The sequence below is a fragment of the Thermomonas sp. genome, assembly GCF_029945965.1.
Lineage (GTDB): Bacteria > Pseudomonadota > Gammaproteobacteria > Xanthomonadales > Xanthomonadaceae > Thermomonas.
In genome coordinates this window covers 57,672-111,673 of sequence record NZ_JAQSDO010000020.1, presented here as the reverse complement: position 1 = coordinate 111,673, position 54,002 = coordinate 57,672, and the positions used below count along the sequence as shown (strand labels likewise).

The following is a 54,002-nucleotide window of genomic DNA, read 5'->3' as shown; positions in this document are numbered from 1 at the left end:
ATGGCCAGAGCCTGCGTACCTACCGGCACGCGCCCAATACAGGCTCACGCAAGAGCTGGGCCGCTGGCGATGCGACCAGCCGCGCAGTTCGGCTGGCGCTGATTGCGCAGACCGGAGAGATGGGCTATCCGGGCGCGCTCACTGCGCCGGCGTGGGGCTTTTACGATGTGTCCTTCCAGGGCCGCGCATTCCGCTTCGAACGCAGCTACGGCAGCTACGTCATCGAAAACGTGCTGTTCAAGATCAGCTTCCCGGCCGAGTTCCACGCGCAAAGCGGGGTGGAAGCGGCGATGACCCTGCATCACACACTGCAGGAACTTGGGCGCAACGTGGATGACATCGAGAAGATCAGCATCCGCACCCAGGCCGCGTGCATGCGCATCATCGACAAGCATGGCCCGCTGGACAATCCGGCCGACCGCGATCATTGCATCCAGTACATGGTGGCGGTGCCGCTGATCTTCGGTCACCTGACTGCCGCCGACTACGAAAACAGCGTCGCCGCCGATCCTCGCATCGATACCCTGCGCGCAAAGATCCGCTGCGTGGAAGACCCGCAATTCACCGCCGACTATCACGACCCTGACAAGCGCTCAATTGCGAATGGCCTTACCGTGACCTTCAATGACAGCACCACGCTCGATGAGGTGTTGGTGGAATATCCCATTGGCCACCGTCGCCGCCGCGCCGAAGGCATCCCGCTGCTGGAAGCCAAGTTCCGTACAAACCTGGCGAGGCGCTTCAATCCGGTGCAACAGCAACGCATCCTGGCTGCCTCAATGGACCAGACCACGCTGGAAGCTATGCCAGTGCATGAGTTCATGGATTTGTTCGCGGTCTGAAGCGACGCACCAAAGCGGCGCTTGCAAAGGCATTACCCCAGCGAGACACTCCTATGGCAATTTTTGCCATAGGAGCCGCCATGGCCACGATGAATATCTCTCTTCCCGACGAACTCAAGGGTTTCGTTGATGCCCAGGTCGCCGAGGGCGGCTACGGTTCCAGTAGCGAATACCTGCGTGAGCTGATTCGCAGACAGCGCGACGTGGAGAAACTGCGGGCGATGCTGCTGGAGGGGTTCAATTCCGGGCCAGCAACACCTATGGAGCCTGAATTTTTCGACCGGATGCGCCAACGCGCGAAAAAACGCACAAGCCAGTGAAGCCTTCCCACTGGCATCCACAAGCACGACGCGACTTGGATGAGGCCGCGACCTGGCTCGCGGACCAAGGCGGGAAGGCCTTGGAACTGTCCATTGTCGATGCGCTGGATGCCACCAAGGATTTCATCGAACGACATCCGGGCGCAGGTGCCACTCGCTACGCCACCCTGGTGAAGATAGGAGAACTCCGCTTCTGGCCGATCAAGGGTTTCCCGTATCTGGTGTTCTACGTCGAGCGTGCCACGCACATGGACATCTGGCGCGTGCTACACGCGCATCGCGATATTCCGGCGTGGATGGAAGAGGCCAAGTGAGCGCTGTTTCGATGCTTGCCAGTACCCAATAAAGGCACTGTCGTGCCCGTTATGGGTACGCAACAAACCAATCGAATCAGCGAGGCAGCCGCGCTCTACGCCAGCGCCAACCTGTCCGATGCCCTGTTCACCGCCACCCAGCAGCGCGTGCTGGGCTGCTTGTTCGGACAACCAGGCCGTAGCTACAGCGTTCGCGAGCTGATCCAGACCACGGGCCCCGGTAGTGGCGGCGTCCAACGTGAAGTGGCGCGCCTGGCCGGCAGCGGCCTGCTGACGATGGAAAAAGTGGGCAACCAGAAGCGCTATCGCGCCAATCCCGAAAGCCCCATCCATGAAGAACTGGCCGCCATCGTGCGCAAGACCTTCGGCTTGGCGGCGCCGCTTGCAGCGTGGATCGATGCCGCGTTCGTTTACGGCTCCATCGCAAAGGGCAGCGATACCGCCGCCAGCGACATCGACCTGATGCTGGCCTCCGACACGTTGACCTACGCCGATGCAATCGCAGCGTTGCACCCGGCCATCGAATCACTGGGCCGCCCGATCAACCCAATGCTTTACATAAAGGTCGAACTGCGCAAGCGGATCGAGGCGGGCAACAGCTTCATGACCCGCGTGCTGGCACAGCCACGAATCTGGCTGATCGGGGGTGAGCATGACCTCTCCGCTTGAGAATCTGGCCGGACCCGGCAAGCCACTTGCGGCCGAACTGCCGGACAACAATGAAATCATCAACCTGTTGAAAGGTTTGCTGGCATGAGCAAGTACGTAAGCACAGGCAGCACAGATGAACTGCTGATCTATCCGGCTGCAAACGACGCGGGCGGCATTCGCGTGTTGCTGGCGGGCGAGACCGTTTGGCTGACCCAGGCGCAGATCGCTGAGCTGTACCAGACCACCAAGCAGAACATCAGTCTGCACGTCCGGAACATTCATGCGGAGAGCGAGCTGAGGCCCGAAGCAACTGTCAAGCAATCCTTGACAGTTCGCCAGGAAGGCAAGCGCCAGGTTCAGCGCCCGCTGGAGTATTACAACCTCGACATGATCCTCGCATTCCGTGCCACCCAGACCGAAGCGAAGAAGTTGCGCTGCGATCAGGTGCACGTGGCATGAGCCGCCGCCCGGCTGCTTGCCGCTGCCCCCCCACGATGGAATAATTCGGCCAGAATTCTTCCCCTTTCGGAAGGTGCGTAGCAATGAAGTACTCAACCCACGTCAAGCCAATCAGCTACCTGAAAAACCATGCAGCCGAGATTGCCGCCACGCTGGCGGACACACGCGAGCCGATGCTCATCACCCAGAACGGCGAGGCACGGCTGGTGGTGATGGGCGTGGAGGCCTGGGAGCAGCAGGAACAGACCCTGGCCCTGCTCAAGCTGCTGGCACTGGGCAACCGCCAGATTGAAGCCGGGCAGTTCACACCCGCCGACGCGGTGTTCGCGGCGCTGGAGGCCGATGGGGAATGACCACCGTGCGCGTGGTCATCCTGCAGGGGGCAGAAGCGGACCTGCGCGACTTGCGGCACTACCTGCGCCGGAGCTTCGGCGCGGCCGCCTGGCAGAACAGTTATCGCGCCATCAAACGCGCGGTGGAATGCATCCCCACGCATCCGCAGGCCGGCAAGCTGCCAGACGAGCTAACAGCGCTGAACCTGGTCCAGTACGGGCAGGTGCTGGCCGGAATGAATCGCATCATTTACGAAATACGCGGCGAAACCGCCTACGTGCATATTGTCTGCGACGTGCGTCGCGACCTGCAGGCACTGCTCTTGCGCCGTCTTCTGGAAGGAAATCCGCAATGACCCAGACCACCCAACGCCACGCTCCTCAACTCCACGCCCCTCAAATAAGTGTCCCCGCCACCTACATGCGTGGCGGCACGTCGAAAGGCGTGTTCTTTCGCCTTGAAGATTTGCCTGTCGACGCACAAGTACCGGGCGCGGCGCGCGATGCGTTGTTGATGCGCGTCATTGGTTCGCCAGACCCGTACGGCAAACACACCGATGGCATGGGCGGGGCGACATCGAGCACAAGCAAGTGCGTGATCATTTCGAAATCGGCCGTGGCCGATCACGATGTGGATTACCTGTACGGGCAGGTCAGCATCGACAGCGCGTTCGTGGACTGGAGCGGCAACTGCGGCAACCTGAGTTCGGCGGTCGGACCGTTCGCGATTGCCAACGGGATGATTGATCCTGCGCGGGTGCCGCGCGGCGGTATCTGCACGGTGCGGATCTGGCAGGCCAACATCGGCAAGACGATTGTTTCCCATGTGCCGATCACAAACGGCGAGGTGCAGGAAACCGGCGATTTCGAGCTGGACGGCGTGACCTTCCCGGCGGCGGAAATCGTTCTTGAATTCATTGCTCCTGCCGACGATGGCGAGGGTGCATTGTTTCCGACCGGCAACCTGGTCGATGACCTTGATGTGCCCGGTGTCGGCACGTTGAAGGCGACAATGATCAATGCCGGCATCCCGACAATTTTCGTCAATGCAGCCGACATCGGTTGCACGGGCAGCGAGCTTCAGAGTGCGATCAACGACAGCCCTGATCGTCTTGCCATGTTCGAGGCGATCCGCGCGCATGGCGCGGTGCGCATGGGGCTGATCGGCGATGTGTCGCAAGCGGCAACGCGCCAGCACACACCGAAGGTCGCCTTCGTCGCGCCACCTGCCGACTACGTGTCATCCGCCGGCAAGCAGGTCAGCGCTAATGACATCGACCTGCGCGTGCGCGCGATGTCGATGGGCAAATTACATCACGCGATGATGGGCACGGCATCAGTGGCGATTGCCACAGCGGCGGCAATTCCCGGCACCTTGGTGAATCTTGCGGCGGGCAGCGGCGCTTCCGCTGGCAAGAGCCCCGATGCGGTGTGCTTCGGCCATCCGTCTGGCACGTTGCGTGTCGGCGCTGCTGCCGACCAAGCCGATGGTCAGTGGCAGGTCACCAAGGCGGTGATGTCGCGTTCTGCACGCGTGCTGATGGAAGGCACGGTGCGGGTGCCACTAGAACAGCTGGGCGACGCTTAAGCCGCCGCGCCAGCGAAATCGAACCCGGCCTTGCATAGTTCGTGGCGGGCTTGGTCGAAGCCCTGCGGCGGCACCATCTCGCCATCGCGATTCGCAAGCTGCGCCCATTGCGCCAGCAGGTCTTCCGCCGATGGTGCATCGCCCGGCAGGAACACGCCTTGCGTGAGCGTTACCTGCGCCAATTCGAAACCCCCTGCGCCGGCACACAGGATCGCGCGGGTCGGTGCTTGTTCGGACACCAGCGCGAGTACCGCCGGACTAACCAGCTCGGGGAGCAGCAGCGCCAGTTGTCCGGCTGGCAAAATGCCTTCCATCATCTGCGTCGCCGCGGTGGGCGCCAGGCAATTCACCCGGATATCGTATTTCGCGCCCTCGATCGCCAGCGTCTGCATCAGCCCGACCAGCGCCATCTTGGCGGCGCCATAGTTGGCCTGGCCGAAGTTGCCATACAGGCCCGACGACGACGTAGTCATCACGATGCGGCCGTAACCACGTTCGCGCATCGAATCCCACACGGCCTTGGTGCAATGCACCGAGCCCATCAGATGCACATCGACCACAACCCGGAAATCGGCCAGACTCATTTTGGCGAATGATTTGTCGCGCAGGATGCCGGCGTTGTTGACCAGGATATCGATGCGTCCCCAATCCGCCAGCACGCCGTCAACCATGGCCTGCACGGCTTCGGCATCGGTGACTGAACAGATGGCCGCGCGCGCCTGGCCTCCTGCCGCGACGATCTCCGCAACCACTGCATTGGCCGCTTCGCCAAGGTCGTTGACCACCACCTTGGCACCGCGCTGCGCCAGCAGCAGCGCATGCAAACGCCCCAGGCCTCCGCCCGCCCCCGTCACGATCGCCACGCGACCTGTCAAATCGATCACTCACTTCTCCTGGTTTCAAATCACGATGTCCGGGCCCGGCAAGCCACCCGTTAATCAATATTCACTCTAACGTGCGTGGCTGTTATCTTGCGCAATCTTGCGCAGGCATGTTCGCCCAAGATTCCCAGATCATGTGCACATCGGCACGCGCGTAATGCGATCCCGCTCGCGGCGCGGGATGGTGGCGGAAGCCGCTACGTTCGTACATCGCGATTGCATTCGTCAGCGGACTGCTGGATTCCAGGTACAGCTCGCGTCCGTCGAGCGTGCGATATAACGCCAGCGCGGCATCCATCAGCAAGCGGCCAATGCCCTGCCCGCGCGCATCAGGCGTGACCGCCATCTTGGTGAGTTCATACACGCCGTCGCCATCATGTTTCAGCGCGACGGTGCCGAGCGCTTGGCCATCGGCAGCGACCGCAAACAGGATGTGGCCGCCATCAGCCAGGATGTACTGCTCCGGGTTACCCAGCACTTCGCGGTCATGTGGCTCAACCACGAACCAGCGCTGCAGCCACTCGATATTGAGGCTGGCGAAATCCTCGCGCCAGCGTGGATCGAAACTGGCGATGCGGACATCGGTTGCGGGATTGCCCATGGAATGTCAGTGCTCAATGTGTGCTGTCGAAGCGCGCCGGTTCCAGTACATCGTCTTCGGCCGAGGGAATGCGCTGACCGTGCGCGCCGCGCGCCTGCAGGTAGCCGTCTTCAATGCGTGCATACACGCGCTCGCCGCCATGGCTGGAGCGCAGGCGAAGCAGTTCGCCCTGGGTGCTCCACTCGCCGGTGTCCTCGAAGCGACGTTCATGATCCTGGCCATAGTAGACCTCGACCATGCGATAGCGCCGCGCCTTGCCGGCCTGCTCCAGCCGCAACCAGGACTCGATGCCGTCGCAGTCCACGCAGTCGCGTTCGCCGCTGAATTCCATCCCATTGGTCAGTGTGCTGGCGCCTGCACCGGCTTTCGCGGGTACGACGGGCCGCTTGCCCTCATCGCAACCGACCAGCGAGAGCGTGGCAAAGACAGCAAGGGTGCGAATCATGGACATGTGCGGATTGTGACGCACTGGCGCCTTTTGAACACGAACGAACGGCGCCACCTGGGCGCCGTTCGTCGCATTGCATCGCAGGACCTCAGGCTCGATCAATCACCATCGTCGCCATCGTCATCATCGTTGTCCCGGTCGTGCTTACGCCTGTCGTCGTGGCGATACGAATGTGCGCTATTGCCGTAGCGCCCATCACGATCATGGCGTGGATCGTAATATTCATTGCGGTACGACGCGTCCGGCCGATACTGCGTACGCGGCACATCGCGGTAATAGGCCACGCGACCGTAGCGGTCGCGCAGCACGACCAGGCGGTCGTTGTAGCCGTAATCGCCATAGCGGTAATAGGGCTGGTTGCCCTGCATCACCACGTCGGCGACGTTGACCAGCACGCGCATCAGATCATTGGAGGACTGGGCCTGCACCGGCGCCGGGGCGGCCACCGCCGCAAGACCGAGGCTGGCTGCGAGCACTGCAGGGGCGAAGTAACGTGAAAGGCTCATGGTCGTCTCCTTCGTCGTCTGCACCGTTGCAGACCCGTGATCGACCTTGCATCCACGCGGATGAACCTATTTTTAATTTCGACTGCACCTGCGTGGCACGTGCCACTGCGGTTCAGGAAGCCAGTGCCTTCAGCTCAGCGACGGCCGCGGCCAATTGGTCGATGCCGGTAATACTTCGCATGCGTTCGATGCCGACATCCACCTTGCCTTCGGCTTCATGCGCCCAAGTCACGTGGTATGGCACATGCACGCCCCAGCCGCCGAGTTCCAGCACCGGCGCGATGTCGGAGCGCAACGAGTTGCCCACCATCAGGAACTGCGTGGCGTCAATATCGAACTCGCGCAACACCCGCGCATAGGTCGTCGGATCTTTTTCGCTGACGATCTCGATGCGCCCGAACAAATCGGCCAGGCCACTGTCGCGCACCTTGGCTTCCTGGTGGAACAGGTCGCCCTTGGTAATCAACACCACCGGCAAATCGCGCGCGATCGCTGCGACCGCCTCGCGCACGCCCGGCAGGACTTCCACCGGATGCCGCAACAAGTCCTTGCCCATTTGCACGATGCGATGGATGTCGGTGGCAGTGATGCGTGCATCCGTAATGGCCACTGCGGTTTCGACCATCGACAACACCATGCCCTTCACGCCGTAGCCGAAGATGGCGATGTTGCGTGATTCGCATTCGTACAACTGCTTGCCGATATCCGTCAGATCGACGTAGGCCGAGACGATGCGCTCGAACTGGGTCTGGGCATCATCGAAATAATCCTGGCTGCGCCACAAGGTGTCGTCGGCATCGAAGCCGACCAAGGCGATGCCGTTGGATGGCGTTGCGTCCATGCCGTCGGCGTAACGCACGACTGCGGGAATCAGGCCGGCTTGCCCATGAAATCCAACTTGCCCAGCGCTACCCCGGACTGGCGCAGGATCGCGTAGGTGATGGTGCAGTGGAAAAACAGGTTGGGCACGACATAGTTCAACAGGTAGTCACGCCCACTGAAACGCAGCTCGTCGTCATTGCGCATCTTCAGCACGATCTCACGTGCTTCGCTGCCGTCGACCTGGTCGGCCGCGTAGGCGCCGATGTTGGCGCAGGCAAGATCGATGCGCGCATACAGCCCGGCGAAATCGACCTCCTCATCAGCCACCGATTCCGGCTCGATGCTGGCCAGCCGCGCACACCCGCGCATCGCCATGTCACATGCAATCTGCACCTGCCGCACCAATGGCAGCATGTCGGGTGTCAGCCGCGCTTGCACCAGCAACGTCGGGTCGAAGCCGCGTGCGGTTGCGTGCGCCTCGCCCAGCTGCAACACGTGCTTGAGGTTGGACAGGGTTCGGATGAACACGGGCGCGGAAGCCTGGTGCATGGAAAGGGGCATGGCGATCCTGCAAGTGGAAGGGAACAAGGGAACGAAGTCTAGTCCCTGCGGCGCGGCCCCGCGTCAAGCCTCGACACCATGCTTGCCGCGGCGCATGCATTGCTCAGCCAATACAGGTCGACATCGTGGGCGCAGGCGTGCTGATCAAGCTGGCCGCGCTCGATGGCCACGCGCGCTGGAACGGCGCTTCGCCATTGCTGGCGATATTGGTGATCTGAGCGAGTTGGGCTTGCCGCCTTCCGGGCGGCTTCAACCGCACTGGTGATCGGCAGTGACACCAACTTGGTGTGTCCGCCATCCACATCATGGTGCCTGCAATATTTGCGACGCCCATCGTCCGGCCATTGTTCCAGGCACGTGGCACCGTGCACAGGATGCACACGGAGCTAAACCCCTGCTGAACAAGGGCGCTGATCCAGGCGATGGTTGCATCCGTCTGCGCGGGCGCCGCGTAAGGGACTTGTCACCTAGCCCCACCGCTGCGTGCATGAATCCCTTATCCCACCACGGAGACTCCCATGAAAGCCATTCTTCCGATCGCGATTGCTACTGCACTTGCAATGTCTGCCTGCAGCGCTGCCGAACAGCCCGCTGCCACCACCGCAACACCCGATGCAACCGCATCGGTCGCCGCCGCGATGCCGGCAGATTCGATGACTGCAACGCCTGAAAATCCCATGGTCGGCGGTGCCGCGATGGATGCGAAGAGCAACATCGTCACCAATGCCTCCGCCGCGCCGAACCTGACCACCCTGGTCGCCGCAGTGAAGGCAGCCGGCCTCGTCGAAACCCTGCAGGGTGCAGGCCCGTTCACTGTGTTCGCGCCGACCAATGACGCGTTCGCCAAGCTCCCGGCAGGCGCGGTCGAAGGCTTGCTGAAGCCGGAGATGAAGGACGCACTGGCAGGCGTGCTGACCTACCACGTGGTCGCCGGCAACGTCGATGCGGCCGCGCTGATGGCACAGATCAAGGCGGGCGGCGGCAAGGCCACGCTGACCACCGTGCAGGGCGCGACCCTGACCGCCACCACCGGCGACATGGGCGGCATCACCCTGACCGACGCCAAGGGTGGAACTGCGCACGTCACCACTGCGGACGTGCGTCAGAGCAATGGCATCGTGCACGTCATCGATAGCGTGCTGATGCCGAAGTAAATCCAGCAACAGGCGACCTGGAAACGGGCAGCTTCGGCTGCCCGTTTCTATTTGCGTGCCCGAATGGCGATGCCGCCCGCGCATGCTAGCGTTCGCAGCATTGGGCAACGCCATCCACAACCAAGGAACCATCATGACCGAGTCACGGGTACACGCCTTCGACTTCCGCGCCTCTGCCTTGCGCTTGCTGGGCCCGATGGGTGCCGGCCTGAACGCGGTGTCGCGGCGGGTGGTGGAGCTGGCCAGTTCGCGCCAGGCAATCAACCGCAGCCCCGAGCAGGTGGTCGCGGCCAGCTCGACCTTTGGTCAGCGCGCGGCAGACCAGGTCGCGCACTTCGGTGGCTCGTGGATTTTCATCGGCCTGTTCGCGCTGTTCCTGACCGGATGGGTGGCACTGAACAGCGCCTTCCTGGGCAAGGCTGCACTCGATCCTTATCCGTACATTTTCCTGAACCTGATCCTGTCGATGCTCGCTGCGATCCAGGCCCCGATCATCATGATGAGCCAGAACCGCTTGGCCCAAAGCGACCGGCTGATGGCCAACCACGACTATGCGGTGAACCTCAAGGCGGAGATCGAGATCATGGCCTTGCATGAAAAACTCGATGCCATGCGCACCGATGAACTGCATGCGCAATTGCAGCGCCAGCAGGCGTTTATCGAGGAATTGCTGGTGCTGCAACGCAAGGCTTAAGGCTGCCATTCCAAGCGGGCAATCGGCCATCCCCTTGCGATCAAATCAGCACGAGATCCGTACTGCAGAATCCCCCGATTCGTTGCAATAATGCGTGGGAAAGTTTCGGTCACCTCACTCTCCAGGAAAACACCCATGAACCATGCCACTCTTAACATCGCGTTGGCCGGTCTGCTGTGCCTGTCATTCGCCTCGCTGGCCGCCACTCCCGAGAAAGAGGCCGCAGGCTGGGCCAAATGGGCGGATTTCACTAGTGGTGTGGTGGATGCCACCACGGCCCAGCCGTTCGATGCCCCGGCTATCAAGGCGGCCTGCGATGGCGCAACCGGCGTAGTCACCGGGCAGGGATTCCAGTTCCCGTACTGGGCGCAGAACGTGATGATGGCCTGCCGGGCCTTCAAGATCTTCAAGGACGTTGACCAGAAGACAGAAGCCGGCATCGACAAGGGCAACAAGGACGAATTCTTCTCCGGTAATGCCCGCAAGATCCTCAAGCGCGAGAAGAAAGCCCTGTGCCGCGACGTGGCCAGCATCAGCAAGGAATTGGGCAAGGCGACACCGATCGCAAGCGAGCCGCGTGCACAGCCGCTTGCACTGGAACTCAAGGTGCAGATGGACATGATTGCCGACAAGGCGGAATGCCACTGATTGACCATCGCGACGGTTTGTGGCCGCAGTGCAGCTGGTGCCTGCGGCCATTCGAGATGATCCGCGGGTGGGCAGCGCGCGCAAACCGCTGCTGTCCGTACTGATCCTGGTAGTGGTCGCCTACGCGGGCGTCTGCGTATACCCCGTCCCCATTTTTCTACTCATAACGATGTGTTGTGTCGTGACGTTCGGCACGCGATGCAACCTCCGGCGCAGGCAAGCATCGACCACTATCCATCACCAGTGGCGATTCGAATGAATATGCGTTTGACGGGAGCAAGGCACCTGCTTGGACTCGGCCTGGCGCTGTGTGCTTGCATGGCATCGGCAACCGAAACTCCGACGACACCCAATCAACATCGCGCACTCGACGCCTTGGTCAAGGACGTCTGCGGGAAACAACTCGTGCTGCTGGGCGAGGACGCCAACCACGGCAGCGGCGCGACGTTGGCGTTGAAGATTGAGTTGGTCAAGCGCCTGGTCGAGGAATGCCATTATTCGGCCGTGCTGTTCGAGAGCCAGGTCTACGACTTCATCGACCTGCAGCACGCCATCGATGCCAAAACGGCAACGCCGGCACAGGTGAATGCCACGATTGGCGGCCTTTGGTCGTTCGCGCGCGAAACCGTGCCGCTGGTGGACTTCCTTTATCCACAAGCGATGGCTGGACGCATCACGCTTGGCGGACTGGACCCGCAGGTCGGCGGCGCGACCCAACGCTATAGCCAGCATCGGCTTCCAGGCGTGCTTGCCGGCTATCTAAACGATGCGCGCGGAAAGGATTGCGAAGCCGAGTTTTCGCGCCTGACCAATTGGCAGTACGACGACACCATCCAATTCGACGCGACAACACGCATGCGGCTGCGCAGCTGCATCACCGACATCCAGTCCGGTATCACACAACGCAAGGCCAACGACGCCACGCGCGAAGCCGGCGTCATGACTACCAACCTGCTCCGCTATCTCGACATGTCGGACGGCGATGATTTCAACGTGCGCGACCGCGCGATGTTCGACAACCTTGTCTGGAATCTGTCGCGCTTGCCGAAGGGTGCGAAGACGATCGTGTGGTGCGCGACCGTGCACGCGGTGAAAGGGTCGATGCCGAACAGCATGAACGTATCGATGGGTGCGCTGGTCCACGCGGCATTCAAGGATCGCGCCGCGGCGATCGGCTTTACCGCACTTTCCGGCAGCTTCGGCCGGCCGGGCAAGCCACCAACGATGCTGGAAGCTGCATCGCCAGAATCACTGGAAGGCCGCGTATTCACTGAAACCGGCGACGCCATTCGCTATCTCGACCGCAAGCAGTTGGCCGGCTTCGGCACAGTGGCCGCACGTCCGTTGAACTATCGCAAACCCGAGCCTGCCGCATGGGCGACGCTGCTGGATGGCCTGATCGTGCTGCGGGAAGAACAGCCACAGCATTAAAATGGACGGCAACTGAAATCGATGGAGCCGCCCATGCACGGCGAATACAAAGTTCCAGGCGGGAAACTCGTCGTAGCTGATCTGGATGTGACCGACGGCCGTCTGGCTGACGTCCGCATCAGTGGCGATTTTTTCCTGGAACCCGACGCCGCGTTGGACGCGATCAACCAGGCCTTGTGCGGCCTGCCCGCAGGCAGCAGCGAAGCCGTGTTGACGGCAGCCGTGGAAGGCGCGCTGGATGCAGGCGTCAGCATGTACGGCATCACCCCGGAAGCAGTCGCAGTCGTCGTTCGTCGCGCAGTTGATGCAGGTACAGCGCCATGATCCACGGCGAGATGATCCGCAGCGACTGGCACGACCATGACTGGCAGTTGATCCACACCGGCGCGCAATCGCCCAACCTGCACATGGCGCTGGATGAAGTGCTGACCGAGGAGGTCTCCGCCGGCAGGCGCGCGCCGACCTTGCGGATCTGGGAATGGGCCAATCCGGCGGTGGTGATCGGGCGCTTCCAGTCATTGCGCAATGAAGTCGATGCCGATGCCGCGCGGCGCCACGGGATCGAAGTCGTACGCCGGATCAGCGGCGGCGGCGCGATGTTCATCGAACCGGGTAACACCATCACCTATTCGATATGCGCACCGCTCTCGATGGTGGCCGGCATGTCCTTCCAGGAGGCCTACGCGCACATGGATGCATGGGTGATCCAGGCACTGGCCGCGATGGGCATCAAGGCCTGGTACCAACCGCTCAACGACATCACCTCCGCCAGCGGCAAGATCGCCGGCGCCGCGCAAGCCCGGCGCGGCAAGGCGGTACTCCACCATGTGACCATGGCCTACGACATCGATGCCGCGAAGATGCTGGAGGTGCTGCGCATCGGCCGCGAGAAACTCTCCGACAAGGGCACCACCAGCGCGCAAAAGCGAGTGGACCCGTTACGCAGCCAGACCGGGCTGGCGCGCGCGCAGGTCATCGCTCACTTGATCGATATGTTCCGTCGGCAATATGGCCTGGTAGATGACGCGCTACGGCCCGAAGAACTCGAGCGTGCACACGCGCTGGCAATCAGCAAGTTCGCCACTGCCGACTGGGTCGGCGTAGTGCCTTGAGCGTGACGGCTGCGCGTCAGTCCAGCGGCGCCGCAATGACGAGATTCTGGACCGGATAACCACGCTGTGCAGCGCGTGCACGAATGTCATCAAACAGTTTTCGATCCATCGATGGCGCGCGCGACAGGATCCACAGGTATTTGTGGCTTGGCCCGCCAACGACGGCCCACTGGTACCCCTGATCCAGTTCCACCACCCAGTAGTCCGCCCACACCATCGGAACCCAAGCCAGCCAATCGGGCGCGAAGCGCACCTTCAGCCGACCCGGATGGTCTTCCACCGCGCGTGCAGTGCCTTCCGACGCAATGCGCTTGCCGCTCTTGTTCTCACATGCGTTCAGCACGCCGATGGTGCCATCCGGTTTTTGCGAATACGTCGCCGTAATATTCGCCACACACTTGCGTTGGAAGAACATCGGCAAGTGCGCAATCTCGTGCCACTGCCCGCTGTAGTGCTGAAGGTCTAGCGTAGGCACTGAATCGTTAGCAAGAGTGGCGTCTTGGGCATTGGCAGAAGGTGCGGCCATGCCAAGTGCCATCAGGAGGGAAAGCTTTCGCAACATTGCATCGTTCCAATAAGGGATGCGATGACTATCCAGATGGAGTGTGGCCGCGAGGTGAAAACGCTTCTTGCGCCGCTTGCATTGCAGCGATCACGAATGCATCACCGTTTACGGACGACCCTGCAAGAACATCGATCAGTCAGAAGGAACTCGAATGAAGACTCGCCATGTCTACAGCACACCCGATCTCACAACGGTTGCCAACGCAATGGCCGCTGCACGCGGTGCCGGCATTGAAGACACCGACCTGTTGCTGGTGGCGCGATCGGATATTGAACTGGAATCCATTCCAGACGCCCGCAAGCAGGCTGACACTGACATGATGCCGGCGGCCGTGCGTGGCGCAGGGTATGGAGGGGCAGCTGGCTTGCTGGCAGGGCTGGTGGCGGTTGCTGTGCCCGCTGTAGGCATCACCTTGGCTGGCGCTGCAGCAGTCGGCTTTGCTGGGGCAATGCTGGGTACCTGGACCTCCGCGCTGATGGGCTCCAGTCTCCCAGATCCGATTCGGGTCAAGTTTGAAGATGAAATCGAAGCAGGACGCATCCTGCTTTTGGTCGATGGCAGCGAGGAGGAATTAGCCATTGCCGGGCCCGCGATCCTGCACGCTGGTGCAACTTCACTGCCATTCGATTCCTTGGCAATCATGAGCTGATGAATGGGCGCGCGCAGCTGCGTGCGTCCATTCAAGATCAAGCCGCATCGTCTTCCAGATCAAGCATCGTCCTGTGACTGCACGGACACACACGTATCTCCATCGGCATCCACGTCCAGCATCACCGTGATTGGGCGACAGCAGACATGGCAGTCCTCGATGTAGCGCTGCGAGCCCGCGCTGGCGTCCAGCATCAGGCTGATCAACTCGCCGCAGTACGGGCATTCAACGTCCTGCATGTCGAGCAACATGATCGCCTCCTGCCCGGCTCAGCCGAGTGTGCGTTCGATATCCGCAAGCGGCGAATTGGTCAGGTCCTTGGCCAGTTCGCCATGCATCCGCGCAACCGTCTCCTTGTGTAGCTGCGGGCGCATCTGGCCCAGCGTCTGCGGATCGGCCACCAGCACCAGGTGCGCGTAGGCATTGGTCAACGCGCCGTGGTTGAGGCGATGCGCCAGTTGCTTGGCGAAGGTTGCCTCATCGGTCTGCTGGCCGGTCTGCTCCGGCGGCGCGGAACCCGACGGGCCATCGTCATTGATGTCCTGCGGCGTGATGTGCTCCTGCTGTTTCAGCGACAACTTGTAGTCGGTGCCCACGTTGCGGAATACGCGTGCGCCTTCTCCATCGGCTACCACCACCATTGCATCGGCGGGAATCTTGTTCATTCGTTTGTCTCCTCGATCGTGGGAAAGGCCTCGTCGCGAAGCGGACGTGGCAGCTACTTCCAGTCTAGGCAGCGCCGCGTGATGCGCGTGGCAACTTCAGGAAACAAGGGCCCGAGTTGATCGGTGTGGCGCCTTGAGCACCCACTTTTTTGCCTGTTTTGGCTGTCTCGAGTCAACCCTACTTTGCTATCGTGAGCCCTTTCCCCATCAGGGGGAGGAGACCGTCAGTGGATTCCCTGGAACACTACTTCGCCCCGTTCCGCGCCAACACTGTCGGTAACGAGCAGACCTTCCGCTCGCCGTATGGCGAGCAGCGCATCGTGTACACCGACTGGACTGCGAGCGGCCGCCTCTACCGTCCCATCGAAGAACTGCTGCTGGAACGCTTCGGCCCGTACGTGGGCAACACGCATTCGGAGAGCAGCGAAACCGGCCGTGCAATGACGCTCGCGTACCACGAGGCACATCGCATCCTCAAGACGCATGCCAACGCGGGCCCCAACGATCTGATCATCACCGCCGGCACCGGCATGACCGGCGTGATCAACAAATTCCAGCGCATCCTCGGCCTCAAGGCACCGCAGGGCCTGCGGCGCTTCCTGGACATCGCCGAGGCGGAACGTCCGGTGGTGTTCATCACCCACATGGAGCACCACTCCAACCAGACCTCGTGGTACGAGACCATTGCCGAAGTGGTGGTGGTGCCGCCTGATGAGCAGGGCCTGGTGGATCTGGCGGCGCTGGAGGCGCTGCTGCACGCGTATCGCGTTCGCCCGCTGAAAATCGGCGCTTTCAGCGCCTGTTCGAACGTCACCGGCGTATGCACGCCGTATCACGCGATGGCACGGCTGATGCATCAGGCCGGCGGCGTAGCGTTCATCGACTTCGCAGCGTCGGCCCCGTATGTGGAGATCGACATGCATCCGGCCGATCCCGAGGAGCGCCTCGACGCGGTGTTGTGGTCGCCGCACAAGTTCCTCGGCGGACCGGGCTCGTCGGGCGCGCTGATCTTCAACCGCAACCTCTACAGCAACACCGTTCCCGATGATTCCGGTGGCGGCACCGTGAACTGGACCAACCCGTGGGGCGAGTACTCCTTTCTTGATGACATCGAAGCCCGCGAGGACGCCGGCACGCCAGGGTTCCTGCAGACGATCAAGGCTGCCTTGGCAACACGACTGAAAGAGCAGATGGGCGTGGACGCCATGCGCCAGCGCGAACAGGAGATCGTTCCGTATGTGATGGATGCGTTACAGGCGGTTCCAGGCCTGCACGTGCTGGCGCGCAAACAGCGTGATCGCCTGGCGATCTTCTCGTTCTACGTGACCGGAATTCATTACAACCTGTTCGTGCAACTGCTCAACGACCGCTTCGGCGTGCAGGCACGCGGCGGCTGTTCCTGCGCCGGCACCTACGGCCACTACCTGCTGCACGTCGATCCGACCCTATCGCACTCAATCACCGATCGCATCGACCAAGGCGACCTGACGGACAAGCCGGGCTGGGTACGGATTTCCTTCCATCCCAGCACCACGATGGCCGACATCGACCACGCGCTCAATGCCGTGCGAGAGATCGTCGAACATATCGACGCTTGGGCGAAGGAATACGCGTACTCGCCGGTCACCAATGAGTTCACGTGGTGCGGTGGCGACAGCGGCGAAGCGCTGGCCCGCGTCAAGGGATGGTTCCAGTTGGTAGCGCCAGGACCAGCTGCGTAGTACGAGCAGCATAGGAAAACGGCCAAGCGATCACATCAAATGGACATTTACTCCGGCGCTTTTTGCGGGAAGTATTGGAGCCTGCGGCGGTGACCGCTCGCAGGTTCCGCCATGGTGCGAAGGGATGAAAATGAATGTGATCGATCTGCGCAGCGATACGGTGACGCAACCGACCGCCGCGATGCGTGCGGTGATGCTGGAAGCCCCGGTCGGGGACGATGTCTACGGCGAGGATCCCACGGTCAATGCGCTGCAGCAGCGGCTGGCGGACGAGCTGGGTTTCGATGCCGGGCTGTTCGTGCCCACCGGCACCCAGTCCAACCTGCTGGCGCTGCTGGCGCACTGTGAGCGCGGCGACGAATACCTGGTGGGCATGGACGCGCACACCTACAAATTTGAAGGTGGCGGCGCGGCGGTGCTTGGCTCGATCCAGCCGCAGCCCATCGTGCAGGCCGATGATGGCTCACTGCCGCTGGAAAGCATTGCCTCGGCGATCAAGCCAGATGATCCGCACTTCGCGCGCACCCGCCTGCTGGCGCTGGAGAACACGTGGCATGGCCGCACGCTGCCGCTGGATTACCTGCGCAGCGCGCACGACCTGGCGCGTTCGCACGGGTTGGGCATGCATCTGGACGGGGCGCGCCTGTTCAACGCCGCGGTGGCGTGCAAGGTAACCGCGCGCGAGATCACCCGCCATTTCGATACGGTATCGATATGCCTGTCCAAGGGCCTGGGTGCACCGGTTGGCTCAGTGCTACTTGGCTCGCATGCGCTGATCGACAAGGCGCGACGCTGGCGCAAGGTGTGCGGCGGTGGCTGGCGCCAGGCCGGCATCCTCGCTGCAGCGGGCCTGCATGCACTGGACCATCATGTGGCACGACTGGCCCAGGATCATGATCGCGCGGCCACGCTTGCCGGCAGCCTGCGCGGGATCGCCGGCATCGACCTGCTCGGCCAACACACCAATATGGTGTTCATCAACGTGCCGGCCGATCGCCTGCGCGCACTGGACGCGCATCTTGGCGAGGCGGGTATCCGCATCAGTATTGGTTATCTGCCGACATTGCGGCTGGTGACCCATCTTGACGTTGACGATGACGGCATCGAGCGCACTGCGGCCGCGTTTGCAGGGTTTTTCGACAACAAGTGAGCTGCGCCCCAGCTCATGAAAAAGGGGCAGAGGACAATGACCGCCATGTTGCAACTTGATGCTACGGATTAGAGACGACTGTTTCTGACTCTTTTGCGGCATCACCAGCAAGGACGGAATCCGCATCGCGGATTCCGTCCAATTGCATCAATTGGCAGGCGCTGCTGCCATGTCGGCGCGGTGCTTGATGATCTCGGCTTCGGACAATTTGCCGTCGCCGTCGGCGTCTGCCACCGCAAAATGCTGGTGGAGCATTTCCGTGTCCATCATCTCATCCTTGGTGACGCTGCCGTCGTGGTTCTTGTCCATGTCCGCGAATGACATCTCGCTGCCCATGGCCGCCATGTCGTGGCCGGGCATGGTGCCGGCGGGCATGTTCGCCGCCGGCATGGGGTCTGCCGGCGTCGATGCAGGCGGTATTGCGTCCGCGGGGGCCGCCGGAGTAGTGGTGGCGACCGGGGCGACGGTATCGTCGGCATCGTGGTCTTTGCAGCCGGAAAGCACGGCCAATCCGGGAATGAGTACGGCAAGCAGCACCGCATGTTTGTTGATCATCGGAATTCTCCAGTAGTCGGTGGGCGAAATGCCCGCTTGGGAGGCAAGCAACCGCCACTGGGCGGTCACCCTGATACCTCTGGCCGCGAGGGTTTCAGCCCCCACGTAATGGGATCGTGATGAATCCGCTGCCTTGTCCGACCCTGGATGGCATGTGCCTGGCTTCAGACCGATATTCGAGTCCGGGAGTTCATGCGACGTCGCACGGAATCTTTGGCAAGACTTGCCAACCAATTCGCCGAAAACACCTTTGCAATGAAACATTCAGCTTGATGTTCACGCAGGCATATGCCTGCCTCATGGACGATCATGACTTACCTCGGAGCAAGGACTCCCAATGGCCAGCACTATCCTCATCGTTGATGACGAGCATGGCCTCTGCCAGATGATGGCTCAGATGCTGACCGAGGCAGGTTTCGAGGCACGCAGTGCAGGCAGTGGCCGCGAGGCGCTCGCCGATATCCAGGCCAATCCACCAGACCTTGTGCTGCTGGACGCGAACATGCCGGAGCTTGATGGTTTCGAAGTCGCCGCGCTGCTGAAGTCCGACCCGACCACGGCGACCATACCGATCATCATGGTGTCGGCCAACGAAGGACGTGGCGCGCGCCTGATCGGGCTTGAAAGCGGTGCAGAGGACTACCTTGCCAAACCGGTGGACCCAGCCGAACTGCTCGCCAAGATCCGCAACCTGTTGCTGCTACGGCAGCGCACGCTGCATGTGGCGATGCACTGACAGGGAAGTTGTCCCTGGCACCATTTTTTAGCATTTTTCATCGACCCCTGGTCAGGCTACCGTTTTCAGCCAAACCGTGGCCGCATCCGGATCTTGGGGACGTTCCCTGTTCAACGGCAATCACCGTCACAGGAGCGACTCGCATGTCCATCTCCACTCGTCCGCAACGCGGCGCCGACCGCCCGCTATACCGTTGGGCGCCACTAGTCGCTGTCGCTATCGTGTTCGCCGGGTTTGCCAAGACCTTCTACCTCAAGCAGGTCTTCGGGGCGCCGCCACTATCCGCGCTTCTCATCCTGCATGGCGTGTTGATGACGACGTGGTTTGTCCTGTTCATTGTGCAGACGCGACTTGTCGCCGCCAGGCGCACCGACCTGCATCGGCGCCTGGGAGTCGTCGGGGCATTGCTGGCGCTGGCGATCCTGATCGTCGGCCCGACGGTTGCTGTCACCGCCGCCAAACTGGGCCACACACCCGGCCCGCCGCCGCTCGTGTTCCTGGTGGTTCCATTGGGCGACATGGTGGTATTCGCGCTGCTGGTCGGCTCCGCGCTCCTGTTCAGGCGTCGCAGCGACGTTCACAAGCGCCTGATGCTGTTGTCCTTCGTCGGCCTGCTGACGGCCGCGATCGCCCGCCTACCGGTGGAAGCCTGGCGCCAGGCCGGCATCGTGGCCTACTTCAGCACGACGATCCTGCTGGTGCTCATGTGCGTTGGCTACGACACCATCAAACACCGCAGGCTGCACCCGGCCTTCGCCTGGGGCGCCGGCCTGATCATCCTGTCCTGGCCGCTGCGCCTGGCATTGACGACCACCGCTACATGGATGGCCTTCGCCACGTGGCTGACGAGTTGATCACCACACTGAGTGTTCCCGGCCCCCTGTTTTTGATGACTGGTCCCTGACTGACGGAACTCCGCTTGATGCCGCATTCACGCGCGGCCGAACTTGCGGCGCGTACATTCCAAGTCTCCTACGGAGATAACATCATGCAGCGCACCTCCCTGACTCTCGCCGCCCTGGTCCTGTCCAGCCTGATGCTTGTCCCTACCGCACAGGCGGCCACCAAGTGCCACAACGAAACCGTTTACCGCACCCGTGAGCTCAAGGATCCGCATCGCGTCACCGGCACCCTGATCGGTGCCGTCGCTGGTGGTCTGATCGGCAACCAGATCGGTGGCGGCAAGGGCAAGGAACTCGCCACCATTGGCGGCGCGGTTGCCGGCGGTGTTGCCGGCCACAAGATCCAACGCCATCGCCAGGAGCGCTACAAGACGGTGATCCGCGTCTGCAAGTGAGCTTCGGCAGGCCTTGAAAGCTGCCTAAGTCGAGTCAAGAAAGGACCGGGAATACCGGCTCTTTCTTGAGACATGGAAACGGGAAACGGAGCTCGAGTCAAAGGAAAAGTCGACCCTGACCCCTGTTTTTCACACGATAGCGCTCGAAAGTGCGGTAAAGTGCGTGCACTGTTCAAAGCGGGATCACGGTACATCGTGGCTCCGATGCGGTAGATCAACAGGTTACAAGGTCGAAGACGGCCTCTCCAGACGATCCGCTCCATCGCTTCGCGTTACCCCTAGCTCGATACAGTCCCGGTACCGCATTACGCGGGCCGTGTTTCCTCAACTGTTCCAAGGAGTAACAACATGTCTGATCGTCAAACCGGCACCGTTAAGTGGTTCAACGACGCCAAGGGCTTCGGCTTCATCACCCCGGAAAGCGGCGACGACCTCTTCGTCCATTTCCGTTCGATCCAGGGCGACGGCTTCAAGTCGCTGCAGGAAGGCCAAAAGGTCTCGTTCAAGGTTGCGCAGGGCCAGAAGGGCCTGCAGGCTGAAGAAGTGCAGGCTGCCTAAGCCTTCATCGACGCTTGTACCGCGTCAGCAATACCAGGACCCCGGGCGGCAACGCCCGGGGTCTTTTGCTTTGGGGCATCAGCATGCAGAAGAAAAAGGGCCAGAGCTGACTGCCGTATGCTAAGTGCAGCGACCGCCGCTGCGCGCGCAGCAACATTCATCCGCGCTGCGAGTTCTACATTCTCAGCTCGACCGGGAGCACCGACGATCCGGCGGTAATGCTCTGCCGTCGCGGCCCGTCATCCAGTGGCTTGAGCAGGCGATGTTTCTGCTTGCCGCGAACAATTCCGCCAAGCGCCACCCCTCTCTCACTCGGAGCGCCCATGAACAACAACGGATCTGTGTCGGCCATCGCAAGGCCCGAATTGAAGCGCGGGCTGCATCGGCTGGGTTTCTTTGCGCTGGCGTTCGGGTCGATGATCGGAGTCGGCTGGGTGACATCCATTGGTTCATGGCTGTCACAGGCCGGACCGGGCGGCGCAATGCTGGCCTTCCTTGTCGGCGGCGCAGTGATGCTCTGCATCGGCCTGTGCTACGCCGAACTGACGCCGATGCTGCCGGTGGCTGGCGGTGAAGTCGCTTACGCCTACAAGGCCTTCGGCAGCTTCAAGGCGTTCCTGGTCGGCTGGGCACTGGCGCTGGGCTACGTCAGCATTTCCGGATTCGAGGCGGTGTCGATCGGTCGCGTACTGAGCTTCCTGATTCCCGGCATTGATCGTTGGCCGCTGTATGAGTTTGACGGGTCCACGGTTTTTGCCAGCCATGTCCTGCTCGGGCTGCTTTGCACCGCGGGCATCACCTGGGTGAACTGGATCGGCGCCCGTTCGGCTGCGCGGCTGCAGATCTGGCTGACGGTCGCCTTTGTCGGTGTGACGCTTGCGTTTGTGGTCGTCGGCCTGGCGAAAGGCACCGCCGAGAATCTGCAGCCCCTGTTTGTCGCCAAACCCGGCGTCGGCGTCTGGGCGGGCCTGCTGGCGGTGGTGGTCACCATTCCGTTCTGGTTTGTCGGGTTCGACACCATTCCGCAGGGCGCAGAAGAAGCCTCGGTGGACGTCGCGCCACGCGCGTTCGCCTGGCTGATCATCGGTTCGATTCTCTCCGCCACCGCCTTCTACGTGCTGGTGATTCTGAGTGTTTCGATGGTCGGTCCGTGGGCCAGTATAGTTGGCGCCGATCTGCCGGCGGCGCGCGCGTTCGAACACGCCTTCAGCACGCCATGGCTGCGTGATCTGGTACTGGTGGCAGCGCTGCTGGGGCTCTTCACCAGCTGGAATGGATTCTTCCTTGCCGGGTCGCGGGTGGTTTTTGCGCTCGGCCGTGGACGCCTCATCCCCGCGTCACTCGGCGCTACCCATCCGCGGCACGGCACCCCGCATCGCGCCGTCCTGCTGGTCGGTGGGCTGACCATGCTGGCGCCGCTGCTGGGTCGCAACGCCCTGCTGCCGCTGGTCAATGCCGGCTCGTTCTTCATTGCCTCGGCCTTTCTTGGCGTTTCGCTATCGCTGATCCGCCTGCGCCGCGACTTTCCCGATTTGCCGCGACCCTACCGCCTCGCAGGCGGCAACGTCGTGCCCGTCCTTGCCGTCGCTGGCTCTTTGTCGATGCTGGCCGCCATGGTCATTCCCGGCAGCCCCGCCGCTTTGACCTGGCCGCAGGACGTCAGCGTGCTGCTTTTGATGGTCGCCCTCGGCGGCGGTCTCTGGCTGGCCGCCACGAAGGCGCGTCACTCGATCAGCGAGCGCGAAAGAGACCGCCTGATCCTGGACCAGTGAAGTACGCCCCCAACAGAGGGACGGATGGAATCAAGCTGCCTTGATTCCCCCCATTCCCTTGTTTGGACTGAGTTACTTCGGCCGGTAAACCGCACAGAGCTTGTTGCCGTCGGGATCGCGCACGTAGGCCAGGTAGAGGCTGCCCAGGTCACCAGTGCGCAGACCTGGCGGATCCTCGATGGATGTGCCGCCGGACGCGACCGCCACATCGTGGAATTGCTTGGCCTGCTCGGCCGACGCGCACTTGAAGCCGATCGTGGCGCCATTGGCGCACGTGGCCGATCCGCCATCGATTGGCTCGGCGATGCCGAACGTGTTGCCGTCGTGGCGATAGAACATCCGCATGTGGCCGCTGGGCGAGCGGTTCTTGAGTGCCCCGCCGCAACCCAGGACGCCAAGCACCGCGTCGTAGAATTTTTCAGAACGCTCGAGGTCGTTGGTGCCGACCATGATGTGATTGAACATGTGTTTGGGTCCTGTTGGATGAAGAACACGTTGAAGTGAGCGGGTGGGTCTGGAAGGCTCTTTGACGTCGTATGGCAGCAAATGTACATGACCGGAAAACATGGCCCCGAGTGGACTCTTGAGCATCGCGATACCAACACGGATGCTAATTTGAAAAGTCCATCCTGACTCCTATTTTTTTCCTGGATCATCACCATGCGCCCCGAAAAAGGAAGGGCCGCGCTAATTGCGCGGCCCTTCCTTCGAGGTTGATGTCTGGCTTACGAGCGACGCTTCTTGTTTTCTGCCCGCAGGTTGTCGGCGGCCTTGCCGACGGTCTTTTGCACCTTGCCCGCGTTTTTCTCGATATTGCCGGCGACTTGCTTGCCGAGGTTGCCCGTGACCTTGCCTACGCCTTCCTTGATGGCGCCCTTGATTTCGTGCTTGGTGCCTTCGCTGCGATTCTTGTCCATGCGTGCTCTACCGGGTTGTCGACTGCAAACTTGCAGACAACAACCGTCTTAGCCCCGTAGCTGTGCGAGCGACGTGATGGGTGCGTGCGCTGTTTATCCTTCAGTAACATCCCCTTTTCCAGGCGCCGTCACGCGGGCTGCACCGAGGTTGGCGCAGCGTGGGGACGCTCCCATCGGAAACGGAGGCATAGACAACATAATGCAGGATCGTCCCACCGCCGATGCGCAACTCGAAGCCCAGCTGGCGGCCCTGGAGTTGGAGATGCCGAGCCTGCAGTTGCGTGCCGGTAGCGTGTTCGCGCTCGCGAGCGCATGGGCGCAGCGTCATGACGCCATCGTCGCCGCTACACCGGCCGGATTGCTTGGCAAGATGGAAGTGCGCTTGCGTCGAATCGGAATCCGCTGGGGCATGATGGACGGCACGCGCATGACCGGGCAGTTCCCTGTGCTGCCGCCGCGGGGTCCCGGCGACGCGTCATAGCGAATGGCATAAAAGCAGAGGCTGAAAAATCCGGAAAAATGGTCCGACGATTGCGAGTCAATCCCGGCAATACCCCTCACCCGGCTTGACCGTCAGGCATTGTTTTTTGCCGGCGAGGTATTTCAAGCCGGTCGCATTGCCGTTGGTATGCACAGCGTTTTCCGCGACGCCGCCCCGCATGAAATGCAGGCCTTCGGCGGTGACAGTTCCATCGAACGTGCCCTTGTTGTCGAGATCCCATTGCATTTCGAGCGTCACGCCGCCGTCAGGCTTTGCGGCGACGACCAGATACATGCCCTCGACCCCGGTCCAGCGGCCGAGATAGTCGGCTTCGGTACTGGCGGCATCGGTCGTGGCTGGAGTTGTGGCGTGAGTGGCGTTGGCATCTGCATCGTTGCCTGCCGGCACCGTTTCCACTGCGCTCGTTTCGGCCGACGCAGGAGTGTTTGCGGCAGGCTGGGGATCAGAACAAGCGGCCAGCGTCGCGGCAGCGAGGATAAGGACGAGAGTCTTCAAAAATAGTCTCCTTAAAGGTGTTGAATATGGGCAAAAGGGGGACGGAGGGAAATAAGACACCTTAATTCCCTCCGCCCTCTTTTTTTATTCCGTTTTTCTCGCACTCAAGCCCCCAAAAGTTCGACTTCGAACTTGAGCGTGGCATTCGGCGGGATGACACCACCGGCGCCGCGTGCACCGTAGCCAAGGTTGGCGGGGATGATCAGCGTGCGTTGGCCGCCTTCCTTCATGCCCTGCACGCCCTCATCCCAGCCCTTGATGACCATGCCGCCACCAAGCGGAAAGATGAAGGGTTCGCCGCGATCCTTGCTGGAATCGAATTTCTCGCCCTGCTCGCCGTTATCAAACAGCCAGCCGGTGTAATGCACGGTGACGTTGCGGCCAGGCTGTGTCTCGGCGCCGGTGCCAACGACGGTGTCTTCAAACTGCAGGCCGGAGGCTGTGGTGGTGAACGCCATGGGATGTTCCTTATGGGGGCTTGGAATTTTCGTAGCTGGCAGTTTAGCGATCGCGGATCCAGGCTGCTTCTCTCAAGAAAGTCGACTCTGACCCCATGTTTTGTGTTTTGGGCTGTGGATAACCCTGTGCATAATTTGTTGACTCTTCCCGTCGAGTCTGGCACCATGAATTTGGATCTAACCGGCGGCTCGTCCGCTCATTAGGATCCACCCGGGCGCCGAGAGGCGCCCTTTTTTATAAGCGCACAATCCCATGAGGATCTCGGGGACAAGCCACTTTACAAAGTACAGGTTCTATCCTCGCGAAGTAGTTCGCGCCTCCGCTCTGACGCATGTACTTGTTCGGAGCGAATTTTTGGTAGAGCAAAAATGCGCATAAATCTGCAGCCTGCACCATGAGCGAATGGCGGGAATCTCTGTAAACAGGGTCTTCAATGACCTTCTTTAAATGAATGTTTCGGTACCCAGCGCCCGCCAGCTGACTCGGAATAGGGTTATGCCGTCGCATGCGCCGGAGCAAACCCGTTAATTGTTTAGAAGGTTGCCCATCAGCGAAAACCATACCCCTTTCATCGGGATTGTTTGGACCTGGGAAGTTCCGATGGATGATCGTATTTTCGAAGCGCTGGATCAGCGCCTGCCAAGCTTTATCGAAAACGTCGTAGTCATCAGGCTTGCCTGCTTTATCTACGACTATATTTATGACGCTAATCTCTTGAAGTCGTGCAATTTCATCAGCGAAATGGCGCAGGATTGTCAGTCGATCATGTCGCGCAATACGTTTTAGATCTGCCGGCTTATTGATGAAGCGGGCTGCGTGAATTTCTTCTCGCAATTTGAGCCCAAAGCTAGTTCGCATGCGCCGCCTAAAATCGATCAAAGCGTCCAATGTCGCTAGCCAAGTTAATTCATGTATCACGAGCCCGGAGAGTACGAAGTGGCGGCTTGGCGAGTTGATCATGCCAGGGTCACCACTTTCGTCTACGTACATCAAATACATTCATTCACAAGTGCGGAGGGAACATCGCAAGTAGTGGGGAGACAACTCACCCGCACTTCGAATACCCACAGTTCAAGCACGTCGCGCAGCCGTCCATCAGGACCAGCGCCTTGGTGCTGCACTTGTGGCACATGGTCGCGGTGGGCGGGAAGCTGGCGCCGTCGCCGGTGACTTCGATGTCTTCTTCGTGACCGCTACCGGTGGCAGCGGCGGCAGGCGCTTTGCTTATCTCAGGCTTTTTTTTTGAGCGCTGGTGGGTGTCGTAGGCGCGGCGCTTTTCGACGATCAGGGCGCGGTTCTCGGCGCTCATTTCCGGGTCGTGCAGCATGCCGATCGACTTCAGGTGGTCTTCGATGATCATGCCGAGTTCGGCGACCAGCGACGGCATGTACACGCCACCGGCCTTGAAGTAGCCGCCCTTGGGATCGAACACGGCCTTCATTTCCTCGACCAGGAAGGTCACGTCGCCGCCCTTGCGGAACACGGCGGACATGATCCGGGTCAGCGCGACGATCCACTGGAAGTGGTCCATCGACTTGGAGTTGATGAAGATCTCGAACGGGCGGCGATGCTCGTGGTCGGTGCCGGCATTGAGCACGATGTCGTTGATGGTCACGTACATGGCGTGTTCGACCAGCGGCGACTTGATCTTGTAGGTGGAACCGATCAGCACTTCCGGGCGCTCGATGCGCTCGTGCATCTGGATGACGTCGGCGCCCTTGGCCAGTTCGGCCTCGGCGGCTTCGCGGGTGACGGCTGCGGCCTTGACGGCTTCCTTCGCCTTGTCCTCGGGGGTGACGACGGTATAGCCCTTGATTTTCTTGTCGATCCTGACGGCCATGTGGTTTCCGGTGCTGTGTTCTTTGCAATTCGATGTGGTGCGTATCGATGCGGGGGATGGATGTGGTGACAAAGCACCCCCGCCCATGACGGGAGGGGGTGCCTGGTGCGGACTACTTCTTCTTCGCAGCCTTCTTGGCGGCTTTTTTCGGCACGGCTTTCTTTGCAGCAGCTTTCTTCGGCGTGGCTTTCTTGGCCGGCGCCTTCTTCACTGCCTTCTTCGGTGCCGCCTTCTTGGCGGGCGATTTCTTTGCAGCAGCCTTCCTGGCCACCTTCTTCGGTGCAGCCTTCTTCACGGCTTTCCTGACTGCCGCCTTCTTGGCGGTGGCCTTCTTGGCGGTGGCCTTCTTCGCGGCTTTCTTCACTGCTTTCTTGGCAGCCGCCTTCTTGCTGGCGCCCTTGGACTTGAGTGCGGCAACTTCCTTCTTGGCCGAGGCACTTGCGTCGGTCAGCGATTTCCTGGCCTTGTCCGTGGTCGTCTTGACAGCCTTCCTAGCCTTGGCGGTGTTCTTGCTCACCGCTTTCTTGACCTTGGCGACATCGGCCTTGACGGTCTTTTCGGCTTTCTTGGCTGCCTTGCTCACCGCCTTCTTCGCCTTGCCTGCAGCTTTCTTTACCGAGTCCATGGCGCCTTCGGCGGTGGTCGCGATGCTGCTGCCGACATTGCTGGCGGTTTCTTTTACAGTCTCGGCGGCATTCGACAACGTGGCCGCAACTCCGTTTCCATTGCTCATTTGACCTTCCTCGAAAGGGCTTGGGTTGGGTGGGTACAACAACGTGATGCTATACCCGGAAACGGCGTGCGTGCAGCGTGACGGACACGCATCGCAACGTCGGTTGGCCGGTGGTCAGAACTTGCCGTTAACCTGCCTCAAAATTTTCCGTGACCCTTCCTCAGAACTTTCCGTAGTAGCCCTCTTTGAGCGCATCAAACAGATTGGCGGCGGTGTGCATTTCGCCGTCGTATTCGATCTGCTCGTTGCCCTTGACCTCGACCACCTGGCCGTCTTCCAGTTCGAAGCGATAGGTGGTGTTTTCGAGGTCGGCTTCCTTGACCAGCACGCCCTGGAAAGCGGCCGGGTTGAAGCGGAACGTGGTACAGCCCTTGAGGCCTTGCTCGTGGGCGTAGCGGTAGATGTCCTTGAACTCTTCGTACGGGTAGTCCGTCGGCACGTTCGCGGTCTTGGAAATGGATGAGTCCACCCACTTCTGCGCGGCGGCCTGCACGTCGACGTGTTCTTTCGGGCTGACGTCATCGGCGGCGATGAAATAGTCGGGCAGCTTGGTGGCGGCGTCTTCGGAATACGGCATCGCCTTGGCGTTCACCAGCTCGCGATAGGCGAGCAACTCGAACGACCACACGTCGACTTTTTCCTTCGACTTCTTGCCTTCGCGGATCACATTGCGGCTGTAGTGATGGGCGAAGCTGGGCTCGATGCCGTTGGAGGCGTTGTTGGCAAGTGAAAGCGAGATGGTGCCGGTCGGCGCGATCGAGCTATGGTGAGTGAAGCGCGAACCCACTTCGGCCAGTTCCTCTACCAATTCCGGCGCGACTTCGGCGATCCTCTGCATGTAGCGGCTGTACTTGGCGTGCAGAGTCTTGCCTTCAATCTGCTGGCCCAGCTTCCAGCCGTCGGCCACCATTTCCGGACGCAGGCGGAGCATTGCGGCGGTCACGTCGAATTGCTCGCCCATGATCGGGGCGGCGCCCTTTTCCTTGGCCAGCGACAGGCCCATTTCCCAGCCGGCGACGGCCATGTCACGGGCGATGCGCTCGGTGAATTCGCACGAGGCCTTGCTGCCGTACTTCATCTTGAGCATGGTCAAGGTGCTGCCAAGGCCGAGGAAGCCCATGCCGTGGCGACGCTTGCGCGCGATTTCGTCGCGCTGCTTCTGCAACGGCAAGCCGTTCACTTCGACCACGTTGTCCAGCATGCGGGTGAACACGCGCACCACTTCCTTGTATTCCTCCCAGTCGAACTTGGCCTGGTCGGTAAAGGGGTTGCGCACGAACTTGGTCAGGTTGACCGAACCCAGCAGGCAGGCGCCGTAGGGCGGCAGCGGCTGTTCGCCGCAGGGATTGGTGGCGCGGATGGTTTCGCACCACCAGTTGTTGTTCATCTCGTTGACGCGGTCGATCAGGATGAAACCCGGCTCGGCGTAGTCATACGTCGACACCATGATCATGTCCCACAGGTGGCGCGCGCGGATGTGACCGTAGACCTTGCAGGCGACCAGGCCGTCCTCGCGAGTGACATAACTCTTGTGGGTCGGCCATTCGCGCCAGATGACCTGGTCAGTGTTGTCCAGGTCGACTTCGTGCGCTTCCTTGGCATTCACCGGGAACACCAGGGGCCAATCGCCGTCATTCTTGACCGCGTCCATGAAGCCGTCGGTGATCAGCAGGCTCAGGTTGAACTGTCGCAGGCGGCCATCTTCGCGCTTGGCGCGGATGAAGTCCTTCACGTCCGGATGCGACACGTCGAAGGTGCCCATCTGCGCGCCGCGGCGACCACCGGCCGACGACACGGTGAAACACATCTTGTCGTAGATATCCATGAACGACATCGGGCCGGACGTGTACGCACCAGCGCCGGCAACGAACGCGCCGCGCGGGCGCAAGGTGCTGAATTCATAGCCGATGCCGCAGCCGGCCTTCAGGGTCAGGCCGGCCTCATGGACCTTGTCCAGGATGCCGTCCATCGAGTCGGTGATCGTGCCCGACACGGTGCAGTTGATCGTGCTGGTGGCCGGCTTGTGTTCCTGCGCGCCAGCATTGGAGGTAATGCGCCCGGCGGGAATCGCCCCGCGGCGCAGCGCCCAGGTGAAGCGCTCCATCCAGTATTGCTGCAACTCGGCGGTCGGCTCGGCTTCGGACAGGGCCTTTGCCACGCGCTTGTAGGTGCCATCGATGTCGGCATCCAGCGGCGCGCCCTGCTTGGTCTTCAGGCGGTACTTCTTGTCCCAGATGTCCAGCGAAGTGGGCTGCATTGGGATGTCCTGCTTTGGGTCCGTTGCCACCGCTTCCAACCTCACCGTGTTCATGCCTGCCATAGCAAATACTGCTCCTGTCCTTGTCCGGCCGTGGCACTGCCACGTCCGTGCTGTCTATGTGGTGTCGTCGCGGGGGCGAAGACGCAGCCGCGCGCACATTGCGCCCAGCCACTGATTGCGTTGTGTGGCGTTGCCGCCGTTGCCTGCTGCATCGTTGCGCCGCTCCCCAACGGATGCCGACGATTCCAAGCCTTGCAAAAATCACAACGCTTGGGCCTGTCAGGCGACTCAAACCACAAGATGTAGTGGAAATACCGGATCGACCATATCCAGCGCCCGGAACGAAGTCAACGCCAGAATTTGCCTGCCGGGGCTTGAAATCCGGACGTGACCGCCGACACGTGCAGCCGGCTTGGGTTTCACCGAAGATTCAAGCTGTGGGTGTGAAAGTGTGAATGCGCGCCGACCGGTGCCGACCCCCGTTTGACCCGGAGTCATCCCGCAATGCAGCACAAAACACCTACCCCACTGCCCGGCAAATCCGGACCCAGCAAGCCCGGCTCGAGCTCCAACGCCCGCCGCACCCTGCTGGCGCTGACCGCCGCCGCCGCGTTTGGCGGGTTCGCCGCCACCGCGCTGACCCAACTGGTCGAGGCGCCGCTCGCGGCCAGTCCTGCCACGCCCGCCACACTGCCAGCCGCAGGCGCGCTGCCGACCGCAGTTGCCGGCATGCCGATGCCGTCGCTGGCGCCGATGCTCAAGCGGGTATTGCCGGCGGTGGTCAGCGTGACCAGCAAACAACGGGTGCGGGTCAACACGCCATTCGGCGACGACCCGGTGTTTCGCCGCATGTTCGGCATTCCCGAGGAGCGCATCGCGCAGTCGCTGGGTTCGGGCGTGATCGTCGATGCCAAGCGCGGCCTGGTGCTGACCAATAACCACGTGATCGAGGACGCCGACGAAGTGTCAGTGAACCTGGCCGACGGGCGTACGCTGAAGGCCGAGTTCGTCGGCTCCGACCCGGATACCGACGTCGCCCTGATGCGGATTCCGGCCGAGAACCTGACAGCCATTCCAGTGGCCGACAGCAATCAACTGCAGATCGGCGACTTCGTGGTCGCGGTCGGCAATCCGTTCGGCGTGGGACAGACCGTGACCTCGGGCATTGTCTCGGCGGTGGGCCGTAACAACCTGCCCGGCGCCGGCTTCCAGAATTTCATCCAGACCGATGCCTCGATCAACCCCGGCAATTCCGGCGGCGCACTAGTCAACCTCAATGGCGAACTGGTCGGCATCAACACCGCCAGCTACAACCCGCGTGGCTCGATGGCCGGCAATATCGGGCTGGGTTTCGCAATCCCGTCCAACCTGGCATCGGGCATCAAGGACCAGTTGCTGGCCGGCGGTGTGGTCCGCCGCGGCACCCTGGGCATCGACACCCAGGACCTGGATGCGCGCATCGCCAAGGGGCTGGGGCTGGACGAGATCCGTGGCGCGGTGGTGACCCGCGTCTATCCGGGTTCGGCGGGAGCACTGGCCGGGCTCAAGGTCGGCGACGTGATCCTGGCCGCGAACGGCGAGCACATCGAAAACGCCGAGGCGCTGCGCAATTTCCAGGGCCTGCAGGCGGTCGATACAAGGGTGACGCTCGATGTGCACCGCGACGGCAAACTGCTGCAACTGGTCACTGGCCTGCGCGAAGCACCGAAGGCATTGCAGGGCATGCAGCTGGATGCGCGATTGGCTGGCGCGAGTTTCGCCGAGTTGCCGGAGTCGCTGCGCCGGCAGGGTTTGAGCGGCGTGCTGGTGGAGGATGTGGCACGCGGTAGTCGCGCCGCCCAGAACGGGCTGCAGAAGGGCGACGTGGTGCTGGCTTCCAGCACCGGGCAGTTCAGTGACCTGGGCGGCTTCCGCGCTGCGTTTGCCTCAACACCCAATGCGCCGAATGCATTGATCCTGCGCGTGCTGCGCGGCCGCATCCGCGGCGACCTGCCGATGCGCTGACCGCGCATACTCACGCTGCGCGCCATGACAAGCGCATCACGCCTTCGATGCCAAGCTTCCACTTTCTGTCCACGCTTTCCGTCCACGCTTTCCGTCCAACTTACGTAAGGATTCCGACATGAGCACCAATACCGACGCGGTCAAGAGCAACCTGGGCGAAGCCGGCAGCCACTTGAAGCAGGCCGCAGTCGCTGCGGGCGATGCACTCAAGGGTGCCGCCAGCGCAGCAGGCGATGAAGTCAAGCTGGGCCGGGCGCAGATGAAGTCCGAACTCGCCGATGGCGCACTGGCCGGTTTGAGCGCAGCCGAACATTTGGGTGGTGCGACCGGCGAACAGGTCGACAAGCTGATGGACAAGGGTCGCGACCTGGTCGACAGTGCCGCCGAACTGATCCGCGAGCGCCCGCTGGCTGCGTTCGGCGTCGCCTTCGCCGCCGGCTGGATCATTTCCAAGCTCGGCCGCAGCGACAAGTAAGTCGCTGCAATGAGTGACGGGCCGGACACGCAATCGCCTGATCCCAACGATTCGCCTGACCAGGAATCGGCAGGACAACAGGCAGGTAGCGACACCGCTGCACCCGACATCGCCGAAGCGCTGCGCGAATTCGGCGCAAGCGGTCGCGCGGGCCTGAAGGCGGCCAATGACGCGGCCAAGGCGCTGCGGATCTTGGTCGCGGCGGATTTCTCGCTGGCGCGCAGTGCATTCGGGCGCACCTTGGCCCTGACCGGAGTGGCTATCGCGTTTGGCGCCTCATCCTGGCTGCTGTTAATGGCCACGCTGATCGTGGCCTTGAGTCGTAGCCTGGGCTGGCCGTGGCCGCTGTCGCTGCTGGTGACTGCGCTGCTCAGCGTGACCGCCACCGTGCTTGCCGCGTGGTGGGCGATGCGCTATTTCGAGCACACCCGGATGCGCGCCACCCGTCGTCAGCTTGCGCGGCTGGGCCTGGGCGAACTTGCGGCCTTCATGCCGGATGCCGACAGCCATGAATCCACCGAGTCCGCAGCCGAGCGCATGGCTGAGGCCACCAGCAGCGACCCGGTCAAGAAAGGCTTGGGCGTGGACGTCACCCCACCATGAGCCGCACGCAATTGAGACGCCACCATGAGTTTTGATGCGCTGATCAAGAAGGTAAAGCAGGCGGAGGTCGCGCTTGAAACCAGCGAGCGGCGCACCATGGCGCGCTGGAAGGACCTGAAGATCGTCTGGAAGGAAGGCTGGACGCCGGGTCGGATCGTGATTGCCGGGCTGGCCTCGGGATTCCTGATCGGGCGTGCAAAGCCGCTGAAGTTGGTTGGCGGCGGCGGGGTATTGAACCTGGTGACCGCGCTGTCCGGACTGTTCGCCAGCGGTAGTGCACAGGCCGCCGCCGATGAGGCCGGGCAGGCGGCCGATGTCGCCGTCTCAACTGCGCCCGACGCCAGCGCTTCGACCTCCACCCAAAGCGCCGCCATATGAGTCTGGAAAGCGACGCCGCGCTGCCGCCGTCCTCGACGGACGTCTCCCTGCAATCGCGTCCGCGCGCGCCGTTCGCGATGGTGGTGCTGGCGATATTGGCGGTCGGTTACACACTGTGGGCGGCACAGGATCTTCTGCTGCCAGTGTTGCTGGCAATGTTCTTCGCGCTGGTCGGTAATCCGATCCTGCGCCTGCTGCGGCGCCTGTACATCCCGCGCTTCATCGGCGCGGTGCTGGTACTGGCCGCGGGCATCACGTTGACCGTGGCATTGGGCCAGCAGCTGTCGGCACCCGCCAGCGATTGGGTACGCGATGCACCCAAACAACTGCGCAAGCTCACCCCGAAACTTCAGGCGATGGCTAAACCAGTCCAAGCGGCGAATAAGGCTGCGGAAAACATCGCGCGCGCTGCCGGCGGCGAAAGCACCAGCAAGCCGGTGCAGATCGTCAAGACCGAAGTCAACGATCCCTACAAATCGCTCATCGCGACGCCTCGAGCGGTGACCAGCGTGCTGGCGGTGGTGCTGCTGACGTTCTTCTTCATGGTCTATGGGCAACACTTGCAGCGCAATGCGATCGCGCTATTGCCCGACCGCCAGAAGAAAAAAGTCACGGCCGGCATCATGCAGGCGATCGAAACCGAGATCAGCCGCTATGTGCTGACCATCAGCGTCATCAACATGGTGGTCGGGCTGATATTCGCCGGCTGCCTGTACTTTTTCCTAAATGTGCCACTGGACGAAGCACTGCTGTGGGGCACGATGGCCGCGATCCTCAACTTCGCACCCTATGTCGGGCCGCTGATCGGGATCGTGGTGATGGTCCTGATGGGCTTCGCCACCTATTCGACGCCACTGCAGGCGCTGTTGCCTCCCGCCATCTACCTGGGCCTGCACACGCTGGAAGGCCAGCTGCTGACGCCGATTGTGCTGGGCCGGCGAATGGCACTGTCGCCGCTGGTGCTGATCCTGGCACTGATGGTGTTCGGCTGGCTGTGGGGCATCATCGGATTGTTGCTGGCAGTGCCGCTGCTGGTCTGCGTGAAGATCGTGCTGACCCGGATCGAAGGCCTGGATGGCTGGGCGCGCCTGCTGGAATGAGTTTGCAGGCCGCGCGCAGCCGCTTATCGGCGGCGCGGCGCGACGGTTATCACGACGGCGGACCGGGCCCCGCCCTACAATGGCGGGATGCGTTTTCCGATTCGTGCCATCAGCCTGGACCTTGACGACACCCTGTGGCCGTTCGCCCCGATCGGCGAACGCATCGAACAGGCCCTGCACGCGTGGTTCGTCGTGCACAGTCCGCGCACCGCCGAGCGCTTCCCGATCAGCGAGATGCGCGCCTTGCGCGAACGCGTGCACGCGGCATTCCCGCAGCATGAACACGACCTGGGCCTGTTGCGGCGGCTGACGATCGAGCGTGCATTGCAGGATTCCGGCGACGACCCCACGCTGGCGTCCGCGGCTTACGCAATTTTCTTCCGCGAGCGCAATCGCGTCGATTTCTATCCCGATGCCCGCGAAGGCCTGGCGCGCATCACCGCCTGCCTGCCAGTGGCGGCGTTGACTAATGGCAATGCCGACCTTGCCGCGATCGGCATCGCATCATCCTTCCGCTTCCAGCTCGGCGCGCGCGAATTCGGATCGGCGAAACCCGATCCCGGCCTGTTCCAGGAAGCCTGCCGGCGACTCGGCGTGGCGCCGGATGAGGTGCTGCACGTCGGCGATCATCCGCACATGGATGTCTCCGGTGCTGCGCGCGCTGGCCTGCGCAGTTGCTGGATCGACCGTGGTGACCATGCCTGGCCGCTGGAACTGCCGCGCGCCGATATCGAATTCACCACACTGACCGCGCTGGCCGACTGGCTGGATACGACACCGCCAGAGAGTCTCGAGGACGCCGCATGACCCTGCCGACTGGTTTTGCAACAAACCGCGAAGCCGCCGCGCCACGGCCGCTGCATTTCGTCCAGCGCGACGGCCTGGCAGTCTGGCGCGCTGCGCAACCTGCAGCGGTTCAAGCATGGCTGGATGCGCAGCAGTTCGACGCCAGCGCCGGCAGCGCAATGACATGGCCGGATGCCGATGGCGGCATCGCCGGCGCGGTGATCGGCATCGGCGATCCACTGGATCCGCTGTCGTATGCACATGCGCCGCTGGCGCTGCCGCTGGCCGACTGGCAGGCGGTCGGGGCGTCGGATCCAGGCGCGCGCAATGCATTGCAATTGGGTTGGGGCTTGGGCTGTTATCGCTTCACCCGCTACAAGACCGCGTCGCGCATGCCGGCACAGTTGGTAAGCGATGCTTTCGACGATGCCGGCTTCGACGTGCTCGCTGCCTGCGTGCGCGTACGCGACCTGGTCAACACGCCGACCGAGCACATGGGCCCGGATGAGCTGGAAGCAGTCGCGCGCGACATCGCCAGCAGGCATGGCGCCGACATCACCGTGATCACTGGCGACGCGCTTCTTGAACAGAACTTCCCGGCGATCCACGCGGTCGGCCGCGCCTCGCATCGTGCACCGCGGTTGATCGAACTGAGCTGGGGCGACGCGGCGCATCCACATGTCGCCCTCGTCGGCAAGGGTGTGTGCTTCGACTCCGGAGGGCTGGACATCAAGTCGGCCGTCGGCATGCGCAACATGAAGAAGGACATGGGCGGCAGTGCGCATGCGATCGCGTTGGCGGAACTGATCATGGCGCGCCGGTTGCCGGTGCGCATCACGCTTCTGGTACCCGCGGTCGAGAACTCGCTTGGCCCGAATGCATTCCGTCCCGGCGAAGTCATCGCCACCCGAATGGGCGTGAGCGTGGAGATCGACAATACCGACGCCGAGGGCCGACTGGTGTTGTGCGATGCGCTGGCCCGTGCGGGCGAACTGGAACCCGAGCTACTGCTGGACTTCGCTACCCTGACCGGCGCCGCACGCATTGCGCTCGGCCCGGATCTGCCGGCGCTGTACAGCAACGATGAAACGCTAGCTCGCGACTGGCTTGGTGCTGGCGAACACAGCCGCGATCCACTGTGGCGGATGCCGCTGTGGCGCCCATACTTGCGCTACCTGACCAGCGGCATTGCCGATCTCGCCAACAGCAGCAACACGACCATGGGCGGCAGTATTACCGCGGCGTTGTATCTGGAACGCTTCGTGCCTGCAGGCCAGGCCTGGGGCCATGTCGATGTGTATTCGTGGAACGACAGCGACCGCCCCGGCAAACCAACCGGCGGCGAGGCACAGGGATTGCGTGCAACCTTCGCGATGCTGCAGGCACGTTACGCCGGCTGACACGGGGTTGCGCGTGGCAGTACGCGTCGGGCGTCCTCGCTCAATCGCTCCTCACATGCCTATGGCAATCTCAATCCGGTTGCGGCCGGCACGCTTGGCCTGATAGAGCGCCTTGTCGGCTGCCTGCATCAACGTCTCCTGGGTCTGGCCATGTGCGGGGTAACCGGCCACCCCGATCGACACCGTCACCTTCGGCAGCAGCTTGCCCAGATACGGCACCTGCATGGCTTCCACCGCCAACCGGATCGCTTCGGCACGCGCGCTAGCTGCCTCGACGTCGGCCTCGGGCAGGATCAGGGTGAATTCCTCGCCGCCATAGCGGCAGACGATGTCCTCGCCACGGGTAATCGTCTGCAACAGCTTGCCGAACTGCGCCAGCACGGTGTCACCACCCGCATGTCCATGCAGGTCATTGAAGGACTTGAAATGGTCGATATCCAGCATCAGAAGCGATAACGGCAGGCCCCGACGCGCGCAACGGGCCAGTTCGCGCGTGGCGGATTCCTCCAGGTAGCGGCGGTTGAACAGGCCAGTCAACGGATCGCGGATCGACTGCTGGCGCAGGCGATCCTGCAGCGACAGATTGGCCAACGCCATCGACAGTTTTTCGACCGCTGCTTCAATGATGTCGCGATGCGCCGACAGCGATTGCTCGCTACTCGAGAGGCTGAGCAACCCGAGCTGGGCGCCCTGGGCCACCAGCGGCACGCATAAGTCGGTTGAATCCACGGCGCCTTCGGCGCCCAGGTGCGTGCAGCGCGCGCCATGCATCGCATCGGTTGCATGCGGCTGGCCGCGACGCAGCGCCCAGCAGGCATCGACCGCGATCATCTCGGGGGACACTTGCGCAGTCTCGCCCCATTGCGCGGCGAGCTCGGCATGATCCTGCGAATTGCGAATTCGGTAGATGCTACCGGCCGCGTCTGGCAAGATCGTGGCGAACAGGCTTTCGGTCAGCTGCCAGGCTTCTTCGGGCTGGGCACAACTTTGCAGCATGCTGCCGTAATTGCTCAGTGCCCGCAGTTCGGTGCTGCGAAGCTCCACGCGCTCCAGCGTGACCTGAAGCTGTTCGTTGGCTTGCGCGGTCTCTCCTTCCGCTTGTCCGCGCCGACGGATCTCCAGCACCAGCAGGCGGTATACCGAAAGGATCACCAGGATCCCGATCGGAATGCCGAGCAAGGCCAGCTCACGCAGCAGGTTTGCGCTGTCATGGGTCGACTCGCCGCGCTGCACGAGCAGGATGACTTCGGCCTCGCGCATCGCCTCGGCCTGCTGGCGGATCGCGGTCGACGACTCGATGACGCCGTGGTCGATGGCTGCTTGTGCAGCGGGCAACCCCCCTTCGCGATAGCGACTTAGGGTTTGCGCCAGCTGTCGTGCGCGCTGCTGTACATGCGCCCACAGCGACTGCGCACGGGCCAATTGCGCGGGGTTATCGTGAATGCGCCCGCGCAGATCTGCATAGATACCCGGCAATTTCTCGCTGGCGTTGCGGTAGTCGGCAAGGAAGATCGGATTGGCGGTGAGCAGGTAGCCACGTTGCGCCGCCTCGGCATCGCGCAACCTCGCTTCGAGCTCGTCGATGCGCACGATGACCTCGTTGCTATGGGTCACCGACGACGCATCCATGATCAATCGATGCGCGCCCAGCACCACGCCGACGCCGATCGCGATGAAAATGACCGCGGCCATGATCAACCCGGTACGACTGCGCTGGCGAGTATCGTTGTTCATGCGTGCATGCTGCCTCGTTGCGGTAGGCGGCGAACCTTCGAACGCCCCAGGAACATTCAAGCAAGCATCGTGCCAACCGCCTGCAACCGCTAAAGCCAGCCCTGTTGCCGCGCCAGCCGGTAAGCCTCGATCCGGTTGCCGACGCCCAGCTTGCCGATCGCCTCGGACAGGTAGTTGCGCACGGTGCCCTGCGAAAGATTCAGCTGGCTCGCGATCTCGCCGGCTGACATGCCCTCGCCGGCCAGCCGCAGCACCTGGCGCTCGCGGTCGTTCAGCGGATCGGCCTTGCCCCAGGCGTCCAGCGCCAATTGCGGGTCGATCGCGCGGCCGCCTTTATACACCTTGCGCAAGGCTTCGGCCAAGTCTTCGGCCGGCGCGTCCTTGAGCAGGTATCCGCAGACGCCGGCATCGAGCGCCCGGCGCAGGAAACCGGCACGCCCGAAGGTGGTGACGATCACCACTTTGGTCGGCAATTCGTGGCGTTGGATCCGCTGCGCCAGTTCCAGCCCGGACAGGCCGGGCATTTCGATGTCGGTCACCAGCAGGTCGGGTTTCAGCCGCTGCAGTTCGCGCCATGCCGCTTCGCCATCAGCGGCGGCGCCAACGACTTCGAGATCATCTTCCAGCCCCAGCAGCGCCGTCAACGCACCGCGCACCATGGCCTGGTCTTCGGCCAACAAGATCCGAATTGAAGTGGTCACGCCGGCCATCCCGCGCCGCCGAGTCGCGACAGCTGGGTCAGTCCTTCGATGGCCTGATGGCGGCCCCCGCTCTCGATGTCTCCGTTTTCAATATCCTCGGCCTCGATGTCTTTGATTGGCACCCTTACCAGTAGCCGGGTACCGCCACCACGCGGGGATTCGATGCTAAGGGTGCCGCCAAGTTCGCGCACGCGATCGCGCATGCCGGCAAGGCCATTGCCATCGGTATTGACGCCGCCGCGACCATCATCGGCAATCGTCAGTTGCAGCACGTCCGTTTCGCGTACGAACCGCATTTGCGCACGCCCGGCCTGGGCATGCCGGGTGATGTTGGTGGCGGCTTCGCGCAACACCAACGCCAGGCCATGCTCGAGTGCTTCCGGCAGGTTGCCCGGCGGCAGTTCGTACTGCAGGTGTACCTGCGAGCATTCCAGCATCAAGCGCGCCGACGCCAGCTCCGCAGCCAGGCCGGTCGAGCGAATCCCGGTGACCGCGCTGCGCACTTCAGCCAGTGCACTGCGCGCCACGCGTTCGGCATCGACCAGCTCACGCCGCGATGCATCGGGGTCGCGCTCGGATAGCTTGCGCGCCAGTTCCAGCTTCAGGGTGATTAGCGACAGCGTATGGCCCAGAAGATCGTGCAGGTCGCGGCCGATGCGTTCGCGCTCGGCGGTCGCGGCCAACCGGCGCACTTCGTCGTGCGACAACGCCAGTGCTGCGTCTTTCTCTTGGCTGGCATGTTCGACATTGATGATCACGCCGATGATCAGTGTCATCACCGGCACCCACAACCACATCTGCAGGGGATAGCCGATCCAAGCGACGACCCCGATATACACCGCGTTCATCGCCAGCAGCTGCAGGAGATAGCGGCCCAGGCTTGGGCGCGATGCGGACACCCGCATCATCACGCAGCCGAAAATGAAGTAGCTGAGGCCTGACGGATACCAGCGCAACAACACCAGGCTCAAGGCCGCCATGCCGAGTGCATAACGCCAGCTATTCCGGCGCGGCGCGAGCAGCACCCTGACATACAACCACAGGAATATCGGGTAAGACACCAATGTCAGTGCCACCCAACGCACGTCGTAGCCATTGTTCAGCAGCGGGGTTATAAACACCCAAAGCGACCACAACAGGTGCACGGAATCGGCCCACGGCGACTTGCCGCGACGGATCGCATCAGCCGTAGTTGAATCCGGCGCTGGCGTCATCCATTGGCGAAGGAGCTTTGGAAGTTTCACGAGTGGATGCTACTGCACGCCGCGTTGATCAACGCTCAGCCATTCCGGCGCAACCGGCGCGCGGCCAGCCACAGGAAGCCGGCGGTGAAGCCGCACAACACCAACACGTGCTGCAACACCGGCCCATGGGTGACACCCAGCGCATGCAAGGCGATCTGGTCGAGGTGATAGCTGGGCCACACCGGTGCAATGCGCTGCAGGGTCGCCGGCAGGATCTGCAACGGCACCCACAAGCCCGACAGGAACGACATCGGCAGATAGATCAGGTTGAGCATGCCGGGCGCGCCCTGGCCCTTGATCAGGGTGCCGACCAGCATGCCCAGCGCGCAGAACGGCAGCACGCCAAGCGTGCCGGTAAGCAACAGCGCAGCGGCCTGGCCGACACTGAGCGAAACATGCGCGACGCCGACGGCCAGGCCCAGCAACAGCAGGATGACCATGGCGGCCGAGATCATCGCCATCAACATCTTGCCCAGCAGATAGGCGGCGGGTGGCATCGGCAACGCGCGCTTGAGGGTGAGCAGGCCGTTGTCGCGCTCAAGCGCCAGCGATACCCCGAAGCCGAACAGACCCGGACTCATCACACCGAACGTGCCATAGCTCGCCAGCAGGTAGGTGGCCATGCCCGGTGCTTCCGCATGCGCCAGCGCTACCCCGAACATCAGGTAGAACACCGTAGGAAACAGGATCACCGGCAACAGGAAGCCGGGATTGCGCAGGTAGCGCACGATTTCGCTGCGCGCTTCCTGCACATAGGCGTTGAACACGAGCGCGCGTGGCATCGCAGCACTCATGGGAGCAATCGTGGTGTTCATCAGGCGGCTTCCTGCAGGGCGACTTTGTCGTCGTCGCGGGTGAGTTCGGTGAAGGCTTCGGCCAGGCCGGCGGCGCGCACTTCAAGGCCTTTGAGCGCGATGTCCTGCGCCAGCAGCCGGCGCACCAGCAGTTCCGGATGTTCGGTGGACAGGCACAGGCGTTCGCCATCAATGCGCGCCTCTGCGACTTCAGGCCACGCCTGCAGCTCTTCCAGCGTCAACTTTGTCGAGCACCAGACCCGCTTCAAGGCGATCCGTGCACGCAGCGCTTCCACGCTGCCTTCGCTGATCACCCGTCCGCGCGCCATCACGCAAACACGTGTCGCCAGCGCTTCGGCTTCTTCCAGGTAGTGCGTGGTCAATACAACCGAATTGCCTTCGGCGACCAGATGCCGGATTGCCACCCACAGTCTTTGCCGTGCATCGATGTCCATGCCGACGGTGGGCTCGTCGAGGAACAACAAGCGCGGGCGACCGCACAATGCCAGTGCGAATTGCACGCGGCGCTGCTGGCCACCGGACAACTTGCCGTAGGGACGCTTCAACAGGTCGGTGACGCCGGCAAGGTCGGCGCTTTCGGCGACGCTGCGCGGGTTCGGGTAATAGCTCGCAGTGAGCCGGATCAATTCGCCGACGCGCAAAGTCAGCGGCAATGCCGCGTCCTGCAGCATCACGCCGATGTTGCGGCGTGCGCGAATGTCCTGCGGATCCAGCCCGAACAGGCTGACTTCGCCGGCATCGGCGCGGATCAAGCCGAGCAACAAGCCGATCGCGGTGGTCTTGCCGGCGCCATTCGGGCCGAGCAAGGCCAGCAACTCGCCTTGGTGCAGGCACAGGTCGATCCCGTCCAGCGCACGCAATTTTCCGTAGGCCTTGCTGACGCCATGCAGTCGCGCCAGCACGCCACGGCTTCCATCGCTGCTTTTTTCGTCGCCGTTGCCACCATGCATGGTGCTGTCCTCCGAGGATGTGCACCGACAATAGGCGCGCATCGACCACGTCGGCAGTCGAGCCCATCACCTGATTGACATGACAATCGTCAGGTGACCTTGGCGCTCGCGTGCCCTAGCCTGCACCCATGGCCTTTCGCATTGGCGGACGCTTGCAACAGACGTCACACTTGGGCCTTTCTGTTTCCGGAAACAGTTTTCGATGAGCATGACTCCATGAGCGCGTCCAACGCCGACCTGCTGAAATCCCTCAAGATCGACCGCAGCACTCCGCCGCCCGCCTCGAAACGTGGCCTGTGGATCACGCTGACGGTGATCGCGGCATTGCTGGTGATCGGCATCGCGGGCTGGGCAATCTTTGGCCGTGCCAAGGGTATTGAAGTGAAGACCGCCCAAGTCGTGGCGATCGGCAACGGCGGCGGCAACCCGTCGGTGCTGGATGCGACCGGCTATGTGGTGGCGCGGCGAATGGCCACTGTGTCGGCCAAGATCACCGGCAAGGTGCGCGAGATCATGATCGAGGAAGGCCAGCGGGTCGAAGCCGGCCAGATCATGGCCACGCTGGATCCGATCGATGCCAACGCACAGCGTGATCTTTCCCAATCGCAGGTGCTGGTCGCGCGCAGCCAGATCAACAGCGTGCGCGCACAGCTCAAGGACGCCGAAAGCAATGCCGCGCGTCTGGGTGCCCTGGTTGGCCAGAAACTTGTCTCGCGTGCGCAGTACGAGCAAGCCGTTTCCCAGCGTGACGTCCTGCGTGCGCAGGTGACCACCGCGCAACGCAACGCCCAGGTCGCCAGCGATTCGCTGCGCATCTCCGAACACAGCGTGGACAACACCATCGTGCGTGCGCCTTTCGCCGGCGTGGTGATCGCCAAGGCCGCGCAGCCGGGTGAAATCGTCTCGCCGCTGTCGGCAGGTGGCGGTTTCACCCGTACCGGCATCGGCACGATTGTTGATATGGATTCGCTTGAAGTGGAAGTCGAAGTCGGCGAAGCCTTCATCGGCCGGGTCAAGCCTGGCATGGCGACCGAAACCGTGCTCAATGCCTACCAGGATTGGAAAATTCCCGGCAAGGTGATCGCGATTATCCCAGCCGCCGACCGCGGCAAAGCCACGGTCAAGGTGCGCGTGGGCATTGATGCGAAGGATGCACGGATCGTGCCGGACATGGGCGCACGGGTCAGCTTCCTGGAAGAGGTCAAGCCGGCCGACACGACCGCCAAGCCCGGCGTGCTCGCGCCTGCGGATGCGATTATCCAGCGCGGCGGCAAGGACGTAGCCTTCGTGATGGATGGCGAACAGGCGCGCATGCACAGCGTCACGCTCGGTCGCACGCTCGGCGACGACCGCGAAGTCCTGCAAGGCCTGATCGGCGGCGACGCGGTGATCCTTTCGCCATCCGACAAGCTCGTCGACGGCACGCGCGTGCGATTGGCGCGTGAGGAACCAGGCGCCGACGCGAACAACGAATAACGATCAGCCAGAAAAGATCAGTGTGAAACGCAAGAACACAAAAGCTGGATACACAGCCATAAGGGTTGTGAGAAGCGACCCGCTTGCGCGGGAATGACAAGCAAGAGCCAACAGGAGCCAACATGTCCACCCTCGTCAGCATCCGTAACCTGCACAAGACCTACCAGCGCGGCCCGGAAAAGGTCGACGTGCTCAATGGCCTCGACATCGACATCGAAGAAGGCGATTTCGTCGCGTTGATGGGGCCTTCGGGTTCCGGCAAGACCACCCTGCTCAACCTGATCGGCGGACTGGATTCGCCGACCTCGGGGCAGATTTCAGTCGGCGGCACCCGCATCGACACGATGGGCTCCGGCCAGTTGTCGCAATGGCGCAGCAACCATGTCGGCTTCGTGTTCCAGTTCTACAACCTGATGCCGACCCTGACCGCGCAAAAGAACGTCGAGCTGCCGCTGCTGCTGACGAAACTCTCCGCCGCGCAGCGCAAGCAGAACGCCGAGATCGCGCTGCAGTTGGTCGGCCTTGCCGATCGTGGCAAGCACCGACCGGCGGAACTGTCCGGCGGCCAACAGCAGCGCGTGGCGATTGCCCGTGCGATCGTGTCCGATCCGACCTTGCTGATCTGCGACGAACCGACCGGTGACCTTGATCGCGCGTCGGCCGAGGAGATCCTGGGCCTGCTGCAGACGCTCAACCGCGAACACGGCAAGACCATCGTGATGGTCACCCATGACCCGAAGGCCGCCGAATATGCGACGCATACATTGCACCTCGACAAGGGCAACCTGGTCGAGCAGACCGAACACGCGGCATAAGCGGAGGCAGCGATGAAATACCTGCACCTGATCTGGGCCGCGCTGTTCCGCAGCAAGACCCGCACACTGTTGACCCTGCTGTCGGTGATGGCCGCATTCCTGCTGTTCGGGATGCTCGACTCGGTCCGCGTGGCGTTCAATTCCGGCGGCCAGGTCGCGGGCGCCAACCGCATGATCACGTCCTCGCGTCTGTCGATCACGCAGATGCTGCCGTACAGCCTGGCTGAGCAGGTGCGCGCGACGCCCGGCGTGAAGAAAGCCGCGTATGCCGCATGGTTTGGCGGCATTTACCAGGACCCGAAAAACTTCTTCCCGAACTTCGCGGTCAGCCCCGACTACATGGACCTGTATCCGGAATTCAAACTGCCGGCGGCGCAGAAGAAGGCATGGCTCGATGACCGTACCGGCGCGGTCGTGGGTGAGGCGCTGGCGAAGCGATTCGGCTGGAAAGTAGGCGACACCATCCCGCTGCAGGCGACCATTTTCCCAACCAAGGGCAGCAACGACTGGTCGTTCACGCTGCGCGGCATTTACAAGGTCGAAGACCCGAAACAGAAGGGCCAGGAAAACGTGATGTTCTTCCATTGGAAGTACTTCGACGAAGCCAACGACTACGTCAAGGGAAAGCTCGGCTGGTTCGTGGTCTCACCCGATGGCGACAACGCGGATCGCGTGGCACATGCCATCGACAAGCTCAGCGCGAATTCCGACCACGAGACCAAGACCCAAAGTGAAGCGTCGTTCCAGCAGTCCTTTGCCAAGCAGTTCGCTGACATCGGGTTGATCGTCACGGCGATCATGGCCGCGGTGTTCTTCACCCTGCTGCTGTTGACCGGCAATACCATGGCGCAGGCGGTGCGCGAGCGGATCCCCGAGCTGGCGGTGCTGAAGACGATTGGCTTCTCAAACCGCAGCGTATTGTGGCTGGTGCTGGGCGAATCGGTGTTGCTGGTGGTGCTGGGCGGGATGATCGGACTCGGCATCGCTGCGGTGCTGGTGCCAGCGGTCAGCGCCGCGAGCGGCGGCATGATCCAGTTGCCCGGGATGTTGACCCAGACCTGGCTGACCGGGCTGCTGCTGATGGTGGTGATTGGCGTGATCGTCGGCCTGCTGCCGGCGGTACGCGCGATGCGGCTCAACATAGTCGATGCACTGGCCGGCCGATAATGGAATTCACGATATGAAACGACTCAAGGGATTTTTCGCCGGCCTGTTGACCGTGCTGGCACTCGCTGCGGGACTGGTGACCTGGATCATGCTGCCGTGGTACGCAGTTGCTGGCCTGGTGGTGCTGATCGCGCTCTGGTTGATGCTGACCCGCAGCGGCAAGCTGGCAAGGGCGGCGACCTCGATCGGTATCGCCGGACTGCCACAACGCTGGGGCGCGTCGCTGGTCATCGTCGTCGGCATCGCCGGCGTGGTTGGTGTGCTGGTGGCGATGCTGGCGATGGGCGAAGGCTTCAAGGCCACGCTCGACAAGACCGGTGGCGACGACACCGCGATTATCCTGCGCGGCGGCTCGCAGGCCGAAACCAATTCGGTGATCACCCGCGACCAGGTGCCGCTGATCGGCGGGCTCGCGGGCATTGCCAAGGGCGCGGACGGCAAGCCACTGGCTTCGCCGGAACTGTCGCAGGTGGTCAACATGCCGGCGATGTCCGATGGCAACGATGTCAACGTGCAGTTCCGCGGCGTGGGCGAAGCGGCGTGGGCGTTGCGACCCAAGCTCAAGATCATCGAGGGTCGCAAGTTCAATGGCGGCCTGCGCGAAATTGTCGTGGGCGACGGCGCGCGGCATCAGTTCCGGGGCCTCGAACTTGGCAAGCAACTCAAGCTGGCCAACCAGATGTGGACCGTCGTCGGCGTGTTCAAGTCGGGTGACTCACACGACTCCGAACTGTGGGCGGACGCCGAAGTCCTCGGCCCGGCGTATCAGCGCAGCTCGTACCAGTCGATGACCGTCAAGCTGGACGGCAAGGATGGCTTCAAGCGGCTCAAGGCCGCGCTTGCTGCCGACCCGCGGCTGAAGCTCGACATCGAAACCACGCATGACTACTACGCCAAACAATCCGAAGGCCTGACCAAGCTGATCAATATCCTCGGCACGGTGATCGGCAGCATCATGGCGATCGGCGCGGTGTTTGGCGCACTGAACTCGATGTACGCAGCAGTGGCCGGTCGTGCGCGCGAGATCGCGACCATGCGCGCACTCGGTTTCCGCGGCCTGCCGGTGGTCACCGCGGTAATGCTGGAAACCATGCTGCTGGCCCTGCTCGGCGGGTTGCTGGGTGCCGCCATTGCGTGGCTGGTGTTCAACGGCTACACGGTCAGCACGCTTGGGCAGAACTTCAGCCAGGTGGTGTTCCAGTTCCGGGTGTCGCCGGAACTGCTGTGGACCGGCTTGAAGTGGGCATTGGGGATTGGTTTGGTCGGTGGCCTGTTTCCGGCATTGCGTGCCGCACGGCTGCCGGTGGCCGACGCGCTACGCGCCGCCTGATTCTTCTCGTTCGCTCTAATCCACTCAGCCTTTGGCAATTCCCGCCGCGTTCGCGCGGCGGGATCGCAATACACCATCGGCGGCGAAGATCGCCAGCGCGATCCAGATGCAAGTAAATCCAATGACACGCTCGCGGCCGAATGGCTCATGGAATACGAGCACGCCGATCAGCAGTTGCATCGTCGGCGCGATGTACTGCAACACGCCAACCATCGAAAACGGGATCCGCTGCACCGCATCGGCAAACCCGATCAACGGCAGCGCGGTCAGCGCGCCGCCAAGCACAAGCAACGCGATGATCTGCCAGTCCCAACTGGCGCTCGCGCCATATGCGATCACATGGCTGTCGCCATGCAGCTCACCCCACAGCAGCAGGACCAGCGCAGGCAACACCAGGTAGAGGCTTTCCACACCCAACCCGCGCACCGGCGCCACGCCAACCAGCTTGCGCACCAACCCATAGGTGCCGAACGACACCGCCAGACTGAGTGCAATCCACGGGAAGCTGCCGTAGTTGAATGTCAGCCACAGCACGCCACCTGTCGCAATCGCAACCGACAGCCATTGCACGCGGTTCAGGCGCTCATGCAGCAGCGCCACGCCCAGTACCACATTGAGCAGCGGGTTGATGAAATACCCCAGGCTGGTCTCGACCACATGGCCGGCATTCACCGCCCAGATGTACATGCCCCAGTTGAACGCGATCAGCCCGCCACTGAGTGCGAGCATCCAGGACGCGCGTGGATGTGACAGCGTTTCGCGCAGCCAGCCGCGACCGTATTTCCAGGTCAACCAGCCGGCTACCAGCAGCGTGCTCCAGATGATCCGGTGGGCGATGATCTGCATCGACGGCACCGACTTGAGCAGGTGCCAGTACAGCGGCATCACGCCCCATATCAGGAACGCACCGATGGCGACCCACAGCCCGCGCCGGTCCAGGCGTGACGAGGTCATGTTGGCGCCTTCGCTTTCGACCGATGCGCTTTCGAAGGACGCGTTTTTGACCGTCGCGCCTTGGCCAGCGTAATCACCACCACACCGAACAGGATCACTCCCATCGCGACCAGTTCATGCATGCCGAAGCGCTCGCCCGCGAGCCACGCGCCAAGCGCGACCGCAATCGCCGGGTTGACGTAGGCATAGCTGCTGGCCAGCGCCGGGCGCACGTGATGCAGCAACCAGATGTAGGCGGAAAAACCGACGATCGAACCGAATACCAGCAGGTACACAAATGCCGCGATCCCCGCGTGCGTCGGCAGCGCATGCATGCGCTCGCCGAGCGCCAGTCCGACCACGCACATCACCAGTCCGCCGCAGATCATCTGCGCCGCCGCAGCCATGAACGGTGATGGCAGGTCGCGGCCACGGCTCCAGATCGAGCCGAACGACCATGCCAGTGATGCCACCAGCAAGGCGAGCAAGCCGCGCGGGGCCGTGCCCAGGCTGGTACCGGAATTGAGCCAGACCACACCGAGGAAGCCGATACCTAAACCGATCCATTCAAGCTTGTTTGGCCGTTCGCCACGCATCGCCGCGAACACGCCCATCCACAGCGGCGCCGATGCCACCGCGACTGCGGCCATGCCCGAGGGCACGGTCTTTTCCGCGAGATTCACCATGCCGTTGCCGAGCTGCAACAACAGCACGCCCATCACCGCCGCATTGCCCCACTGCGCGCGGGTCGGCACCGGCATGCCGCGCCAGCGCAGCACCGCGAACATCAGCGTGCCGGCAATGGTGAAGCGCATCCCGCCGAGCAGGAACGGCGGAAACCCGCCCTCCAATGCGAAGCGGATCCCCAGGTAAGTCGATCCCCAGATCAGATAGACCAAGGCCAGCGCGACTGCCACCCGCGAGCCGGCGCTGCCTGCCGTATTGTCCGTGCCCTGCATCGCGCATGTCCCCGTGCGTTGCATTCCATTGTTGATTCAAGCCAGCACTTGATGCCCGGAAATAGGATGCCCCGAAAACACAGCGGGCGCCGCAATGGCGCCCGCCGTTCAATGCATGTCGAGAGGCTCAATCCACCCAGTGGCCGGCACTATGCGATTCCGGCAACACCTGTGCGGACAACTTGGCATCGGCACCAAGCAGGCCAATTGCATCGCCCAGGATCGCCGCGGATTCTCGCAACAACGGATCAGTGCGTTTCTTGGCCGCCTTGTCGCGCGCGGCATCCTGCACGACGTTGCGCTCGCTGTCCTGCAGGCCGTCGTCGGAAAGCGGCTGCAACAACGGATCCAACTCTATGCCTAAAAACACCCGCTGCTCCGCCCGACGCTTGCGCAGGGCATCAAACTTGTCACGCTCGGTGCGGCGCGCTATCTCGTTGAGCGAGACCGACTTCTTGGCCTGCTGCTCGCGGAAGCTCGCCACATCTTCGGCAAACCACTGGAACTCGATGTCCTTGGCCACACGAGCATCATGGCGTGCGTCAAGCTTGCCCAACAGCGAGACGAAATTGCCGTACTGCACATGCGGCGCCACCGCGATCCGCGTCCATGGCAAGGCATTGTCGAACTTGCTCTCGCCGTATTCGCTGGCGTCGACGCTGATCGGGAAGCCGACATCGGGCACCACGCCCTTGTTCTGCGTGCTGCTGCCGCCCGGGCGGAAGAATTGCGCAATCGTCAGTTTGACCTGGCCGAAGCGCGGCTTCTCGTTAGCCGGCCAGCGGTCCAGATCGACCATGTTCTGCACCGTGCCCTTGCCGAAGGTGGTCTCGCCGATGATCAGGCCGCGACCGTAATCCTGGATCGCACCGGCCACGATTTCCGATGCCGATGCCGAACCGCGGTTGACCAATACCGCCAGCGGACCGGTCCAGGCCACGCCCGGCTTGCGGTCGTCCTCGACGCTGACCCGGCCGCTGGATTCACGCACCTGCACCACCGGGCCCTGATCGATGAACAGGCCGGTCAGTTCAACTGCTTCGCTCAGCGAGCCGCCACCGTTGTTGCGCAGGTCCAGCACCACGCCATCCATTTTTTGCGCGCGGAACTGGGCCAGCAGGCGGGCGACGTCGCGGGTCGCCGATGCGTAGTTCTCGTCGCCGCGGCGGCGCGCATCGAAGTCCTGGTAGAAGCCCGGCAACTTGATCACGCCGATCTTGCGCGCCGGCTCACCCTGGCTTGCGGGAACGGTAATGGTCTCGGCCTTGGCCGCCTGGTCTTCCAGGCGCACCTTGGCACGGGTCAGCACCAGCCGTTCCGGCTTTGCGTCCAGCGGGGCCTCGGCAGAAATTACATCCAGCCGCACCTGGCTATCAGCGGCACCTCGGATCAACTGCACCGCATCATCGATACGCACGCCGACGATATCCTTCATCTCGCCCGACGCACCCTGGCCGACCGCTGTGATCCGGTCGCCCGGCTTGAGGCTGCTGCGCGAAGCCGGCCCGCCGGGGACGATCTCGCGGATCAGCACCACGTCGTCCTGTTTCTGCAGCACCGCGCCGATGCCTTCCAGCGAGTTGGACATGGTCAGGTTGAAGTTTTCCGCGCTGCGCGGATTCATGTAATCGGTATGCGGATCGATCGCGCTGGCGTAGGCATTCATGAAGCTCTGGAACACGTCGTCGCCCTTCAGCTCCGACACGCTGTCGAGCACGTTGGCGTAACGCTTGTCGAGCGTCTTGCGGATCTCGTCGGGCTTCTTGCCAGCCAGCTTCAAGCGCAGCCAGTCGTTCTTGACCGACTGCCGCCACAGCGTATCCAGCACATCCTTGCTGGCAGCCCACGGCGCGTCTTCGCGATCGTATTGATATTGCTCGTCGGTGGTGAAGTCGAAATTGCCCTTGAGCAAGGTACGGGCCTGGGTCAGGCGCTCATTCATCCGTTGCCGGTACACCGCGAACATCGCCCATGCCGGCGCCACGTCGCCGCTCTTGATCGCATCGTCCAGGCGGGTCTTGTACTGGTCGAAACCGGCGACATCCTGCGCGGTGAAGAACACCTTGCCGGGGTCGAGGGCTTCAAGGTAGCGCTTGAGGATGTCCTGCGACAGCGCATCGTCCAGCGCGCGCGGTCGGTAGGCGTAGCGGCTGTCCGACAGCAGGCCGTAGACCAGGCGCGAGGTGGTGGCCTGGTCGGTAGTCGGCACGGCCAGCATCGGGCCATTGTCGTTGCGCGCAAGCAAGGCAAGCGGCGCAACCAGGGCCAGGCCGAGGGAGAAGGCAAGCAGGGTACGAATAGGCTTCATGTGGTATCCGCGGCGTGGGAGAGCCGTATGCTCAGGATGGGTCAAGGTTGTGACTGCGCGACAGTGCCGGAAGTTCGGTATTCGGTACGACACGTCACGCTTGCGACCACTCTAGCGCCACCGTGTGCAGGGATGTGAACGGATACCGTGCAGCTGGCTAGGCTGTGCGCCTAGCATCGGGTAGCCAGATCGTTGGGCAAGCGGGTAGAACTTTCAGACGACGCCGGCCGCCTGCTGGTCTGCGTGGTAGGAGCTGCGCACCATCGGGCCCGAGGCTACGTGTGAGAAGCCCAGCGCCATGCCGTAGTCCTCCAACGCCTTGAATTCCTCAGGGGTCCAGTAGCGCAATACCGGGTGGTGGTGGGCGCTCGGCTGCAGGTATTGGCCGATGGTGATCATTTCCACATCGTGCGCACGCAGGTCGCGCAGGGTGGCCTGCACCTGTTCCATGGTTTCGCCCAGTCCCAGCATGATTCCGGACTTGGTCAGGATCCCTGGATGCTGCGCCTTGAACTTCTGAAGCAGGGTCAGCGACCACTGGTAGTCCGCGCCAGGACGCACGTTGCGGTACAGGTCGGGCACGGTTTCGATGTTGTGGTTGAACACGTCCGGCGGCGATGCGCTGAGGATCTCCAGCGCGCGTTCCATGCGGCCCTTGCCGCGGAAGTCGGGGGTCAGGATCTCGATGCGAATGCCGGGCGCGGCCGCGCGGGTTTCGCGGATGCAATCGACGAAATGCTGGGCGCCGCCGTCGCGCAGGTCGTCACGATCCACGCTGGTGATCACAACATACTTCAGGCCCATGTCGGCGACGGTGTGCGCCAACCGCAATGGCTCGTCGGCATCGGCGGGCTTCGGCCGGCCGTGGGCAACATCGCAAAAAGAACAGCGCCGCGTGCAGACATCACCGAGGATCATGAAGGTCGCGGTGCCGTGGCTGAAACACTCATGGATGTTGGGACAGCTGGCGTCCTCGCACACGGTCACCAGGCGGTTCTCGCGGAGCTTGGCCTTCAACTTGGCGACGGCGTTGCCGGACGGAATCCGCACCCGGATCCAAGACGGCTTGCGCAGTACCGGCGCGTCCACGAAGGCCACCGGCGAGCGCGCGATCTTGTCGCCGGCAACCTGACGCGCGCCGGGTTCGAGCGAGGTGGGCGTGTCAGCGACGACAGCCAGGGGAATGCTGCGTGGGGTACTGTTCATGTAGGGATTATCCCACGCATTGACGGGCGCTATTAAATGATAGTTGACAAGTCCCTGGGGGGGGGGGGCTATGGTCGGGATCCCACCTGGAGCCGGGGAGGGCTCATGAATCGTTCTAAGCTGTTTGGAAGAATCACAATCGTCGCTGCATTGACGGGTCTAATCGCTGCAGCGAACGCGAAAGAACCCACCAACCTGCCTCGAGTGGTTGCGGTGGCGAGCAACATTGGCAGAGATGTTATCTGCTACGGATATCAATGCGCAGATATGCTTTTTCAGCTCATGCCCCCATTGTTTCCTCTCGAAGTCGACTACCTTCCAGATGTGCCGTCTACTGTCGATCATAACCAGTTCTGTACAAATCTTTATGCGCAGAAGCCTTCAGTCTGCAGTTCGAACAATATCCCTTCGACTCCGCTTAGTGATCCGAGCTGGCAACCAAACGGTTGCGGTGATGGCAGCCTCGGATCGAATGCTATGAATTTTATCGTATCGCAAGGCTATCCAGTGACTGGCGGAACAGGTTTAGACCAGCCAGCGAATGGAGTAAACTTCCAATCGGCATGCAACACACATGACTTGTGTTATTGATCACTCTTGGGCAAAGGAACATGTGACGCTCAATTTCTCAACAATATGATGAGTACTTGCGCCCTAAGTAGTAACTCTTCATGCACCTCAATAGCAGAGCTTTATCACTACGCTGTCGACTCCCGCGGCGGAGATGCTTATAATAACTCATCTCAAGACTATAAGTGCGCAGTATGGTCGGCCGAGATGGACGATAGTGGATGCCGATCATAATGAACCAGAGAATCGCGATAATCACGCTCATGATATTTGTAACCGCTGGGGCCATGCTTTTGGCAAGACAGTGGAGTGAACTGCCCACACAAGATACGAAGTATGCTGAAACGGACGCCCTTGGCGATAAATCGATCCCAAAAGAATATAGGCTTAGCGATATGCAGGAAGTCCCTGCGAACCCCACAGATTTACCATCGAAGTATCGATTTGGTAGCAATACCCGTATCCCAAAATCCGAAAACGATCAGTTACTCCTGTCCAACTATTCACAAGAGGAGCAAACGATCATCCGGACTTTTTACGCTGGGTTTGGGAGCACGGGATTGAAAGGCATGCACGTGTTCGACAATGCATTCTCCTTCAAGAATCAAGAACAACTTACTTGGTTAGCTAAAAACGGATACCCGTTGCCAGACGATATCCTGATGGCAGCCCGCATGCCAACCGCTGAGCTGCACATGCTGGCAAAACAAGGAGGCTTCAAAGCAAAAGCCATGCTGCTTGCCCGCGAGTATCAAGCCCCAGCTAACAGCGGGAGCAAAATGGCTGCTTCCGCACAAGATGAGTATGCAA

At 62.2% G+C, this 54,002-nt stretch carries 64 protein-coding genes (2 of these 64 cut by a window edge); 36 read left to right on the top strand and 28 right to left on the bottom strand.

Annotation, left to right across the window (positions count from 1 at the left end):
• The 8 genes from PSV05_RS13220 to prpF form a co-directional block, all read left to right on the top strand.
• On the top strand, positions 1-842 hold the 3' portion of the coding sequence (locus tag PSV05_RS13220) for a bifunctional 2-methylcitrate dehydratase/aconitate hydratase (RefSeq protein ID WP_300065994.1). The gene continues 610 nt to the left of window position 1, outside the view; the window shows 842 of its 1,452 coding nt (coding positions 611-1,452); the start codon falls outside the window, past its left edge; its stop codon occupies positions 840-842.
• An 80-nt stretch (positions 843-922) separates the two neighbouring features.
• The gene (locus PSV05_RS13215; RefSeq protein WP_300065991.1) at positions 923-1,162 is read left to right on the top strand and encodes a type II toxin-antitoxin system ParD family antitoxin; all 240 of its coding nucleotides are present in this window, start codon (positions 923-925) and stop codon (positions 1,160-1,162) included.
• A complete protein-coding gene (locus tag PSV05_RS13210; RefSeq protein WP_300065989.1) occupies positions 1,159-1,476 on the top strand; it encodes a type II toxin-antitoxin system RelE/ParE family toxin in 318 nt (105 codons plus the stop codon). The genes PSV05_RS13215 and PSV05_RS13210 overlap by 4 nt, the downstream gene beginning before the upstream one ends.
• A gap of 51 nt (positions 1,477-1,527) precedes the next feature.
• The gene (locus PSV05_RS13205) at positions 1,528-2,145 is read left to right on the top strand and encodes a nucleotidyltransferase domain-containing protein (RefSeq protein ID WP_300065986.1); all 618 of its coding nucleotides are present in this window, start codon (positions 1,528-1,530) and stop codon (positions 2,143-2,145) included.
• Between the two features lie 84 nt (positions 2,146-2,229).
• Positions 2,230-2,586: a hypothetical protein gene (locus PSV05_RS13200; protein ID WP_300065984.1), complete on the top strand. Its 357-nt coding sequence runs from the start codon at positions 2,230-2,232 to the stop codon at positions 2,584-2,586.
• A gap of 83 nt (positions 2,587-2,669) precedes the next feature.
• Positions 2,670-2,939, top strand: a complete 270-nt coding sequence (locus PSV05_RS13195; protein ID WP_300065981.1) for a type II toxin-antitoxin system Phd/YefM family antitoxin — start codon at positions 2,670-2,672, stop codon at positions 2,937-2,939.
• A complete protein-coding gene (locus tag PSV05_RS13190) occupies positions 2,936-3,274 on the top strand; it encodes a type II toxin-antitoxin system RelE/ParE family toxin (RefSeq protein WP_300065979.1) in 339 nt (112 codons plus the stop codon). The genes PSV05_RS13195 and PSV05_RS13190 overlap by 4 nt, the downstream gene beginning before the upstream one ends.
• The gene (gene prpF, locus PSV05_RS13185; protein ID WP_300065976.1) at positions 3,271-4,506 is read left to right on the top strand and encodes a 2-methylaconitate cis-trans isomerase PrpF; all 1,236 of its coding nucleotides are present in this window, start codon (positions 3,271-3,273) and stop codon (positions 4,504-4,506) included. The genes PSV05_RS13190 and prpF overlap by 4 nt, the downstream gene beginning before the upstream one ends.
• On the opposite strand, the gene PSV05_RS13180 is transcribed toward prpF, so the two are convergent.
• The 6 genes from PSV05_RS13180 to PSV05_RS13155 form a co-directional block, all read right to left on the bottom strand.
• On the bottom strand, positions 4,503-5,390 hold the full coding sequence (locus PSV05_RS13180; RefSeq protein ID WP_300065974.1) for an SDR family NAD(P)-dependent oxidoreductase: 888 nt from the start codon (positions 5,388-5,390) through the stop codon (positions 4,503-4,505). The genes prpF and PSV05_RS13180 overlap by 4 nt on opposite strands.
• Positions 5,391-5,472: 82 nt before the next feature.
• On the bottom strand, positions 5,473-5,988 hold the full coding sequence (locus PSV05_RS13175; protein WP_300065971.1) for a GNAT family N-acetyltransferase: 516 nt from the start codon (positions 5,986-5,988) through the stop codon (positions 5,473-5,475).
• Between the two features lie 13 nt (positions 5,989-6,001).
• Complete coding sequence (locus tag PSV05_RS13170; RefSeq protein WP_300065968.1) at positions 6,002-6,439, bottom strand: copper resistance protein NlpE N-terminal domain-containing protein; 438 nt, start codon at positions 6,437-6,439, stop codon at positions 6,002-6,004.
• Between the two features lie 95 nt (positions 6,440-6,534).
• The gene (locus PSV05_RS13165; protein WP_300065965.1) at positions 6,535-6,942 is read right to left on the bottom strand and encodes a hypothetical protein; all 408 of its coding nucleotides are present in this window, start codon (positions 6,940-6,942) and stop codon (positions 6,535-6,537) included.
• 112 nt (positions 6,943-7,054) lie between these two features.
• On the bottom strand, positions 7,055-7,783 hold the full coding sequence (locus PSV05_RS13160; protein WP_300065963.1) for an HAD family hydrolase: 729 nt from the start codon (positions 7,781-7,783) through the stop codon (positions 7,055-7,057).
• Between the two features lie 29 nt (positions 7,784-7,812).
• Complete coding sequence (locus tag PSV05_RS13155; RefSeq protein WP_300065960.1) at positions 7,813-8,325, bottom strand: DUF1993 domain-containing protein; 513 nt, start codon at positions 8,323-8,325, stop codon at positions 7,813-7,815.
• A gap of 638 nt (positions 8,326-8,963) precedes the next feature.
• On the opposite strand from PSV05_RS13155, the gene PSV05_RS13150 reads away from it, so the two are divergent.
• From PSV05_RS13150 to PSV05_RS13125, 6 genes are all read left to right on the top strand, one after another.
• On the top strand, positions 8,964-9,479 hold the full coding sequence (locus PSV05_RS13150; protein WP_300066984.1) for a fasciclin domain-containing protein: 516 nt from the start codon (positions 8,964-8,966) through the stop codon (positions 9,477-9,479).
• A gap of 133 nt (positions 9,480-9,612) precedes the next feature.
• The gene (locus PSV05_RS13145) at positions 9,613-10,173 is read left to right on the top strand and encodes a DUF1003 domain-containing protein (protein WP_300065957.1); all 561 of its coding nucleotides are present in this window, start codon (positions 9,613-9,615) and stop codon (positions 10,171-10,173) included.
• 135 nt (positions 10,174-10,308) lie between these two features.
• On the top strand, positions 10,309-10,821 hold the full coding sequence (locus PSV05_RS13140; protein ID WP_300065954.1) for a hypothetical protein: 513 nt from the start codon (positions 10,309-10,311) through the stop codon (positions 10,819-10,821).
• Between the two features lie 255 nt (positions 10,822-11,076).
• Complete coding sequence (locus PSV05_RS13135; RefSeq protein WP_300065951.1) at positions 11,077-12,252, top strand: erythromycin esterase family protein; 1,176 nt, start codon at positions 11,077-11,079, stop codon at positions 12,250-12,252.
• A gap of 33 nt (positions 12,253-12,285) precedes the next feature.
• Complete coding sequence (locus PSV05_RS13130; protein WP_300065949.1) at positions 12,286-12,576, top strand: biotin--protein ligase; 291 nt, start codon at positions 12,286-12,288, stop codon at positions 12,574-12,576.
• On the top strand, positions 12,573-13,364 hold the full coding sequence (locus tag PSV05_RS13125) for a biotin/lipoate A/B protein ligase family protein (RefSeq protein ID WP_300065946.1): 792 nt from the start codon (positions 12,573-12,575) through the stop codon (positions 13,362-13,364). Before PSV05_RS13130 ends, PSV05_RS13125 begins: the two co-directional genes overlap by 4 nt.
• Before the next feature lie 16 nt (positions 13,365-13,380).
• On the opposite strand, the gene PSV05_RS13120 is transcribed toward PSV05_RS13125, so the two are convergent.
• A complete protein-coding gene (locus PSV05_RS13120) occupies positions 13,381-13,926 on the bottom strand; it encodes a lipocalin family protein (protein WP_300065943.1) in 546 nt (181 codons plus the stop codon).
• Positions 13,927-14,080: 154 nt separating this feature from the next.
• Between PSV05_RS13120 and PSV05_RS13115 the strand changes: the two genes are divergently transcribed.
• Positions 14,081-14,578: a hypothetical protein gene (locus PSV05_RS13115; RefSeq protein WP_300065940.1), complete on the top strand. Its 498-nt coding sequence runs from the start codon at positions 14,081-14,083 to the stop codon at positions 14,576-14,578.
• Between the two features lie 59 nt (positions 14,579-14,637).
• Here the strand turns inward: PSV05_RS13115 and PSV05_RS13110 are convergent, their stop codons facing one another.
• Positions 14,638-14,829: a CPXCG motif-containing cysteine-rich protein gene (locus PSV05_RS13110; RefSeq protein ID WP_300065938.1), complete on the bottom strand. Its 192-nt coding sequence runs from the start codon at positions 14,827-14,829 to the stop codon at positions 14,638-14,640.
• 18 nt (positions 14,830-14,847) lie between these two features.
• Positions 14,848-15,243 (bottom strand): host attachment family protein, encoded by a 396-nt coding sequence (locus PSV05_RS13105; protein WP_300065936.1) that lies wholly within the window; start codon positions 15,241-15,243, stop codon positions 14,848-14,850.
• Positions 15,244-15,470: 227 nt separating this feature from the next.
• On the opposite strand from PSV05_RS13105, the gene PSV05_RS13100 reads away from it, so the two are divergent.
• Positions 15,471-16,964 (top strand): aminotransferase class V-fold PLP-dependent enzyme, encoded by a 1,494-nt coding sequence (locus PSV05_RS13100; RefSeq protein WP_300065935.1) that lies wholly within the window; start codon positions 15,471-15,473, stop codon positions 16,962-16,964.
• A gap of 130 nt (positions 16,965-17,094) precedes the next feature.
• Complete coding sequence (gene ltaE / locus PSV05_RS13095) at positions 17,095-18,114, top strand: low-specificity L-threonine aldolase (RefSeq protein ID WP_300065932.1); 1,020 nt, start codon at positions 17,095-17,097, stop codon at positions 18,112-18,114.
• A 147-nt stretch (positions 18,115-18,261) separates the two neighbouring features.
• Here ltaE and PSV05_RS13090 read toward each other — a convergent pair whose 3' ends face one another.
• Positions 18,262-18,669, bottom strand: a complete 408-nt coding sequence (locus PSV05_RS13090; protein ID WP_300065930.1) for an EF-hand domain-containing protein — start codon at positions 18,667-18,669, stop codon at positions 18,262-18,264.
• A 337-nt stretch (positions 18,670-19,006) separates the two neighbouring features.
• On the opposite strand from PSV05_RS13090, the gene PSV05_RS13085 reads away from it, so the two are divergent.
• The 4 genes from PSV05_RS13085 (at position 19,007) to PSV05_RS13070 (ending at position 21,260) form a co-directional block, all read left to right on the top strand.
• The gene (locus PSV05_RS13085) at positions 19,007-19,405 is read left to right on the top strand and encodes a response regulator (RefSeq protein ID WP_300065927.1); all 399 of its coding nucleotides are present in this window, start codon (positions 19,007-19,009) and stop codon (positions 19,403-19,405) included.
• Positions 19,406-19,548: 143 nt separating this feature from the next.
• Entirely contained in the window at positions 19,549-20,259 is a 711-nt protein-coding gene (locus tag PSV05_RS13080; protein ID WP_300065924.1) for a hypothetical protein, read from the top strand.
• A gap of 134 nt (positions 20,260-20,393) precedes the next feature.
• Positions 20,394-20,702 (top strand): glycine zipper 2TM domain-containing protein, encoded by a 309-nt coding sequence (locus PSV05_RS13075; RefSeq protein ID WP_300065921.1) that lies wholly within the window; start codon positions 20,394-20,396, stop codon positions 20,700-20,702.
• A 348-nt stretch (positions 20,703-21,050) separates the two neighbouring features.
• Positions 21,051-21,260, top strand: coding sequence for a cold-shock protein (locus PSV05_RS13070; RefSeq protein ID WP_300065917.1), 210 nt, complete (start codon positions 21,051-21,053; stop codon positions 21,258-21,260).
• A gap of 175 nt (positions 21,261-21,435) precedes the next feature.
• On the opposite strand, the gene PSV05_RS13065 is transcribed toward PSV05_RS13070, so the two are convergent.
• Positions 21,436-21,783 carry a hypothetical protein gene (locus tag PSV05_RS13065; RefSeq protein ID WP_300067056.1) on the bottom strand — a complete coding sequence of 116 codons (348 nt, stop codon included), beginning with the start codon at positions 21,781-21,783 and terminating at the stop codon, positions 21,436-21,438.
• Between PSV05_RS13065 and PSV05_RS13060 the strand changes: the two genes are divergently transcribed.
• Complete coding sequence (locus tag PSV05_RS13060; RefSeq protein ID WP_300066981.1) at positions 21,677-23,032, top strand: APC family permease; 1,356 nt, start codon at positions 21,677-21,679, stop codon at positions 23,030-23,032. The two genes, PSV05_RS13065 and PSV05_RS13060, sit on opposite strands and share 107 nt — an antisense overlap.
• Before the next feature lie 72 nt (positions 23,033-23,104).
• Here the strand turns inward: PSV05_RS13060 and PSV05_RS13055 are convergent, their stop codons facing one another.
• Together PSV05_RS13055 and PSV05_RS13050 are read right to left on the bottom strand one after the other, a co-directional pair.
• Entirely contained in the window at positions 23,105-23,497 is a 393-nt protein-coding gene (locus tag PSV05_RS13055) for a VOC family protein (RefSeq protein ID WP_300065914.1), read from the bottom strand.
• 260 nt (positions 23,498-23,757) lie between these two features.
• Positions 23,758-23,949: a CsbD family protein gene (locus PSV05_RS13050; protein WP_300065911.1), complete on the bottom strand. Its 192-nt coding sequence runs from the start codon at positions 23,947-23,949 to the stop codon at positions 23,758-23,760.
• Between the two features lie 199 nt (positions 23,950-24,148).
• On the opposite strand from PSV05_RS13050, the gene PSV05_RS13045 reads away from it, so the two are divergent.
• The gene (locus tag PSV05_RS13045; RefSeq protein ID WP_300065908.1) at positions 24,149-24,430 is read left to right on the top strand and encodes a hypothetical protein; all 282 of its coding nucleotides are present in this window, start codon (positions 24,149-24,151) and stop codon (positions 24,428-24,430) included.
• Between the two features lie 57 nt (positions 24,431-24,487).
• On the opposite strand, the gene PSV05_RS13040 is transcribed toward PSV05_RS13045, so the two are convergent.
• The 6 genes from PSV05_RS13040 to PSV05_RS13015 form a co-directional block, all read right to left on the bottom strand.
• Positions 24,488-24,946: a hypothetical protein gene (locus PSV05_RS13040; protein WP_300065905.1), complete on the bottom strand. Its 459-nt coding sequence runs from the start codon at positions 24,944-24,946 to the stop codon at positions 24,488-24,490.
• Between the two features lie 104 nt (positions 24,947-25,050).
• Entirely contained in the window at positions 25,051-25,404 is a 354-nt protein-coding gene (locus PSV05_RS13035) for an FKBP-type peptidyl-prolyl cis-trans isomerase (protein WP_345782261.1), read from the bottom strand.
• A gap of 235 nt (positions 25,405-25,639) precedes the next feature.
• A complete protein-coding gene (locus tag PSV05_RS13030) occupies positions 25,640-26,395 on the bottom strand; it encodes a DUF3800 domain-containing protein (protein ID WP_300065902.1) in 756 nt (251 codons plus the stop codon).
• A gap of 55 nt (positions 26,396-26,450) precedes the next feature.
• A complete protein-coding gene (locus PSV05_RS13025) occupies positions 26,451-27,245 on the bottom strand; it encodes an NrdJb (RefSeq protein WP_300065900.1) in 795 nt (264 codons plus the stop codon).
• Positions 27,246-27,357: 112 nt separating this feature from the next.
• Positions 27,358-27,978, bottom strand: coding sequence for a hypothetical protein (locus PSV05_RS13020; protein ID WP_300065898.1), 621 nt, complete (start codon positions 27,976-27,978; stop codon positions 27,358-27,360).
• Positions 27,979-28,138: 160 nt separating this feature from the next.
• Positions 28,139-30,289, bottom strand: a complete 2,151-nt coding sequence (locus PSV05_RS13015; protein ID WP_300066979.1) for an adenosylcobalamin-dependent ribonucleoside-diphosphate reductase — start codon at positions 30,287-30,289, stop codon at positions 28,139-28,141.
• Between the two features lie 453 nt (positions 30,290-30,742).
• Between PSV05_RS13015 and PSV05_RS13010 the strand changes: the two genes are divergently transcribed.
• From PSV05_RS13010 to PSV05_RS12980, 7 genes are all read left to right on the top strand, one after another.
• Positions 30,743-32,242 carry a trypsin-like peptidase domain-containing protein gene (locus tag PSV05_RS13010; RefSeq protein ID WP_300065895.1) on the top strand — a complete coding sequence of 500 codons (1,500 nt, stop codon included), beginning with the start codon at positions 30,743-30,745 and terminating at the stop codon, positions 32,240-32,242.
• Positions 32,243-32,360: 118 nt separating this feature from the next.
• Complete coding sequence (locus PSV05_RS13005; protein WP_300065892.1) at positions 32,361-32,717, top strand: hypothetical protein; 357 nt, start codon at positions 32,361-32,363, stop codon at positions 32,715-32,717.
• 9 nt (positions 32,718-32,726) lie between these two features.
• Positions 32,727-33,320: a phage holin family protein gene (locus tag PSV05_RS13000; RefSeq protein ID WP_300065890.1), complete on the top strand. Its 594-nt coding sequence runs from the start codon at positions 32,727-32,729 to the stop codon at positions 33,318-33,320.
• A 24-nt stretch (positions 33,321-33,344) separates the two neighbouring features.
• The gene (locus PSV05_RS12995) at positions 33,345-33,698 is read left to right on the top strand and encodes a hypothetical protein (protein WP_300065888.1); all 354 of its coding nucleotides are present in this window, start codon (positions 33,345-33,347) and stop codon (positions 33,696-33,698) included.
• Positions 33,695-34,798, top strand: coding sequence for an AI-2E family transporter (locus tag PSV05_RS12990; protein ID WP_300065885.1), 1,104 nt, complete (start codon positions 33,695-33,697; stop codon positions 34,796-34,798). The genes PSV05_RS12995 and PSV05_RS12990 overlap by 4 nt, the downstream gene beginning before the upstream one ends.
• 87 nt (positions 34,799-34,885) lie before the next feature.
• Entirely contained in the window at positions 34,886-35,605 is a 720-nt protein-coding gene (locus PSV05_RS12985) for an HAD-IA family hydrolase (RefSeq protein WP_300065882.1), read from the top strand.
• Positions 35,602-36,984, top strand: coding sequence for a leucyl aminopeptidase family protein (locus PSV05_RS12980; protein ID WP_300065879.1), 1,383 nt, complete (start codon positions 35,602-35,604; stop codon positions 36,982-36,984). The genes PSV05_RS12985 and PSV05_RS12980 overlap by 4 nt, the downstream gene beginning before the upstream one ends.
• A 51-nt stretch (positions 36,985-37,035) precedes the next feature.
• Here PSV05_RS12980 and PSV05_RS12975 read toward each other — a convergent pair whose 3' ends face one another.
• The 5 genes from PSV05_RS12975 to PSV05_RS12955 all read right to left on the bottom strand — a co-directional run bounded on the left by PSV05_RS12975 (position 37,036) and on the right by PSV05_RS12955 (position 42,428).
• Positions 37,036-38,718, bottom strand: coding sequence for a diguanylate cyclase (locus tag PSV05_RS12975; protein ID WP_300065876.1), 1,683 nt, complete (start codon positions 38,716-38,718; stop codon positions 37,036-37,038).
• 89 nt (positions 38,719-38,807) lie between these two features.
• A complete protein-coding gene (locus tag PSV05_RS12970; RefSeq protein WP_300065873.1) occupies positions 38,808-39,419 on the bottom strand; it encodes a response regulator transcription factor in 612 nt (203 codons plus the stop codon).
• Positions 39,416-40,633, bottom strand: a complete 1,218-nt coding sequence (locus PSV05_RS12965; RefSeq protein WP_300066976.1) for a sensor histidine kinase — start codon at positions 40,631-40,633, stop codon at positions 39,416-39,418. Before PSV05_RS12965 ends, PSV05_RS12970 begins: the two co-directional genes overlap by 4 nt.
• A gap of 65 nt (positions 40,634-40,698) precedes the next feature.
• Positions 40,699-41,478 carry an ABC transporter permease gene (locus tag PSV05_RS12960; protein ID WP_300065870.1) on the bottom strand — a complete coding sequence of 260 codons (780 nt, stop codon included), beginning with the start codon at positions 41,476-41,478 and terminating at the stop codon, positions 40,699-40,701.
• Positions 41,478-42,428, bottom strand: coding sequence for an ABC transporter ATP-binding protein (locus tag PSV05_RS12955; protein WP_300065866.1), 951 nt, complete (start codon positions 42,426-42,428; stop codon positions 41,478-41,480). The genes PSV05_RS12960 and PSV05_RS12955 overlap by 1 nt, the downstream gene beginning before the upstream one ends.
• Before the next feature lie 216 nt (positions 42,429-42,644).
• On the opposite strand from PSV05_RS12955, the gene PSV05_RS12950 reads away from it, so the two are divergent.
• The 4 genes from PSV05_RS12950 (at position 42,645) to PSV05_RS12935 (ending at position 47,216) form a co-directional block, all read left to right on the top strand.
• On the top strand, positions 42,645-43,904 hold the full coding sequence (locus PSV05_RS12950; protein WP_300065863.1) for an efflux RND transporter periplasmic adaptor subunit: 1,260 nt from the start codon (positions 42,645-42,647) through the stop codon (positions 43,902-43,904).
• Positions 43,905-44,026: 122 nt separating this feature from the next.
• Positions 44,027-44,719 (top strand): ABC transporter ATP-binding protein, encoded by a 693-nt coding sequence (locus PSV05_RS12945; protein ID WP_300065860.1) that lies wholly within the window; start codon positions 44,027-44,029, stop codon positions 44,717-44,719.
• 12 nt (positions 44,720-44,731) lie between these two features.
• On the top strand, positions 44,732-45,886 hold the full coding sequence (locus tag PSV05_RS12940; protein ID WP_300065857.1) for an FtsX-like permease family protein: 1,155 nt from the start codon (positions 44,732-44,734) through the stop codon (positions 45,884-45,886).
• Between the two features lie 13 nt (positions 45,887-45,899).
• Positions 45,900-47,216 carry an ABC transporter permease gene (locus PSV05_RS12935; protein ID WP_300065854.1) on the top strand — a complete coding sequence of 439 codons (1,317 nt, stop codon included), beginning with the start codon at positions 45,900-45,902 and terminating at the stop codon, positions 47,214-47,216.
• A gap of 24 nt (positions 47,217-47,240) precedes the next feature.
• Here PSV05_RS12935 and rarD read toward each other — a convergent pair whose 3' ends face one another.
• The 4 genes from rarD to lipA all read right to left on the bottom strand — a co-directional run bounded on the left by rarD (position 47,241) and on the right by lipA (position 52,622).
• Positions 47,241-48,170 carry an EamA family transporter RarD gene (gene rarD / locus PSV05_RS12930; RefSeq protein ID WP_300065851.1) on the bottom strand — a complete coding sequence of 310 codons (930 nt, stop codon included), beginning with the start codon at positions 48,168-48,170 and terminating at the stop codon, positions 47,241-47,243.
• Positions 48,167-49,108 (bottom strand): drug/metabolite exporter YedA, encoded by a 942-nt coding sequence (gene yedA / locus PSV05_RS12925; protein ID WP_300065848.1) that lies wholly within the window; start codon positions 49,106-49,108, stop codon positions 48,167-48,169. Before yedA ends, rarD begins: the two co-directional genes overlap by 4 nt.
• Before the next feature lie 127 nt (positions 49,109-49,235).
• Entirely contained in the window at positions 49,236-51,416 is a 2,181-nt protein-coding gene (locus tag PSV05_RS12920) for a carboxy terminal-processing peptidase (RefSeq protein WP_300065845.1), read from the bottom strand.
• Between the two features lie 213 nt (positions 51,417-51,629).
• Positions 51,630-52,622, bottom strand: coding sequence for a lipoyl synthase (gene lipA, locus PSV05_RS12915; RefSeq protein ID WP_300065843.1), 993 nt, complete (start codon positions 52,620-52,622; stop codon positions 51,630-51,632).
• Positions 52,623-52,727: 105 nt separating this feature from the next.
• Between lipA and PSV05_RS12910 the strand changes: the two genes are divergently transcribed.
• Positions 52,728-53,213, top strand: coding sequence for a hypothetical protein (locus tag PSV05_RS12910; protein WP_300065841.1), 486 nt, complete (start codon positions 52,728-52,730; stop codon positions 53,211-53,213).
• A gap of 212 nt (positions 53,214-53,425) precedes the next feature.
• Positions 53,426-54,002, top strand: the 5' portion of a protein-coding gene (locus tag PSV05_RS12905) for a hypothetical protein (RefSeq protein ID WP_300065839.1). 320 nt of this gene lie beyond the right edge of the window; the window shows 577 of its 897 coding nt (coding positions 1-577); the start codon lies at positions 53,426-53,428; its stop codon lies beyond the right edge, outside the window.

Excerpts from the sequence above, each read along its gene's own strand:
- PSV05_RS13215 (WP_300065991.1), top strand. The coding sequence starts at position 923 with ATGGCCACGATGAATATCTCTCTTCCCGACGAACTCAAGGGTTTCGTT.
- PSV05_RS13205 (WP_300065986.1), top strand. The coding sequence starts at position 1,528 with ATGGGTACGCAACAAACCAATCGAATCAGCGAGGCAGCCGCGCTCTAC.
- PSV05_RS13200 (WP_300065984.1), top strand. The coding sequence starts at position 2,230 with ATGAGCAAGTACGTAAGCACAGGCAGCACAGATGAACTGCTGATCTAT.
- PSV05_RS13195 (WP_300065981.1), top strand. The coding sequence starts at position 2,670 with ATGAAGTACTCAACCCACGTCAAGCCAATCAGCTACCTGAAAAACCAT.
- PSV05_RS13190 (WP_300065979.1), top strand. The coding sequence starts at position 2,936 with ATGACCACCGTGCGCGTGGTCATCCTGCAGGGGGCAGAAGCGGACCTG.
- prpF (WP_300065976.1), top strand. The coding sequence starts at position 3,271 with ATGACCCAGACCACCCAACGCCACGCTCCTCAACTCCACGCCCCTCAA.
- PSV05_RS13175 (WP_300065971.1), bottom strand. The coding sequence starts at position 5,988 with ATGGGCAATCCCGCAACCGATGTCCGCATCGCCAGTTTCGATCCACGC.
- PSV05_RS13170 (WP_300065968.1), bottom strand. The coding sequence starts at position 6,439 with ATGTCCATGATTCGCACCCTTGCTGTCTTTGCCACGCTCTCGCTGGTC.
- PSV05_RS13165 (WP_300065965.1), bottom strand. The coding sequence starts at position 6,942 with ATGAGCCTTTCACGTTACTTCGCCCCTGCAGTGCTCGCAGCCAGCCTC.
- PSV05_RS13160 (WP_300065963.1), bottom strand. The coding sequence starts at position 7,783 with ATGGACGCAACGCCATCCAACGGCATCGCCTTGGTCGGCTTCGATGCC.
- PSV05_RS13155 (WP_300065960.1), bottom strand. The coding sequence starts at position 8,325 with ATGCCCCTTTCCATGCACCAGGCTTCCGCGCCCGTGTTCATCCGAACC.
- PSV05_RS13150 (WP_300066984.1), top strand. The coding sequence starts at position 8,964 with ATGCCGGCAGATTCGATGACTGCAACGCCTGAAAATCCCATGGTCGGC.
- PSV05_RS13145 (WP_300065957.1), top strand. The coding sequence starts at position 9,613 with ATGACCGAGTCACGGGTACACGCCTTCGACTTCCGCGCCTCTGCCTTG.
- PSV05_RS13140 (WP_300065954.1), top strand. The coding sequence starts at position 10,309 with ATGAACCATGCCACTCTTAACATCGCGTTGGCCGGTCTGCTGTGCCTG.
- PSV05_RS13135 (WP_300065951.1), top strand. The coding sequence starts at position 11,077 with ATGAATATGCGTTTGACGGGAGCAAGGCACCTGCTTGGACTCGGCCTG.
- PSV05_RS13130 (WP_300065949.1), top strand. The coding sequence starts at position 12,286 with ATGCACGGCGAATACAAAGTTCCAGGCGGGAAACTCGTCGTAGCTGAT.
- PSV05_RS13125 (WP_300065946.1), top strand. The coding sequence starts at position 12,573 with ATGATCCACGGCGAGATGATCCGCAGCGACTGGCACGACCATGACTGG.
- PSV05_RS13120 (WP_300065943.1), bottom strand. The coding sequence starts at position 13,926 with ATGTTGCGAAAGCTTTCCCTCCTGATGGCACTTGGCATGGCCGCACCT.
- PSV05_RS13115 (WP_300065940.1), top strand. The coding sequence starts at position 14,081 with ATGAAGACTCGCCATGTCTACAGCACACCCGATCTCACAACGGTTGCC.
- PSV05_RS13110 (WP_300065938.1), bottom strand. The coding sequence starts at position 14,829 with ATGTTGCTCGACATGCAGGACGTTGAATGCCCGTACTGCGGCGAGTTG.
- PSV05_RS13105 (WP_300065936.1), bottom strand. The coding sequence starts at position 15,243 with ATGAACAAGATTCCCGCCGATGCAATGGTGGTGGTAGCCGATGGAGAA.
- ltaE (WP_300065932.1), top strand. The coding sequence starts at position 17,095 with ATGAATGTGATCGATCTGCGCAGCGATACGGTGACGCAACCGACCGCC.
- PSV05_RS13090 (WP_300065930.1), bottom strand. The coding sequence starts at position 18,669 with ATGATCAACAAACATGCGGTGCTGCTTGCCGTACTCATTCCCGGATTG.
- PSV05_RS13085 (WP_300065927.1), top strand. The coding sequence starts at position 19,007 with ATGGCCAGCACTATCCTCATCGTTGATGACGAGCATGGCCTCTGCCAG.
- PSV05_RS13080 (WP_300065924.1), top strand. The coding sequence starts at position 19,549 with ATGTCCATCTCCACTCGTCCGCAACGCGGCGCCGACCGCCCGCTATAC.
- PSV05_RS13075 (WP_300065921.1), top strand. The coding sequence starts at position 20,394 with ATGCAGCGCACCTCCCTGACTCTCGCCGCCCTGGTCCTGTCCAGCCTG.
- PSV05_RS13070 (WP_300065917.1), top strand. The coding sequence starts at position 21,051 with ATGTCTGATCGTCAAACCGGCACCGTTAAGTGGTTCAACGACGCCAAG.
- PSV05_RS13060 (WP_300066981.1), top strand. The coding sequence starts at position 21,677 with ATGATCGGAGTCGGCTGGGTGACATCCATTGGTTCATGGCTGTCACAG.
- PSV05_RS13065 (WP_300067056.1), bottom strand. The coding sequence starts at position 21,783 with ATGCAGAGCATCACTGCGCCGCCGACAAGGAAGGCCAGCATTGCGCCG.
- PSV05_RS13055 (WP_300065914.1), bottom strand. The coding sequence starts at position 23,497 with ATGTTCAATCACATCATGGTCGGCACCAACGACCTCGAGCGTTCTGAA.
- PSV05_RS13050 (WP_300065911.1), bottom strand. The coding sequence starts at position 23,949 with ATGGACAAGAATCGCAGCGAAGGCACCAAGCACGAAATCAAGGGCGCC.
- PSV05_RS13045 (WP_300065908.1), top strand. The coding sequence starts at position 24,149 with ATGCAGGATCGTCCCACCGCCGATGCGCAACTCGAAGCCCAGCTGGCG.
- PSV05_RS13035 (WP_345782261.1), bottom strand. The coding sequence starts at position 25,404 with ATGGCGTTCACCACCACAGCCTCCGGCCTGCAGTTTGAAGACACCGTC.
- PSV05_RS13030 (WP_300065902.1), bottom strand. The coding sequence starts at position 26,395 with ATGTACGTAGACGAAAGTGGTGACCCTGGCATGATCAACTCGCCAAGC.
- PSV05_RS13025 (WP_300065900.1), bottom strand. The coding sequence starts at position 27,245 with ATGGCCGTCAGGATCGACAAGAAAATCAAGGGCTATACCGTCGTCACC.
- PSV05_RS13020 (WP_300065898.1), bottom strand. The coding sequence starts at position 27,978 with ATGAGCAATGGAAACGGAGTTGCGGCCACGTTGTCGAATGCCGCCGAG.
- PSV05_RS13015 (WP_300066979.1), bottom strand. The coding sequence starts at position 30,289 with ATGAACACGGTGAGGTTGGAAGCGGTGGCAACGGACCCAAAGCAGGAC.
- PSV05_RS13010 (WP_300065895.1), top strand. The coding sequence starts at position 30,743 with ATGCAGCACAAAACACCTACCCCACTGCCCGGCAAATCCGGACCCAGC.
- PSV05_RS13005 (WP_300065892.1), top strand. The coding sequence starts at position 32,361 with ATGAGCACCAATACCGACGCGGTCAAGAGCAACCTGGGCGAAGCCGGC.
- PSV05_RS13000 (WP_300065890.1), top strand. The coding sequence starts at position 32,727 with ATGAGTGACGGGCCGGACACGCAATCGCCTGATCCCAACGATTCGCCT.
- PSV05_RS12995 (WP_300065888.1), top strand. The coding sequence starts at position 33,345 with ATGAGTTTTGATGCGCTGATCAAGAAGGTAAAGCAGGCGGAGGTCGCG.
- PSV05_RS12990 (WP_300065885.1), top strand. The coding sequence starts at position 33,695 with ATGAGTCTGGAAAGCGACGCCGCGCTGCCGCCGTCCTCGACGGACGTC.
- PSV05_RS12985 (WP_300065882.1), top strand. The coding sequence starts at position 34,886 with ATGCGTTTTCCGATTCGTGCCATCAGCCTGGACCTTGACGACACCCTG.
- PSV05_RS12980 (WP_300065879.1), top strand. The coding sequence starts at position 35,602 with ATGACCCTGCCGACTGGTTTTGCAACAAACCGCGAAGCCGCCGCGCCA.
- PSV05_RS12975 (WP_300065876.1), bottom strand. The coding sequence starts at position 38,718 with ATGAACAACGATACTCGCCAGCGCAGTCGTACCGGGTTGATCATGGCC.
- PSV05_RS12965 (WP_300066976.1), bottom strand. The coding sequence starts at position 40,633 with ATGACGCCAGCGCCGGATTCAACTACGGCTGATGCGATCCGTCGCGGC.
- PSV05_RS12960 (WP_300065870.1), bottom strand. The coding sequence starts at position 41,478 with ATGAACACCACGATTGCTCCCATGAGTGCTGCGATGCCACGCGCGCTC.
- PSV05_RS12955 (WP_300065866.1), bottom strand. The coding sequence starts at position 42,428 with ATGCATGGTGGCAACGGCGACGAAAAAAGCAGCGATGGAAGCCGTGGC.
- PSV05_RS12950 (WP_300065863.1), top strand. The coding sequence starts at position 42,645 with ATGAGCGCGTCCAACGCCGACCTGCTGAAATCCCTCAAGATCGACCGC.
- PSV05_RS12945 (WP_300065860.1), top strand. The coding sequence starts at position 44,027 with ATGTCCACCCTCGTCAGCATCCGTAACCTGCACAAGACCTACCAGCGC.
- PSV05_RS12940 (WP_300065857.1), top strand. The coding sequence starts at position 44,732 with ATGAAATACCTGCACCTGATCTGGGCCGCGCTGTTCCGCAGCAAGACC.
- PSV05_RS12935 (WP_300065854.1), top strand. The coding sequence starts at position 45,900 with ATGAAACGACTCAAGGGATTTTTCGCCGGCCTGTTGACCGTGCTGGCA.
- rarD (WP_300065851.1), bottom strand. The coding sequence starts at position 48,170 with ATGACCTCGTCACGCCTGGACCGGCGCGGGCTGTGGGTCGCCATCGGT.
- yedA (WP_300065848.1), bottom strand. The coding sequence starts at position 49,108 with ATGCAGGGCACGGACAATACGGCAGGCAGCGCCGGCTCGCGGGTGGCA.
- PSV05_RS12920 (WP_300065845.1), bottom strand. The coding sequence starts at position 51,416 with ATGAAGCCTATTCGTACCCTGCTTGCCTTCTCCCTCGGCCTGGCCCTG.
- lipA (WP_300065843.1), bottom strand. The coding sequence starts at position 52,622 with ATGAACAGTACCCCACGCAGCATTCCCCTGGCTGTCGTCGCTGACACG.
- PSV05_RS12910 (WP_300065841.1), top strand. The coding sequence starts at position 52,728 with ATGAATCGTTCTAAGCTGTTTGGAAGAATCACAATCGTCGCTGCATTG.